Origin of the sequence: Bradyrhizobium jicamae (genome assembly GCF_018130215.1) — a bacterium.
Classification (GTDB): Bacteria; Pseudomonadota; Alphaproteobacteria; order Rhizobiales; family Xanthobacteraceae; genus Bradyrhizobium; species Bradyrhizobium jicamae_A.
Window position 1 is genome coordinate 1 of the sequence record NZ_JAFCKQ010000057.1, and the last position, 53,232, is coordinate 53,232.

Annotated in this window: 52 protein-coding genes, 2 pseudogenes and 1 riboswitch; of the genes and pseudogenes, 25 read left to right on the forward strand and 29 right to left on the reverse strand. The window is 65.1% G+C overall.

The window, feature by feature from the left end; all coding sequences use genetic code 11:
- Positions 1-233 (reverse strand): annotated as a pseudogene (locus JQ586_RS35275) (carbohydrate ABC transporter substrate-binding protein); the annotation flags it as partial.
- 592 nt (positions 234-825) lie between these two features.
- Positions 826-1,659 carry a DUF2066 domain-containing protein gene (locus JQ586_RS35280; RefSeq protein ID WP_212399250.1) on the reverse strand — a complete coding sequence of 278 codons (834 nt, stop codon included), beginning with the start codon at positions 1,657-1,659 and terminating at the stop codon, positions 826-828.
- Positions 1,660-1,858: 199 nt separating this feature from the next.
- Here JQ586_RS35280 and JQ586_RS35285 point away from each other — a divergent pair, with 199 nt between their 5' ends.
- Entirely contained in the window at positions 1,859-2,872 is a 1,014-nt protein-coding gene (locus JQ586_RS35285) for an NAD(P)-dependent alcohol dehydrogenase (protein WP_212399251.1), read from the forward strand.
- On the opposite strand, the gene JQ586_RS35290 is transcribed toward JQ586_RS35285, so the two are convergent.
- Entirely contained in the window at positions 2,869-3,642 is a 774-nt protein-coding gene (locus JQ586_RS35290) for an enoyl-CoA hydratase-related protein (protein WP_212399252.1), read from the reverse strand. The two genes, JQ586_RS35285 and JQ586_RS35290, sit on opposite strands and share 4 nt — an antisense overlap.
- A 100-nt stretch (positions 3,643-3,742) precedes the next feature.
- Between JQ586_RS35290 and JQ586_RS35295 the strand changes: the two genes are divergently transcribed.
- The gene (locus JQ586_RS35295) at positions 3,743-5,332 is read left to right on the forward strand and encodes a gamma-glutamyltransferase (protein WP_212399253.1); all 1,590 of its coding nucleotides are present in this window, start codon (positions 3,743-3,745) and stop codon (positions 5,330-5,332) included.
- A 41-nt stretch (positions 5,333-5,373) separates the two neighbouring features.
- Entirely contained in the window at positions 5,374-6,228 is an 855-nt protein-coding gene (locus tag JQ586_RS35300; RefSeq protein WP_212399254.1) for an enoyl-CoA hydratase-related protein, read from the forward strand.
- A gap of 756 nt (positions 6,229-6,984) precedes the next feature.
- Here JQ586_RS35300 and JQ586_RS35305 read toward each other — a convergent pair.
- The 3 genes from JQ586_RS35305 to JQ586_RS35315 all read right to left on the reverse strand — a co-directional run bounded on the left by JQ586_RS35305 (position 6,985) and on the right by JQ586_RS35315 (position 8,924).
- The gene (locus JQ586_RS35305; protein WP_212399255.1) at positions 6,985-7,920 is read right to left on the reverse strand and encodes a glutathione S-transferase family protein; all 936 of its coding nucleotides are present in this window, start codon (positions 7,918-7,920) and stop codon (positions 6,985-6,987) included.
- Between the two features lie 33 nt (positions 7,921-7,953).
- Positions 7,954-8,427: a cupin domain-containing protein gene (locus tag JQ586_RS35310; protein ID WP_212399256.1), complete on the reverse strand. Its 474-nt coding sequence runs from the start codon at positions 8,425-8,427 to the stop codon at positions 7,954-7,956.
- Between the two features lie 101 nt (positions 8,428-8,528).
- On the reverse strand, positions 8,529-8,924 hold the full coding sequence (locus JQ586_RS35315; RefSeq protein ID WP_212399257.1) for a putative quinol monooxygenase: 396 nt from the start codon (positions 8,922-8,924) through the stop codon (positions 8,529-8,531).
- Between the two features lie 252 nt (positions 8,925-9,176).
- Between JQ586_RS35315 and JQ586_RS35320 the strand changes: the two genes are divergently transcribed.
- A complete protein-coding gene (locus JQ586_RS35320; protein WP_212399258.1) occupies positions 9,177-9,701 on the forward strand; it encodes a MarR family winged helix-turn-helix transcriptional regulator in 525 nt (174 codons plus the stop codon).
- A gap of 32 nt (positions 9,702-9,733) precedes the next feature.
- Here the strand turns inward: JQ586_RS35320 and JQ586_RS35325 are convergent, their stop codons facing one another.
- The 4 genes from JQ586_RS35325 to JQ586_RS35340 are packed head-to-tail and all read right to left on the reverse strand — an operon-like array spanning position 9,734 to position 13,230.
- Positions 9,734-11,026, reverse strand: coding sequence for an FAD-binding oxidoreductase (locus tag JQ586_RS35325; RefSeq protein ID WP_212399259.1), 1,293 nt, complete (start codon positions 11,024-11,026; stop codon positions 9,734-9,736).
- A 13-nt stretch (positions 11,027-11,039) separates the two neighbouring features.
- On the reverse strand, positions 11,040-11,771 hold the full coding sequence (locus tag JQ586_RS35330; protein WP_212399260.1) for an amino acid ABC transporter ATP-binding protein: 732 nt from the start codon (positions 11,769-11,771) through the stop codon (positions 11,040-11,042).
- Complete coding sequence (locus tag JQ586_RS35335) at positions 11,768-12,421, reverse strand: amino acid ABC transporter permease (RefSeq protein WP_212399261.1); 654 nt, start codon at positions 12,419-12,421, stop codon at positions 11,768-11,770. The genes JQ586_RS35330 and JQ586_RS35335 overlap by 4 nt, the downstream gene beginning before the upstream one ends.
- 41 nt (positions 12,422-12,462) lie before the next feature.
- Positions 12,463-13,230 (reverse strand): ABC transporter substrate-binding protein, encoded by a 768-nt coding sequence (locus JQ586_RS35340; protein ID WP_212399262.1) that lies wholly within the window; start codon positions 13,228-13,230, stop codon positions 12,463-12,465.
- Between the two features lie 180 nt (positions 13,231-13,410).
- Between JQ586_RS35340 and JQ586_RS35345 the strand changes: the two genes are divergently transcribed.
- Positions 13,411-14,049 carry a cupin domain-containing protein gene (locus JQ586_RS35345; RefSeq protein WP_249148566.1) on the forward strand — a complete coding sequence of 213 codons (639 nt, stop codon included), beginning with the start codon at positions 13,411-13,413 and terminating at the stop codon, positions 14,047-14,049.
- A 78-nt stretch (positions 14,050-14,127) separates the two neighbouring features.
- Here JQ586_RS35345 and JQ586_RS35350 read toward each other — a convergent pair whose 3' ends face one another.
- From JQ586_RS35350 to JQ586_RS35360, 3 genes are read right to left on the reverse strand one after another with little or no spacing between them, the layout of a single operon-like run.
- Positions 14,128-16,395 (reverse strand): xanthine dehydrogenase family protein molybdopterin-binding subunit, encoded by a 2,268-nt coding sequence (locus JQ586_RS35350; protein ID WP_212399264.1) that lies wholly within the window; start codon positions 16,393-16,395, stop codon positions 14,128-14,130.
- A gap of 3 nt (positions 16,396-16,398) precedes the next feature.
- Positions 16,399-17,445 (reverse strand): xanthine dehydrogenase family protein subunit M, encoded by a 1,047-nt coding sequence (locus JQ586_RS35355; protein ID WP_212399265.1) that lies wholly within the window; start codon positions 17,443-17,445, stop codon positions 16,399-16,401.
- On the reverse strand, positions 17,442-17,939 hold the full coding sequence (locus JQ586_RS35360) for a (2Fe-2S)-binding protein (RefSeq protein ID WP_212399266.1): 498 nt from the start codon (positions 17,937-17,939) through the stop codon (positions 17,442-17,444). The genes JQ586_RS35355 and JQ586_RS35360 overlap by 4 nt, the downstream gene beginning before the upstream one ends.
- Positions 17,940-18,091: 152 nt before the next feature.
- Between JQ586_RS35360 and JQ586_RS35365 the strand changes: the two genes are divergently transcribed.
- A complete protein-coding gene (locus JQ586_RS35365) occupies positions 18,092-18,742 on the forward strand; it encodes a TetR/AcrR family transcriptional regulator (RefSeq protein WP_249148567.1) in 651 nt (216 codons plus the stop codon).
- A gap of 62 nt (positions 18,743-18,804) precedes the next feature.
- Here the strand turns inward: JQ586_RS35365 and JQ586_RS35370 are convergent, their stop codons facing one another.
- Positions 18,805-19,125, reverse strand: coding sequence for a hypothetical protein (locus JQ586_RS35370; protein WP_212399267.1), 321 nt, complete (start codon positions 19,123-19,125; stop codon positions 18,805-18,807).
- Between the two features lie 295 nt (positions 19,126-19,420).
- Here JQ586_RS35370 and JQ586_RS35375 point away from each other — a divergent pair, with 295 nt between their 5' ends.
- A complete protein-coding gene (locus JQ586_RS35375; RefSeq protein WP_212399268.1) occupies positions 19,421-22,555 on the forward strand; it encodes a multidrug efflux RND transporter permease subunit in 3,135 nt (1,044 codons plus the stop codon).
- 57 nt (positions 22,556-22,612) lie between these two features.
- Here the strand turns inward: JQ586_RS35375 and JQ586_RS35380 are convergent, their stop codons facing one another.
- The 3 genes from JQ586_RS35380 to JQ586_RS35390 all read right to left on the reverse strand — a co-directional run bounded on the left by JQ586_RS35380 (position 22,613) and on the right by JQ586_RS35390 (position 25,780).
- Entirely contained in the window at positions 22,613-23,059 is a 447-nt protein-coding gene (locus JQ586_RS35380) for a GNAT family N-acetyltransferase (protein ID WP_212399269.1), read from the reverse strand.
- A 20-nt stretch (positions 23,060-23,079) separates the two neighbouring features.
- On the reverse strand, positions 23,080-24,345 hold the full coding sequence (locus JQ586_RS35385; RefSeq protein WP_212399270.1) for a D-amino acid dehydrogenase: 1,266 nt from the start codon (positions 24,343-24,345) through the stop codon (positions 23,080-23,082).
- 106 nt (positions 24,346-24,451) lie between these two features.
- Positions 24,452-25,780: an aspartate aminotransferase family protein gene (locus JQ586_RS35390; RefSeq protein WP_312017063.1), complete on the reverse strand. Its 1,329-nt coding sequence runs from the start codon at positions 25,778-25,780 to the stop codon at positions 24,452-24,454.
- A gap of 281 nt (positions 25,781-26,061) precedes the next feature.
- Here JQ586_RS35390 and JQ586_RS35395 point away from each other — a divergent pair, with 281 nt between their 5' ends.
- Positions 26,062-26,610, forward strand: coding sequence for a cupin domain-containing protein (locus tag JQ586_RS35395; RefSeq protein WP_212399271.1), 549 nt, complete (start codon positions 26,062-26,064; stop codon positions 26,608-26,610).
- Between the two features lie 226 nt (positions 26,611-26,836).
- Here the strand turns inward: JQ586_RS35395 and JQ586_RS35400 are convergent, their stop codons facing one another.
- Positions 26,837-27,589: a Crp/Fnr family transcriptional regulator gene (locus JQ586_RS35400; protein ID WP_212399272.1), complete on the reverse strand. Its 753-nt coding sequence runs from the start codon at positions 27,587-27,589 to the stop codon at positions 26,837-26,839.
- A 141-nt stretch (positions 27,590-27,730) separates the two neighbouring features.
- On the opposite strand from JQ586_RS35400, the gene JQ586_RS35405 reads away from it, so the two are divergent.
- The 5 genes from JQ586_RS35405 (at position 27,731) to JQ586_RS35425 (ending at position 33,375) form a co-directional block, all read left to right on the forward strand.
- On the forward strand, positions 27,731-28,165 hold the full coding sequence (locus JQ586_RS35405) for a hypothetical protein (protein ID WP_212399273.1): 435 nt from the start codon (positions 27,731-27,733) through the stop codon (positions 28,163-28,165).
- Between the two features lie 140 nt (positions 28,166-28,305).
- Positions 28,306-29,832 carry a lysozyme inhibitor LprI family protein gene (locus JQ586_RS35410; RefSeq protein ID WP_212399274.1) on the forward strand — a complete coding sequence of 509 codons (1,527 nt, stop codon included), beginning with the start codon at positions 28,306-28,308 and terminating at the stop codon, positions 29,830-29,832.
- 80 nt (positions 29,833-29,912) lie between these two features.
- Entirely contained in the window at positions 29,913-30,758 is an 846-nt protein-coding gene (locus tag JQ586_RS35415; RefSeq protein ID WP_212399275.1) for a caspase family protein, read from the forward strand.
- Between the two features lie 88 nt (positions 30,759-30,846).
- Positions 30,847-31,251, forward strand: a complete 405-nt coding sequence (locus JQ586_RS35420) for a DUF4864 domain-containing protein (RefSeq protein ID WP_212399276.1) — start codon at positions 30,847-30,849, stop codon at positions 31,249-31,251.
- A gap of 528 nt (positions 31,252-31,779) precedes the next feature.
- On the forward strand, positions 31,780-33,375 hold the full coding sequence (locus JQ586_RS35425; protein WP_212399277.1) for a S8 family serine peptidase: 1,596 nt from the start codon (positions 31,780-31,782) through the stop codon (positions 33,373-33,375).
- A gap of 10 nt (positions 33,376-33,385) precedes the next feature.
- Here the strand turns inward: JQ586_RS35425 and JQ586_RS35430 are convergent, their stop codons facing one another.
- Both JQ586_RS35430 and JQ586_RS35435 read right to left on the reverse strand, forming a co-directional pair.
- Positions 33,386-34,621, reverse strand: coding sequence for an MFS transporter (locus JQ586_RS35430; protein WP_212399299.1), 1,236 nt, complete (start codon positions 34,619-34,621; stop codon positions 33,386-33,388).
- Positions 34,622-34,734: 113 nt separating this feature from the next.
- Entirely contained in the window at positions 34,735-35,175 is a 441-nt protein-coding gene (locus JQ586_RS35435) for a hypothetical protein (RefSeq protein ID WP_212399278.1), read from the reverse strand.
- 263 nt (positions 35,176-35,438) lie between these two features.
- Between JQ586_RS35435 and JQ586_RS35440 the strand changes: the two genes are divergently transcribed.
- The gene (locus JQ586_RS35440) at positions 35,439-35,648 is read left to right on the forward strand and encodes a hypothetical protein (protein ID WP_212399279.1); all 210 of its coding nucleotides are present in this window, start codon (positions 35,439-35,441) and stop codon (positions 35,646-35,648) included.
- A 70-nt stretch (positions 35,649-35,718) separates the two neighbouring features.
- Here the strand turns inward: JQ586_RS35440 and JQ586_RS35445 are convergent, their stop codons facing one another.
- Positions 35,719-36,927, reverse strand: coding sequence for a cation:proton antiporter (locus JQ586_RS35445; RefSeq protein WP_212399280.1), 1,209 nt, complete (start codon positions 36,925-36,927; stop codon positions 35,719-35,721).
- Positions 36,928-37,058: 131 nt separating this feature from the next.
- Positions 37,059-37,119: riboswitch (Fluoride riboswitch) on the reverse strand.
- A 158-nt stretch (positions 37,120-37,277) separates the two neighbouring features.
- Between JQ586_RS35445 and JQ586_RS35450 the strand changes: the two genes are divergently transcribed.
- The 3 genes from JQ586_RS35450 (at position 37,278) to JQ586_RS35460 (ending at position 40,554) form a co-directional block, all read left to right on the forward strand.
- On the forward strand, positions 37,278-37,574 hold the full coding sequence (locus tag JQ586_RS35450; RefSeq protein WP_212399281.1) for a hypothetical protein: 297 nt from the start codon (positions 37,278-37,280) through the stop codon (positions 37,572-37,574).
- A gap of 330 nt (positions 37,575-37,904) precedes the next feature.
- Complete coding sequence (gene flhA, locus JQ586_RS35455) at positions 37,905-40,034, forward strand: flagellar biosynthesis protein FlhA (RefSeq protein ID WP_212399282.1); 2,130 nt, start codon at positions 37,905-37,907, stop codon at positions 40,032-40,034.
- Positions 40,035-40,353: 319 nt separating this feature from the next.
- The gene (locus JQ586_RS35460; protein WP_212399283.1) at positions 40,354-40,554 is read left to right on the forward strand and encodes a hypothetical protein; all 201 of its coding nucleotides are present in this window, start codon (positions 40,354-40,356) and stop codon (positions 40,552-40,554) included.
- A 147-nt stretch (positions 40,555-40,701) separates the two neighbouring features.
- Here the strand turns inward: JQ586_RS35460 and JQ586_RS35465 are convergent, their stop codons facing one another.
- The 4 genes from JQ586_RS35465 to fliI all read right to left on the reverse strand — a co-directional run bounded on the left by JQ586_RS35465 (position 40,702) and on the right by fliI (position 44,246).
- Positions 40,702-41,640 (reverse strand): anti-sigma factor domain-containing protein, encoded by a 939-nt coding sequence (locus tag JQ586_RS35465; RefSeq protein ID WP_212399284.1) that lies wholly within the window; start codon positions 41,638-41,640, stop codon positions 40,702-40,704.
- A 3-nt stretch (positions 41,641-41,643) separates the two neighbouring features.
- Positions 41,644-42,189, reverse strand: coding sequence for a sigma-70 family RNA polymerase sigma factor (locus JQ586_RS35470; RefSeq protein ID WP_212399285.1), 546 nt, complete (start codon positions 42,187-42,189; stop codon positions 41,644-41,646).
- A gap of 202 nt (positions 42,190-42,391) precedes the next feature.
- Positions 42,392-42,811: a flagellar export protein FliJ gene (gene fliJ, locus JQ586_RS35475; protein ID WP_212399286.1), complete on the reverse strand. Its 420-nt coding sequence runs from the start codon at positions 42,809-42,811 to the stop codon at positions 42,392-42,394.
- Between the two features lie 109 nt (positions 42,812-42,920).
- Positions 42,921-44,246: a flagellar protein export ATPase FliI gene (fliI, locus tag JQ586_RS35480; RefSeq protein ID WP_212399287.1), complete on the reverse strand. Its 1,326-nt coding sequence runs from the start codon at positions 44,244-44,246 to the stop codon at positions 42,921-42,923.
- A 369-nt stretch (positions 44,247-44,615) separates the two neighbouring features.
- Between fliI and ctrA the strand changes: the two genes are divergently transcribed.
- The 8 genes from ctrA (at position 44,616) to JQ586_RS35520 (ending at position 50,493) form a co-directional block, all read left to right on the forward strand.
- Positions 44,616-45,317, forward strand: a complete 702-nt coding sequence (gene ctrA / locus JQ586_RS35485; RefSeq protein WP_016848562.1) for a response regulator transcription factor CtrA — start codon at positions 44,616-44,618, stop codon at positions 45,315-45,317.
- A gap of 181 nt (positions 45,318-45,498) precedes the next feature.
- Positions 45,499-46,392: a hypothetical protein gene (locus JQ586_RS35490; protein WP_212399288.1), complete on the forward strand. Its 894-nt coding sequence runs from the start codon at positions 45,499-45,501 to the stop codon at positions 46,390-46,392.
- Positions 46,389-47,330 carry a hypothetical protein gene (locus JQ586_RS35495; RefSeq protein WP_212399289.1) on the forward strand — a complete coding sequence of 314 codons (942 nt, stop codon included), beginning with the start codon at positions 46,389-46,391 and terminating at the stop codon, positions 47,328-47,330. Before JQ586_RS35490 ends, JQ586_RS35495 begins: the two co-directional genes overlap by 4 nt.
- Positions 47,331-47,427: 97 nt before the next feature.
- On the forward strand, positions 47,428-47,949 hold the full coding sequence (locus tag JQ586_RS35500; protein ID WP_212399290.1) for a hypothetical protein: 522 nt from the start codon (positions 47,428-47,430) through the stop codon (positions 47,947-47,949).
- Positions 47,950-48,141: 192 nt separating this feature from the next.
- Positions 48,142-48,546, forward strand: coding sequence for a DUF350 domain-containing protein (locus JQ586_RS35505; protein ID WP_212399291.1), 405 nt, complete (start codon positions 48,142-48,144; stop codon positions 48,544-48,546).
- A gap of 2 nt (positions 48,547-48,548) precedes the next feature.
- On the forward strand, positions 48,549-48,959 hold the full coding sequence (locus tag JQ586_RS35510) for a hypothetical protein (protein WP_212399292.1): 411 nt from the start codon (positions 48,549-48,551) through the stop codon (positions 48,957-48,959).
- Between the two features lie 101 nt (positions 48,960-49,060).
- Positions 49,061-49,282 (forward strand): hypothetical protein, encoded by a 222-nt coding sequence (locus JQ586_RS35515; RefSeq protein ID WP_212399293.1) that lies wholly within the window; start codon positions 49,061-49,063, stop codon positions 49,280-49,282.
- A gap of 53 nt (positions 49,283-49,335) precedes the next feature.
- Entirely contained in the window at positions 49,336-50,493 is a 1,158-nt protein-coding gene (locus JQ586_RS35520; protein ID WP_212399294.1) for a glutathionylspermidine synthase family protein, read from the forward strand.
- A 19-nt stretch (positions 50,494-50,512) separates the two neighbouring features.
- Here JQ586_RS35520 and JQ586_RS35525 read toward each other — a convergent pair whose 3' ends face one another.
- The 4 genes and pseudogenes from JQ586_RS35525 to JQ586_RS40855 all read right to left on the reverse strand — a co-directional run.
- A complete protein-coding gene (locus JQ586_RS35525) occupies positions 50,513-51,385 on the reverse strand; it encodes a protein-glutamate O-methyltransferase CheR (protein ID WP_212399295.1) in 873 nt (290 codons plus the stop codon).
- The gene (locus JQ586_RS35530; RefSeq protein ID WP_212399296.1) at positions 51,382-52,554 is read right to left on the reverse strand and encodes a chemotaxis response regulator protein-glutamate methylesterase; all 1,173 of its coding nucleotides are present in this window, start codon (positions 52,552-52,554) and stop codon (positions 51,382-51,384) included. Before JQ586_RS35530 ends, JQ586_RS35525 begins: the two co-directional genes overlap by 4 nt.
- A gap of 121 nt (positions 52,555-52,675) precedes the next feature.
- Entirely contained in the window at positions 52,676-53,041 is a 366-nt protein-coding gene (locus JQ586_RS35535; protein WP_212399297.1) for a PleD family two-component system response regulator, read from the reverse strand.
- A gap of 95 nt (positions 53,042-53,136) precedes the next feature.
- Positions 53,137-53,232 (reverse strand): annotated as a pseudogene (locus tag JQ586_RS40855) (chemotaxis protein CheW); the annotation flags it as partial.

Genomic DNA, 53,232 nt, shown 5'->3' on the forward strand with positions numbered 1-53,232 from the left:
AAGCGATCCGCATAGCTCGTCCACGGCACGAACTCGTACTTCATCTCGATGCCGGACTGCTTGGTGAAGTCCTTGCCAAGCTCGACCAGAGCATTGGCAGGATCCCACGCCGCCCAGCACAATGTGAGCTGCTTGCCTTGCGCGGCGGCCTCTCCGCCGCCGAACATTCCCAGCGCAGCGACCCCAACGACCGCGGACGCCACTGCACTGCCGAGCCTCTTCAATTTCTGCATATCCGTCTCCTCTCTATCGTTGATGCACCTAACCCGCCCGACGCGCCCTTTCGGAACGACGCCAAGATCCTGAAATCGAGTCGATGAGCGATGCTGGAGAATGAGACGGACAGGTGCCGGAAACTGCGTCCGGACGGCTGGGCTCCCTCCACACATCGCTCGATGCGATATGTTTATCTTTTTTGCGATACTAAACGTATTACTAAATTCCCGGAACCGTCAAGCGGGTTTCTTGCGGGCCTTGCGAAAAGATCACCGGCGTTCGCGCGCGCGACGCACCGGTTTGCAGCGCGGCAATTGGCTCGATGAGTTCTGCGGCCTTAACGGCATCGGCGGTGCAATCACGCCATCACGACATCCTTGCTGCCCTATCATTGCAGGAGTGGTTGTGCACAGCCACATGACGATGCCGTTGGCCGGACCGTCGCCGGCAGCAATCGATCGGACGAATGGTCGACGATCGCGGCTGGATATGGCATCAGGCGCCGCCAAACGCCGACAGTGGAGCACGACGCGCGCAGCATCTCGTCGCTGGCGGCGTTGTTTAATAATCTAAATTTACTGAACGTTCAGCTCTGATACCCCCTCAAGCTCATCTGGTCCGGCCCGGATCGCCATTGCCCGACAGCACCTGCGCGGCACCTCCAACACTGCGGACGAAGGCTTCATCAAACGTCACTCCGCGGAACCGCCATGTGTGATCCTTGCCCTGCCAGACCAACTGCCACTGCGTGGCCCAGCCGAGCTCGTTGTCGTCCCAGACCAGTCGTCCGACCAGCACGGCCTCGCTGCCGGATGCGATCGATGCCAGCGTCGCCAACGGCACGCTCAGCAGCTTCGCTGCCGTGACGTTCGCGGCCGCCAGCGCCGCGCTCGCGGGCAGCACGACATGCATGCCGCGCTTGTCCGCCGCAGCGGCGAGTGCATCGCGCTGCAAGTCCGACTGCGCACCATCCGTCGTGACGATGAAATCCTTCGGACCCTGCTGCATCTCGACGAAGACGCCGAGCACGGGTCGGTGCGACAGCCACGGCTTCAAACCCAGCTCTCCGAGAAGACCGTCGACCTTCTTCCCGTCAAACTCCACCCTCAGATCGTAAGGCCGGTCACGGGTGCCCTGCTCGTCGCGATGCGGCTTGCCGGCGAACTGGTCGTGATAGCTGAAATCGCTGACGAACTCCCGGGCCCTCGCCTTGTAAGGCACGAGCCTGATATCTCCGGCCAGTTCCGGCTGACCGGAGACCTTGATGAGGACGTCCTCGAGACACGTACCGAAGCCAAGCAGGCGATTGGGCTCGAGCTGGCCGGTGACGACGGTCTGTGCGCGGTAGAGGTTGTCATCGGCCACCGCCGCGCTGCTGCAGCAGACCAGCACTCCGGCGAGGATTGCGATGAGACTCCGCCCCGTTCCAAGCAAGGCCGACATGGTCACCTCCCGCTTCGCGATCTCGCATTGCTGTCGACGCAGGTGGACCGCAATTTGCGGCGGTACCAACCGGTTCGGACATGGACGCCATGCTGCACCCGCACTATGGCCACCCGCGGCCAGCCTGACATATGCTTGGACGTGCGCGGGTCACGCCTGGGGCGCGGCCCCGGCAGGCATGATGAGCAGGAGACGTCCCTTGAAGTGCTACGAGTTGCAGGGTCCAGGCGGCATTGACGCGCTGGCGTTGGTCGAGAAGCCGGTTCCGCAGGCCGGACCCGGCGAAGTCCTGGTGCGGCTGAAAGCAGCGACGCTGAACTACCGTGACCTGCTCACCGTCAAGGGCGGCTACGGCTCGCGGCAGAAGTTCCCGCTGGTGCCGGTGTCGGACGGCGCGGGCGTGGTCGAGGCGGTCGGCGCCGGCGCGAGAGGCTTCGCACCCGGCGACCGCGTCATCGGCAGCTTCTTCGAGAACTGGTTCGGTGGCGAGCCGAGCGAGGCGCGGATGCGCGCGGCGCTCGGCGGCAGCATCGATGGAGTGCTGACCGAATACCGCATATTCCCCGCGCATGCGCTGGTGCGCACGCCTGATCATCTCACCGACGTCGAGGCCGCCGCGCTGCCCTGCGCGGGCGTCACCGCATGGAGCGCGGTGGTCAAGCTCGGCGACCTCAAGCCGGGACAGACCGTGCTGACGCAGGGCACCGGCGGCGTCTCGCTGTTCGCGCTGCAATTCGCAAAGATGTGCGGCGCGCGGGTGATCGCGACCTCCTCCAGCGACGCCAAGATCGCGCGGCTGAAGCAACTCGGCGCCGATGTCACGCTCAACTACAAGACCACGCCCGACTGGGGCAAGAAGGCGCGCGAATTGACCGGGCACGGCGTCGATCTCGTCGTCGAGGTCGGCGGTGTCGGCACGCTGAACGAATCGATCCGCGCCACCAGGATCGGCGGCACGATCGCCTTCATCGGCGTGCTCGCGGGCCCCGCGCCGTCGGAGACGCGGCTGCCGCTGATGGTGATGCAGCAGCAGCGGCTGCAAGGCGTCACCGTCGGCTCGATCGAGGACCTTCAGGCGCTCGCCGACGGCATCAGCATGCATGGCGTCAAGCCCGTCGTCGACAAGGTCTTCGCTTTCGATCAGGCGAAGGATGCGTTCTCCTACATGGCGAGCGGTGCGCATTTCGGGAAGGTCGCGATCTCGATCGGCTAGCGCCCGGTGAACTGCGCCTTGCGTTTCTCGACGAAGGCCTTGCGACCCTCCAGCGCATCGGCGCTCTGGCGGATCTCCGACTGCACCTCGATCTCGCGGCGGAATTGTGCGGCATAGCTCGCATCCTCGCTCTCCTCGAGCAGCGCGCGCGTTGCGACCAGCGCCCGGGTCGGGCCATCGGCAAGGCGGCGGGCGAGCGCCTTCGCCTCGTCGAGCAATCCTGCGTCGTCGACGACCTCGCGCACCAGTCCCCATTCCTTCGCCCGTTCGGCGGAGAGCGGCTCGTTGGTCAGCATCAGCTCGAGCGCGCGCTGGCGGCCGATCAGCCGCGGCAGCAGCCAGGTCGAGCCGAGATCAGGCACCAGCCCGATCCGGCTGAACACCTGGATGAAGCTCGCAGAGCGCGCCGCGACGATGATGTCGCCGGACATCGCGAGGCTGAAGCCGCCGCCGGCCGCGACGCCGTTCACCGCGACCACGACCGGCACGCGGCATTGCCGCAAGGCCTGCATGGCCGGCCAGTAATGCGTCATCACGCCGGTGACGATGTCATTGCCGAGCGACTGGAACGCCTTGAGGTTCTGACCCGAGCAGAAGCCGCGCCCCTCGCCGGTCAAGATCAGCGCACGGGTGCCACCATCGCCAGTGATCTCGCAGATCGCGGTCGCGAGATCGCCGAGCAGTTCCGGCGTCATCGCGTTCAGGCTGGCAGGATCGTTCAGCGTCAGGATGCCGACAGCGCCGTCGCGCTCGCGCTTTACCGCGGTCATTTTCCACTCCCTGGAATTGGTTGTTCTTGCACTGACTGTGCCATGCTTGGCATGCTACGCCAACGTCCCCCGCCAGCAACAAGAACAACGAAAGCGCGCCATGCCCGACCAGTTCTCCAACTCGCAAGTGATCCGCAAACCCGCCGTCAGCGCCAAAGGCGGCATTGTCGCCGCACAGTCGCGCAAGGCCGCCGAGGTCGGCGCGGAGGTATTGGCCAACGGCGGCGATTGCGTCGACGCGGTGATTGCAACCACCTTTGCGCTCGGCGTGCTGGAGCCCTGGATGAGCGGCGCCGGCGGCGGCGGGGCGATGGTGCTGTATCGCGCCCGCGACAACCGCGTCGAGGTGATCGACTACGGCATGCGTGCGCCGGACAGCCTGCGTGTCCAGGATTTTCCGCTGACCGACGGTGCTGCCTCCGACATTTTCCCCTGGGCACGGGTCAAGGACGACCGCAATCTGCACGGCCCCGGTTCGATCGCGGTTCCCGGCGTGGTCGCCGGCATGGAGGAAGCGCATCGCCGCCACGGCAGATTGCCGTGGAAGGACCTGCTGGCGCCGAGCGTGAAGCTCGCCGGCGAGGGCCTCCTGGTCGACTGGTGGACGACGGCGATGATCGCGAGCTCGGCGGCCGATCTGCGCCGCTATCCGGCCAGCGCCGCAGCCTATCTGCAGGACGGGCTGCCGCCCAATGCGCAATGGGGCGTCAGGTCGACCGTGCGCATGCCGCAGGATAAGCTCAAGGCCACGATGGCGCAACTCGCCGCGGCAGGACCGCGCGATTTCTATCAGGGCGACCTCGCGCGCTCGATCGCCGACGACATCCAGGCCGCCGGCGGCGCATTGTCGGTGCGCGATCTCGCCTCGTTCCGCGCGCATTCGCGCGACCCGCTGGCGATCCCCTATCGCGGCGGCACGGTCTACGCGACTCCGGAATTGACCGCGGGCCCCACCATGGCACGCACGCTCGGCCTGTTGCAGAAGGCGTTCACGCCGGCAAATGGCGGTCCGGACGCCGCGACCTACACGGCTTATGCCGAGGCTCTGCAGGCCGCCTATCGCGAACGGCTGAAGGACATGGGCGACGTCGACGGCCGTCGCTCGCTCGGCGCGGAGGCGATCGCGCCTTCCTGCACCACGCATTTCTCGGCGGTCGACCGCGACGGCAACATGGCCGCGGTGACGCAGACCCTGCTGTCGAACTTCGGGTCGAAATTCGTGACTCCGAGCACCGGGCTGACCATGAACAACGGCATCATGTGGTTCGATCCGGCGCAAGGCAATCCGAACTCGCTCGCACCCGGCAAGCGCTGCCTGACCAACTACACGCCCGTCGTGGCGCAGGCCGCCGACGGCCGCAGGCTCGCGGCCGGTGCGTCGGGCGGCCGCCGCATCCTGCCCGCGGTGTCGCAGCTCCTTTCTTTCGTGATGGACTACGGCATGGACCTCGACGCCGCGATCCACCAGCCGCGCATCGACGCCAGCGAGGGCGCGGTCGTGATCGGCGACGTGCGGCTTCCCGTGGCCGTGCGCGAAAGCCTGCGCGGACGTTTCGACTTCGAAGAGGCGCGCATCCAGAATTTGCCGATGAAGTTCGCCTGCCCAAGCCTCGTGCTGCGCGACGGCGCCACCAACAGCGGCGCCACCGAGCCGTTCCAGCCCTGGGGCGACGCTGTCCCGGAAGCATGAGACGATCACCGCAACAACCATAACATCCCGGGGAGACCGTCATGAGCTACGAGCAGATCACATGCGAGATCGACGGACCGCTGATGATCCTGACACTGAACCGTCCGGACAAGCTCAACGCCTATACCGGCACGATGGGAGCGGAGGTCGCCGACGCTTTTCATCGCGCCGATGAGGACGACGCCGTTCGCGCCATCATCGTCACGGGTGCGGGCCGCGCCTTCTGTGCCGGCGCCGACGTCTCGGGCGGCGCCAAGAGCTTCGACACCTCAGGCAGCCACGGCGCGGGCGTGTTCGCGAGTTCCGGCCAGCGCAGCGGCCGCTTCATCGAGGCGATCTTCAACTGCCGGAAACCGTCGATCGCGGCGATCAACGGTGCTGCCGTCGGGGTCGGCATCACGATGACGCTGCCGATGGATGTGCGCATAGCTGCAGACGGTGCCAGGATCGGCTTCATCTTTGCCCGCCGCGGCCTCGTGCCGGAAGCAGGCAGCGCATGGTTTCTGCCAAAGCTCGTCGGGCTGCCGCAATCGCTGCGCTGGTGCCTCTCGGGCCGCACCTTCGATGCGGACGAAGCCCACAAGGGTGGGCTCGTCAGCGAGGTCGTCACATCAGCGCAATTGATGGAGCGGGCGCGGCAGATCGCCGCGGAAATGACGTCGGAGACATCGGCGGTGTCGATCGCGCTGACCCGCCAGATGCTGTGGCGGTTCGCGGGCGCGCCCGATCCGTTCGAGTTGCTCGCGATCGACAAGCCGATGTCGATCGAGCGCGGCGGCCACGCCGATGTACGCGAGGGCGTGCAGTCGTTCATGGAGAAGCGGAAGCCCGCGTTTCCGGGCAAGGTCTCGCAGGACATGCCGAGCCAGTATCCGTGGTGGCGGACCGCGAAATAGCGCGCCGCAGCGTACTGGATTCACGCATGCGCACGCATGACAGTGGTGTGGATGTGAGACCGCATTCTCGCGACATGTCTCGTCCGAGTCTTGCTGTTCATTGTCGCCACTCTGCGAATAGAGGGCGCAGGGAAAGCCGGGTGCCGATCGCACCCATGGGTCCCGTGCAACAAAAAGCACGGGGGTAGGACCACAGGTGTAACCGGAGCAATCCGGCTTTCCCTGCGCGATGGTTTACGGCTTATACGTGCTCCCCCCGGTGAGACTGGGCTTTTTTGTCACCGTTTTCAGCAAGGACGTGAGTCTCTCACTGACAAGACACCTGCCACTAGGGCGTCAGGCCTGCACGACTTCGCCGTCCGCATCCGCCACGATCGTCAATCGTGACGTCAGCGTCCACCGCATCTCACCGTAACACTCGTGACGATCGCGATGCGCCCCTCAATCGGGTGAGACGGGCGGAATTGAACATCTGATTTGCCCGACGACGGAAACGCTATTTTGCCCGTCGGGTTATTTCGTCGCACCTCGCCATTCCGGGGCCCGGCAAATGCGATTGCCTGTCGACCGGACTTGACCACTGACAGGAGTCCTAAGCCGGCCGCAACGCGATATCGCATCTCGTGGTCTAAAGCGCGACGAGATAAGGCTGGTTCGTCATCGCGCTTTAGCTCTTTGTTTGAGCATGACCTCCGCGCAAACGCGTTCCGCGTTTGTCGCGAGGGAAGACCGCTGCACACTTTTCCGGATCATCCTCTAGGCAGCCTCCGCCACGGCGGCCACATCGAAGCCGACCCTCGGGAAGTGAAGATTCACCATGCCGACCGAGGGATCCTCGTGCCGGATGACGATCTCATCGGCCGTCCAGGCGAGAACGTTGCCATGGACGGGATTGCCGTAGTCGTCGGGCGTCACGCTGACCCGGTCGCCGCGCCGGATTCCGACCGTTTGCGCTTCCGACGACCAGCCGCCGGGTTCACCCGGTTGATTGACACGGGCGATCTCGATCGCATCGTCGGGCGTCATGTCGGTGTGCTGGCCATGCCCGAGAGCCGCAACGCGCGCATACCAGGGGTCAACCACGTCAGGGAATGCGATGAGCTCCCCGATCTCCGGGCCGCCATTCTGCCGAGCGAACCAGATTGGGTGATAGGCCGACAAGTCCGCCGCGGAAGGATTCTCTCCGAGGATGAACTTGCGGCCATCGGAAAGAACCTCGGCAAGCCAGGCGAGATGCGCATTGACCCGCTGCAGAAATATCGGCCGCCTCGGCAGCAGCGCTTGCGGATCGAGGTTGACGCGGAACAGGGGGCGCCGCTCATCGACAAGCTCCTGGGGGATTTTTCCAGCCATATTGCCGATCGTGAGACATACGGCATTCATGAAGGATCCCTTCTCGATCCACCAGCCGAAGGCCTTGGCGAGGCCTGCCTCGCCCTTGGGATAAAGTGCGCCTGAGCTTCCCAGCTTTTCGATGACGTGAAGAATGAGAAGCGTGTCGCAATAAAACTCTGCCCCGATCTGGAGAACGGGCGTGCGCCGGTAGCCACCCGTCATCGGTGTGAGCTTGGGACGCGGTGTCCAGACCGGGATCTCGACCGAACGCCAGCTCTGGCCCTTGAGGCCGAGCGCCAACCGTATCTTCTCCGAGTAAGGCGAGAGCTGGTAGTGATGCAGAATGACCTCGGACATCTGTTTCTCTCCCTGCGTTTGACCTTGAGCCGGTTACTTCTGCGGCGCGGGCAACTCGACGCCGAAAAATTCGAACGCGGAGTCGCCATTGGTCCAGCCGTGCAGCGTATTCGGCTGAAACACGATCACATCGTCCGGCTTGTAGGTGATCTCGCCGATCTGCGCGCCGCCCTTGTCGTTCAGGGACAGCTTCCCGGCTCCGCTGATGACATAGAGAATGTAGGGCAGCGGTCCCTCGTGAACGGCAATCGATCCCTTGGCGTCGACGTGCCCGCGCATCACGTGGGTCGCCGCGCCCGGCAGTTCGTAGAGCTTTCCATAGTCGAACCCCTGGTTCGGCTTGCCGTCGGGCATGGCCGGCACGGCGGCGAGCGCGGCGGCGTCCTTCTTCACGGCGACTGCCTTGCCTCCCTCGCCGTTCTCGATGACGTAGATGCCGCCGGCGTATGCCGGAGCGGTGACGGCGATCGCAATCAGCGACGCCGCAGCACAAATGAGACCACGCATCTCTTCCTCCCTGTTGATTGCTTCTGTTTTCAAGTCACGGTCGAACGCTCTCGGGCCGCTGCGAGGCAGCGACCCGCCGACAGTGCGCAGAGGCCTCCGGGTCAGCCTCCGGTCCGCGCATCCAGGAACAGCTGCGTGAACGGCTTGGCGAGGACAGGCTCGAGCTTCGGCACGATGGCCTTGATGTCGGGCGTGACCATATGGGCGTCGAGTGCAGCCTTGTCCTTCCAGCGCTCGAAGGTCAGGAAGCGGCCCGGCTCGCCGATGACTTCCATCAGCGTGTAGACCAGACACCCCGGCTCCTTGGCCGACGTTTCGGCAAAGGGAACGAGCAAGGCGCGGAGGTCATCCGCCTTCTCCTTCTTCGATACGATTTCCGCGATCACGAAGTAGCCGCTCTGTCCTGCGGCCTCCGCCACTGAAGCCGCGAAAAGCGCGGCCGCCACGCCACCAACGGCGGCAGTCCCCACGAATGCACGGCGATCCATGTCCGACATGGCATTTCCTCCCCTCATGGCTTGTTTTCATTTGCAGATCCGGCAGCTCACGACGCTGCCGGCCGAACACCTCATTTCAATGAGGTACAAATACTTTGCACACAAAATAATAAGAGTCAAACATTGGTGATATGATACAATGTAGCAACAGAAAATCGCGGCCGTGCGGCTTGGCTCGCGCGACGGCTAACGATAGGATTCGGCTCAGCGATTTGTTCCGCGAGCGGCCTGAAGAGAATGAAGACACGAACCATGAACGCGCGACGCGATGCAGCGAATCGAACCGGCCAGAGCTCCATCGCCCCGGTCGAGATGCCGGGGCTCGACAATCATCTTTGCTTTGCGCTCTACGCGGCCAGCAATCACATGACGCGCCTGTTCGTGCCGTTCCTGAAGAAGCTCGGCGTCACCTATCCGCAATATCTGGTCCTGGTCGTGCTTTGGGAACGTGGAGCGCGAGGCGTTGGAGACCTGGCCTCGGCGCTGCAGATGGATCTCGGCTCGCTGTCGCCGATGCTCAAGCGTCTCGAAGCCAAGGGATTGGTGACACGACGACGGCAGGCCGACGATGAGCGGCGCGTGCTTGTCGACCTGGCGCCAAAGGGGGTGGCGCTTCGCCAGCGTACCGAGCAAATGCTGGGCGAGTTCTACTGCTTCCTGAATATGCCGCTGGACGAGCTGTTCGACCTGAAGGACCGGCTGCATCATTTCGTCAACTCGGCGGGGCCGAAGGAGACAGCGACGCCGCACGTCAAGCTGACAGAGCCCGCTTTTTAAAGCGCCGAAATCGCGCGCCGCCCTCCGCCAGTCTAAAGGCCGAGCCGGTCCCGCACCCGTCCCGTCAGCACGGCGGCGGTGACGCCGACCCGCCAGAACGCGTGCATCGGCATCGGCTTGATGCCTGTCACCGGCATGTCGATCTCGGCCTTGTCGCCCTCGATCAGGCGGTGTGCGAGTTGCGCGCCCATTGCGGTCGAGAGCGCGACGCCGCGGCCGTTGCAGCCGAGCGAGACCAGGAGATTTTCCGCGGGCTCGTGCACATGCGGATAGTGATCGGGCGTGATGGCGAGGCGGCTGTTCCAGCCATGGGTCCAGCTGACGCCCCTGAGCTGCGGCCACAACCGTTCGGCATAACGCATGAGATAGGCGACGTCGGTCGGCTTGCTGATCCAGCGCATCGGGCCGCGGCCGCCCATCAACAGGCGATTGCGCTGGTCGATACGGTAATAGACCGTGATGTGGCCGCTCTCGTAGAGCACCGGCCGCCCCGGCATGATCGAGCGCGCCACCTTGTCGGAGAGCGGCGCGGTGCAGGCGATCGAGGAGAACACCGGCACGATGCTGCGGCGGAGCGGCGGCCAGAGATCATCGGTGAAACCATTGGTCGCGAGCAGGACCTTGTCGGCATGCACCACTGCGCGCGGCGTCTCGATCCGCCAGCGGCCGCCGTCTCGCCGCAGCGACACGGCCGGTGTCTCGCCGTGCACGACGACTCCGGCGCCGATCGCAGCGCGCGCCAGCCCGCGTGCATAGCTGAGCGGATGCAGATCGCCGCCGCGTGCATCGAGCATGGCGCAGAGATAGCGGTCGCTGCCGGTCATCTCGCGCGTTGCTGCGGCGTCGAGCAGCTTCACCGGCATGCCGCGCGCGATGCATTGCCTGGCAGTCGCCGCGATCGCCTCCGCGCTGGCCGCGTTGTAGGCGGCGCGCAGCGTGCCGTTCTGCCGCGCCTCGCACGGAATCTGGTAACGGCGGATCAGCTCATGGGTGAAGTTGGTCGTACCATAGGAGAATTCGATCATGCGGCGGCCGAGATCGGGGCCGAAGTCGGCCTCGATCTGATCCGGATCATGCTTCAGCCCCGGATTGGTCTGCCCGCCATTGTTCCCGGATGCACCCCAGCCCGGCTCCTGCGCCTCCAGCACGGTGGCGCGGACGCCCTGCTCGGCAAGATGCAGTGCGGTGGAGAGCCCGGTGAAACCGCCGCCGATGATCGCGACCGGCACGCTCTTGTCCGCAGTGAGCGGTGGCGTCGGCGTCGCTTCTACTGCGGTGTCGGCATAGAGGCTGGGTGGCAACGGCAAGCGGGCGGGTACATTCATGGGATCAGACCGATCACAGCGGATGCAGCACGCGCCGCAGGAAGTCCTGGGTGCGCGCATGCTGGGGCTGGTTGAGGACGGATTTGGCGGCGCCCTGCTCGACGATGACGCCGCCATCGATGAACAACACGCGATCGGCTACGTCGCGGGCAAATCCCATCTCGTGGGTGACGACGACCATGGTCATGCCGTCGTCGGCGAGCTTGCGCATCACCGCAAGCACCTCGCCGACCAGTTCAGGATCGAGCGCCGAGGTCGGCTCGTCGAACAGGATCGCCTTCGGCTGCATCGCCAGCGCGCGGGCGATCGCGACGCGCTGCTGCTGGCCGCCGGAGAGTTTTGGCGGATGCACGTCGGCCTTCTCGGCGAGCCCGACCTGCGCCAGCAGTGCGCGGCCGCGCGCGATCGCCTGCTCGCGCGGCTCCTTCTTCACATAGAGCGGGCCTTCGATGACGTTCTCGAGCGCGGTACGATGCGGAAACAGGTTGAAGCGCTGGAACACCATCGAGACCTGGGTGCGGATCGCAACGATCGAGCGGTCGTCGCGATTGACGCGCGCACCCTCGACGCTGATGTCGCCGCGGTCGTAGCTTTCGAGCCCGTTGATGCAGCGCAGGATGGTCGACTTGCCGGAGCCCGACGGACCGATGATGCAGACCACCTCGCTCTTGGCGATCGAAGCCGTGATGCCCTTCAGCACCTCGACCTTGCCGAAGCTCTTGTGGACGTCATTCAGCTCGATCATTTGTGGTTGGCCTTCTTCTCGAAATGCCGAACCAGCAGGATGAGCGGAATGCTCATGGTGAGATACATCAGCGCCACAAGCGTGAACACGCTGGTGTTCTTGAAGGTCGATGACGCAATCAGCTTGCCTTGCAGCGCCAGCTCGGCGACCGTGATGGTCGAGGCCTGCGAGGAATCCTTCAGCATCATGATCATGATGTTGCCGTAGGGCGGCAACACGATCCTGACCGCCTGCGGCAGCACCACGCGGCGCATGGTGAGCCACCAGCCCATGCCGATGGTCTGCGCCGCCTCGATCTGCCCCTTGTCGATCGCCTCGATGCCGGCGCGGAAATTCTCGGCCTGGTAGGCCGAATAGGCGATTCCGAGGCCGATGATCGCGGCCTGCAACGCCGTGAGCGCGATGCCGAAATCTGGCATCACGAAGTAGATGTAGAACAGCAGCACGATGATCGGGATGCCGCGGATCACATTGATCACGGAGGCACTGAGCCCTACGAAGAAGCCGATGCCGGAGACCCGCATCAGGGCCCACACCAGCCCGAGCACGGTCGACAGCAGCAGCGAGCCGATGGTGACGACGATGGTCAGCCAGACACCCTGCAACAGGATCGGCACGAACTCGACGGCGTCATGGAAGAACTTTTGCATCGGCTCACGTCATGCGCGGTACAGGAGCGCTCAACCTCGCATCACGACGCGCCGCTCTTCTGGCCCCATTTCTCGAGGATCTTCGCAACCGTGCCGTTGGCCTTCAGCTTGGCGAGCGAGGCGTTGATCTTGCCGAGCAGCTCGGTGTCGGACTTGCGGACACCGATCGCGACCGTGCCGACGGTGACAGGCTTGTAGCTGTCGACCAGGCGAACGTCGGCGAAATTGCCCTGCTGCAGATTGTAGGCGAGGATCGGATAGTCGGCGAAGCCGGCCTTGAGGCGGCCGGCGTTCACGTCCCGCAGGATGTCCGGAATCGTGTCGTAGACCTTGACCTCGCTGAACAACCCGGTCTTCTTCAGCGCATCGACGAAGGCGGTGCCGACCTGCGCTCCGACGACAGTGCCCTTCAATTCCTCCTGCGAGACGTAAGCCTTGGTGTCGGTCTTCGGCACCACGAGGCCCTCGCCATAGGTGTAGACGGCATCGGAGAAGTCGATCACCTCCTTGCGTGCCGCGGTCGCGAACATCGCAGCCGCGATGATGTCGATCTTGTTCGCGGTCAACGAGGGGATCAGCGCCGAGAACTGCATCGGCTCGATCTGCACGGTGAAGCCGGCGTCCTTGCCGATCTCGGTGGCGAGATCGACCATGATGCCCTGGATCGAATTGGTCTTGGTGTCGAGGAAGGTGAAGGGGATGCCGGTTGGCGTCGAGCCGACCTTGAGGACCTGCTGCGCCTGCAACGGCGCGCTAGAGGTCATGGCGAGGACCGCCATGGCGGCCAAGACGAGACGCTGAAAGGACATCGCAACACCTCCTGAGCTGGCCCGGGCGCCGCCTCGCCCGATGCTTCGAGCTTGTGGTTGCGGGCGACGCCGTTCCGGCCTATTTTCACCAATATGAAATTGTGGTCACGAAACGACGAGCAATGCAAGCAATTTTCATGCACATGAAGAAAGCGGCCTGACGTGAGCGGTGGCAAGCGAATGCGCAAAGCGGCGGCAGGGCGGCCCGCGACGGCTCGCCGCGCCACCAAGAAGCCGGCCGAGCCGCCGGTGGACCTCGCGGTCGGCCGCCGCATCCGCGATCTGCGTCGCGGCAAGGAGATGTCGCTGGAGACGGTGGCCGCGCGCGCGGATCTCTCGATCGGCTTCATCAGCCAGATCGAGCGCGGCCTGTCCTCGCCGTCATTGCGCGTGCTGGCGACGCTGGCCGACGTGCTCGGCGTCGGCATCGCCGCATTGTTCGGCGCGACACCGAACGACGGCGGCACGGCAGATGGCGTGGTCACGCGCGAGGCACAGCGCGCCGAGCTGAAGCTGTGGCGCAGTGGGGTTTCCAAGCAATTGCTGAGCCCGGCAGGATCGGAGAGCCGGCTCAACCTGTTCCTGGTGCATCTCGAGCCCGGCGGCAGCACCGGCGACGAACTCTACACCCATGACGGCGAAGAGGCCGGCCTCGTGCTCGAGGGCGAGATGATTCTGACCGTCGACGCCGAGACCTGGACGCTGAAACAGGGCGACAGCTTCCGCTTCGCCAGCCGCCGTCCGCACCGCTTCTCCAATGCGTCCGGCGATACGAAGGCGGTCGTGCTGTGGGTGAATTGCGTGACGGCGGCGGGGTAGCGCCGCAGTTTCTCCCCCGTCGTCCCGGCGAAGGCCGGGACGACGGTGGTTGTTACTGCGCTATTGCGCCGGGCCGCCTCAGCTCAACCCCGTCACCAGCTCCTCGATCCGGATCGGGAAGCGGCGGACGCGGATGCCGGTGGCGTGCCAAACGGCGTTGGCGACGGCGCCGGCGCTGCCGGTGATGCCGATCTCGCCGACGCCCTTGATGCCGAGCGCATTCACATGCGGATCGTGCTCGTCGACCGTAATCACGTCCATCGGCGGCACGTCGGCATTAACCGGCACATGGTACTCGGCGAGGTTCGCGTTCAGGATGCGGCCCGAACGATGATCCATCACCGCCTCCTCGTGCAGCGCGAACGACAGGCCCCAGATCATGCCGCCAAAGAGCTGGCTCTGGACCAGGCGCGGGTTGATGATGCGGCCGGCCGCGAACGCACCGACCAGCCGCGTCGCGCGGATCTGGCCGAGTTCCGGATCGACCTTCACCTCCGCGAACACCGCGCCATGCGCATGCATCGCATAGTGCGACTGCGCCGCGGGATCGGCCGCGCCGGTGCCGCTGGCGTCGATCTCGGCGAGGCCCGCGCGCGCGAGGATCTCGGCGTAGCTCTCGCTGCGCGTCTCGTCGTCACGGCGATGCAGCCGTCCCTGCCGCGCAACCACGCCGGCATTGCCGGCGCCGAACAGCGGCGAGCGCTCGTCCGGGGTCGCAAGCTCGGCGAGCCTGGCGATGACAGCGGCACCGGCATTGTGGATCGCGGCGCCGACGGTTGCGGTGTGCGCCGAGCCGCCGGCGATGCCGGCGTCGGGCAGATCAGAGGTGCCTGACCGGAACGTGATCTCGCCAAGATCGAGACCGAGGGCGTCGGCGGAGATCTGCGTTAGCGCAGTCCAGGCGCCCTGTCCCATGTCATGCGCGCCGCTCTCCATCACGCCGCTTCCGTCGGCGCGGATCACGGCGCGGGCATTGCCCTGGAACATCAGCGCGGGGAACGTCGCCGTGCCCATGCCCCAGCCGACCAGGAAGCCGTTCTCGTCGCGCATCTGCCGCGGCGCAAGCGGACGGCGCGCCCAGCCGAAGCGCTCGGCACCCCTGGCGTAGCATTGTCGCAGCGCCTTCGACGAGAACGGCTTTCCCGTGGTCGGCTCGACCTCGGCGTAGTTTCTCAGACGGAAGTCCAGCGGATCGATGCCGCAGGCAAACGCCATCTCGTCGATCGCGCTCTCCAGGGCGATCGAGCCGGTGGCTTCGCCCGGCGCGCGCATGAACAGCGGCGTGCCGGTATCGACGCGCACCGCCTCATGCGCGGTGCGGATCGCCGGGCTCGCATAGAGCGTATGCGAGGCGTCGGCGGCGGGCTCGTAGAAATCGTCGAAGCTCGAGGTCGTGATCCGCGCGTGATGATCGATCACGGTGAGCACGCCGGCATCGTCGGCGCCGAGGCGCAGCCGCTGCCGCGTCGATGCACGATGGCCGACCGGCCCGTACATCTGGCTGCGGCGCAGCACCAGATTGACCGGACGCCCGACCAGCCTGGCCGCCATGATGCCGAGCATCTGCGGTCCCGACACCAGGCCCTTGGAGCCGAAGCCGCCGCCGAGGAACGGGCTGTTGATGTGGATATTGCCGGGCGGAATGCCCAGCAGCCCGCCGATCCTCCCCTGCGCGATCGCCATGCCCTGGCTCGGCGTATCGAGGAACAGCTTGTCACCGTCCCATACGGCGACGATCGCGTGCGGCTCCATCGCGTTGTGATATTGCGCCGGCGTCTCATAGGTCGCGTCCGTCAGCTTCGAGGCCGCGGCGAAGCCGGCATCGATCTCGCCGTGAACGACCTCGGCCGGATTGCCGATCCCGACCACGGGCGGCGCGTAAGGCTCGCCGGCATCGAGGCCGACGCGCGCGATCTCGACCTGGTAACGCGGCGACAGCAGCGCCGCACCTTCGGTCGCGGCCTCCAGCGTCTCGGCGATCACCACCGCGATCGCCTGGTTCGCGTAACGCACCTCGTCGCTCTGCAGCAACTCCATCCGGAAAGCGAACGGATTGCCCTTGGCGTCGGGATCTTCGGCGAGTTCAGGCTTGTGCGCCGGCGTCATCACGTCGACGACCCCGGGGTGGCGCTTGGCGGCGGCGACGTCGAGCGACTTGACGCGGCCGCGCGCGATGCAGCTCGTCGCGATGACCGCGTAGAGCATGCCGGGCGGATGGTTGTCGGCGGCGTAGCGCGCCTTGCCGGTGACCTTGAGAACGCCGTCGGTGCGGGTCAGCGGCTGGCCGATGCTCGAGCCGTGCCTGAGGTGGGCGGGGTCGCGGGTCAGGTTTATCTCTGGTGTCATGCGTCACGCTCCAGCAACGGATGAAAAGGGAGAACCGGGCAGCGCGGGGATGCGCGCCGGCGTGCCTGCGGCGGCAAGCGTGAGCGCGCGCACGACGATGCGCTGTGCGAGCTCGATCTTGAAGGCGTTGTCGCCGGACGGTCTTGCCTCCGCGAGCGTGGCACGCGCCGCCTCGCGATACACCGCCGCATCGGGCGCAGTGCCCGCGAGCAGCTGCTCGGCCGCATGCGCGCGCCACGGCTTTGCCGCGACGCCGCCGAGCGCAAGCCGCGCTTCGCGGATCTTGCCATCCTCGATGCGCAAGGCTGCCGCCGCCGACACCACCGCGAAGGCATAGGACGTGCGCTCGCGCACCTTGACGTAACGCGCATGCGCGGCGAAGCCCTGCGCCTCGGCCGGCAGGCGCAGCGCGACGATCAGGTCGCCCGGCTCCAGCGCTGTCTCGCGGTCCGGCGTATCACCCGGCAGACGATGCAGCGCCTCGAGCGGCAGCTCGCGCCGCCCGCTTCTGCCCTCGATCTCGACCACGGCATCGAGCGCGACCAGCGGCACGCAGAAATCGGAGGGATGGGTCGCGATGCAGCCCTCGCTCCAGCCGAGCACGGCGTGCAGGCGGTTCTCGCCCTCAAGCGCGTCGCAGCCAGCACCCGGCCAGCGCCTGTTGCAGGCGCTGGCCGCGTCATAGAAATAGCCGCAGCGCGTTCGCTGCATCAGGTTGCCGCCGACGGTTGCGGCATTGCGGAGCTGCGCGGACGCGCCCGACAGCAGCGCCTCGGCGATTGCCGGATAGTCGCGGGCGAAGGCGGCGTCATGCGCCAGATCGGCATTGCGCACCAGCGCGCCGATCCGCAAGCCGCCGTCGTCGAGACGCTCGATGCGGTCGAGCCCGGGCAGCCGCGTGACGTCCACCAGCCGGCTCGGCCGGCTGACCCCTCCCTTCATCAGGTCGAGCAGATTGGTGCCCGAGGCGAGGTAGACCGCGCCCTTCTCACTTGCCGCCGCGATCGCATCCGCGACATTGGCCGGCCTGACATAATCGAAGTTCATCATGCGGAGCGCCTCTGCTTTGCTGCGGTCATGTTGGCGTGCGCCTCGAGCACGGCTTCGGTGATCCCGGAATAGGCGCCGCAGCGGCAGAGATTGCCGCTCATGCATTCGCGCACACGCTCCGGATCGTCGCCGGCCTGGCCTTCCTCGATCAGGCCGATGGCGCTCATGATCTGGCCCGGTGTGCAGAAGCCACACTGGAAGCCGTCATGCGCGATGAAGGCGGCCTGCACCGGGTGCAGCTGGTCGCCACGCGCGACGCCTTCGATGGTGGTGATCTCGGCACCGTCATGGCTTAAGGCGAGCGCGAGACAGGAATTGATCCGGCGGCCGTCGACCAGGATGGTGCAGGCGCCGCACTGGCCGCGGTCGCATCCCTTCTTGGTTCCGGTGAGGTCGAGCCGTTCGCGGAGGAGATCGAGCAGGGTGACGCGGGGGTCGGCGAGCGCGACCTCCCGCAGCACACCGTTGATGGTCAGGCTAATGGAGTGATTCATGCAGGGCTCCGATCCGTGTATGGTCGGTGGAATCGAGGCAACGCGATCCCGTGGCCGCCGATCCCAGATCGGCGCGCCTTGTCAGGCCGGATGCTGGTCGCCATATACGGAGGCATCCTCCGGTTAACAAGGGAGGGTGAAAAGAAAAACCAATGGCCGGTGCATCAACAGAAATTGTTCGCAAGCCGCGCGCCGATGCGGTGCGCAACCGCGAGCGGGTGCTGGAAAGCGCGAAGGCGGTGTTCTCGGCCGGCGGCAGCGACGCGAGCCTGGAAGCCGTGGCGCGGCACGCTGGCGTCGGCATCGGCACGCTCTACCGGCACTTCCCGACCCGCGAGGCCCTGTACGAGGCCGTCTATCGCCGCGAGGTCGAGCAGCTCGGTGATCTCGCCGAGCAACTTCAGGGCGCGCCCTGCCCGGTCGAGGCGTTGCGCCGCTGGCTGCGCGCCAATGTCCAGTTCGTCGCGACCAAGAAGGGCATGGTGGCGGCGCTCGCGCTGGTCGCCCACGGCCCGAGCGAATTGCACGCCTATTCGTTCGATCGGCTGACCAAGGCGATCGACGCCCTGCTCAAGCCCGCGGTCGCGGCGGGCGCGATCCGCGGCGACATCAGCGCCGAGGACGTCCTGCGCGCGCTGATCGGCATGTGCTACATGCACGATCAGCCCGGCTGGCAGGCCACCGCGCTGCGGCTTCTGGATGTGTTCGTGGACGGGCTGAGGGTGCAGCCTCCGGCGGCCACAGGGATTCCGCCAGCTCAGCGCAAGCCGGGCCGGAAAAGAACCGCGACGCGGTCGAGATAGGTCGAACCGGCGTCACCATGCGTCGATTGGCAGGCATCTCTCCGATCATTGTGTGCTATCGATCAATGCGGACTGGTCGACCGCGTGCTGTTGTTCCCCGGCAGGTTCGATGCCCCTGACGATCCAGTCTCCATCGAGGGATCGTTGTTCGGGCTCGTCGAATAGCCGGTCGTCGCGGTTGAACCTCTGTTCAACGTCAAATTGCCCCTGATGGTGCTGCCGGGCGGATGGGTTATTCCCCTCGTCCCCATGCCGGTCGTGCCGAGGTTGCGTGCGCCTGGTCCGGTCCCCGTGCCACCGGCCGCGCCGGCGCCCTGCGCAGACGCCGGCGAGGCCGATAATGCCATGGCCGCCGCCAATCCGATCGCTGTCAGCTGCTTCATGTGACGTCCTCTCCTGGTTCGACCATGAGGAACGGGCTCCGCGGGGCCGCGTTCCTAGCTGGCGTTCGAGCAGGTTCCAACGATAGAACGAAGGTCGAATGCGACTTCCGATGTTTCCATTCGCGCAATGTCCCCTCGAGTGAGTATCCTGTCCGAAAAAAGGTAGACGCGAAGGCCAACTCCGCGATCCACCCACCGGTCATGGCGAGGAAAACGCGCGTGCGCGCTCGAGTTTTCGGGTACGACTCCCGATCTCCGGGAAAAGATGCGCGTGCCGTTCATCTGGATCTCAGAAATGAACGAGAGCATCTCATCTCCGTTTATCCGCTACCCGATCGGAACGTCGCTCTTGATGGCCGGCATTCTGTTCGTCGGAATGGTCGCCTATCCGCTGCTGCCGGTTGCGCCGCTGCCGCAGGTCGACTTCCCGACCATTCAGGTCTCGGCAAGCCTGCCGGGCGCCAGCCCGGAAACGATGGCCTCCTCGGTCGCGCAGCCGCTGGAGCGACAGCTCGCCCAGATCCCCGGTATCGCTCAAATGACCTCGACGAGTTCGCTCGGCTCGACCGCGATCACCATCCAGTTCGAGCTGAACCGCAGCATCGACGGCGCGGCCAACGACATCCAGGGTGCGATCAATGCCGCCGGCGGCCAGCTGCCGAAGAACTTGCCGACGCCGCCGACCTATCGCAAGGTCAACCCGGCCGACTCGCCCATCATGCTGTTGTCGGCGACCTCGGACACCGTGCCGCTGATCAGCGTGAGCGATGCGGTCGACGCACAACTCGGACAGCAGATCAGCCAGATCTCGGGCGTCGCCCAGGTGTTCATCGGCGGCCAGCAGAAGCCCGCGATTCGCGTCCAGATCGACCCGGCGAAGCTGGTTGCCAAGGGGCTGTCGCTGGAAGATATCCGCAACCAGATCGCGATCACGACGACCGACAGTCCGAAGGGAAGCATCGACGGCGACAAGCGCGCCTACACGATCTATGCCAACGATCAGTTGCTCGATGCCGCGAAATGGAACGACGTCATCATTGCCTACCGCAACGGCGGCCCCTTGCGGATCCGCGACATCGGCCGGGCCGTCGCCGGGCCGGAGGACATGAAGCAGGCCGCCTGGGCGGACGGCAAGCGTGGCGTGTTCCTCGTCATCTTCAAGCAGCCTGGCGCCAATGTCATCGGAACCGTCGACCGCATCAAGGCACAACTTCCCAGGCTGATCGCCACCATTCCTCCCGCCATCAAGATCAAGATCATCAGCGACCGGACACTGACCATCCGCGCCGCCGTCGAGGACGTCCAGATCACGCTGCTGATCACCATCGTTCTGGTCGTGATGGTGATCTTCCTGTTCCTGCGCAGCTTCTGGGCGACGGTGATTCCTGCCGTGACCGTGCCGCTCGCGCTGCTGGGCGCCTGCGCGCTGATGTGGGCGCTCGGCTACACGCTCGACAACCTGTCCCTGATGGCATTGACGATCGCCGTCGGCTTCGTGGTCGACGACGCCATCGTCATGCTGGAGAACATCACGCGTTACGTCGAGCAGGGCGAGCGGCCGCTCGCTGCCGCCTTCAAAGGCGCCGGTGAAATCGGATTTACGATCGTTTCGATCAGTATCTCGCTGGTCGCGGTGCTGATCCCGCTGCTGCTGATGGGCGGCGTCATCGGCCGGCTGTTCCGCGAGTTTGCGGTCACGCTCGCCATGGCCATCTTCGTCTCCCTGGTGGTGTCGCTGTCGCTGACGCCGATGATGGCATCGCGCTTCCTGCGCGCACATGGCGAAGCCAGGCACGGCCGCCTCTACCAATGGAGCGAGCGGGCGTTCGACAGGATGTTGCATGGCTATCAGCGCGGGCTCGATCTGGCGCTGCGCTGGAGCCTGACCACGTTGTGCATCTTCTTCGCGACCGTCGCACTGTCGGTCTATCTGTTCGTGATCATCCCCAAGGGCTTCTTTCCGCAGCAGGACAACGGCTTCCTGACGGGTGTGTCGGAGGCGGCCCAGGACATCTCGTTTGCCGACATGAAGCGGCATCAGGAGCAGCTCAGCGAGATCGTCCAGGCCGATCCCGCCGTCGACAGCATCGCGATGTTCATCGGCGGCGGCGGCACTGCGCTGAACTCCGGCCGCATGTACATCACGCTGAAGCCGCGCGAGGAGCGCGATGCGGATGCGCAGCAGATCATCGCGCGGCTGCGGCCGAAGCTCGAGCAGGTCGAGGGGGCCCGTCTTTACATGCAGGCGTCCCAGGACGTGCGGCTGGGCGGCCGCGCCACCCGGACGCAGTTCGAATACACGCTGCAGGACGCGAACCTCGACGAACTGAATGAATGGGCGCCGAAAATCCTGGCCAGGATGCGGACCCTGCCCCAATTGCGCGACGTCGCCACCGACCAGCAGACCGAGGGAACGACGCTGACCTTGACCATCGATCGCGACGCCGCGTCGCGCTTCGGGATCCAGCCGCAATTGATCGACGATACGCTGTATGACGCGTTCGGCCAGCGCCAGGTGACCCAGTATTTCACCCAGCTCAACAGCTACCACGTGATCCTGGAAGTCCTCCCGGAGCTACAGGGCAAGCTCGACACGCTCGACAAGCTCTACATCAAGTCCCCGACGACGGGCGACGAGGTGCCGCTGTCGGAATTCTGCAAGTGGACCACGGTTCCGGTACGGCCGCTTTCGATCGCCCACCAGGGGCAGTTTCCCGCGACAACGATCAGCTTCAACCTTGCCGAGGGCACCGCGCTCGGCCAGGCCACCGATGCCATCCAGGACGCCGTCAACAATCTCGGCGCGCCGCCCACGCTCAGCTCGAGCTTCCAGGGCACCGCGCAGGCGTTCCAGCAATCGCTGGGCACGGTGCCGCTCCTGATCCTCGCGGCGCTGGTGGTGGTCTATCTGATCCTCGGCGTGCTCTATGAAAGCTACATCCATCCGCTCACCATCCTCTCCACGCTGCCATCGGCCGGGGTCGGCGCGCTGGCAATCCTGATGGCGTTCGGGTTCGATTTCAGCCTGATCGCCCTGATCGGCATCATCCTGCTGATCGGCATCGTGAAGAAGAACGGCATCATGATGGTCGATTTCGCGATCGCGGCCGAGCGCGAGGAGCATCTGTCGCCGCGTGAATCGATCCGGAAGGCCGCCCTGCTGCGCTTCCGCCCGATCATGATGACGACGATGGCGGCGCTGCTCGGCGGCGTACCGCTGATGCTGGGCACCGGCACGGGATCGGAAATCCGCCAGCCACTCGGCTATTCGATGGTCGGCGGCCTGATCGTGAGCCAGGCGCTGACGCTGTTCACGACGCCGGTGGTGTACCTCTATCTCGATCGTCTCTCGAACGCGCTTTCGGACTGGACGGCCAGGCGCGACGACACCGATACGAAGCCTCCGGAGGTCAGGAACGCCGCCGAGTGACGTCGGCAGGGAAGCGAACCTGCGACCAGACCCGCCGGCACCGCCGTCGCGAGGTCGTCACGCCGACCGATAGATGTCGGGCCGAACAATCTCCATGAAGCGCTGCGGGCTTCCGATCGCGTCGAACCCGAACTGGCGATACAAGCCGTGAGCGTCCGAGGTCAGCAGCAGCAGACGCCTCAGTCCCTGCAGGTCTTCGTGATCGACGACGCATCGCATCAACGCCTTGGACAGACCCTTGCCGCGATGTGCCTCGAGGATGAACACGTCGGCGAGCAATGCAAATGTCGACTTGTCGGTGACAACCCGCGCAAAGCCAACCTGCGCGGCGCGATGGTACACGCCGAAGCAAAGCGAGTTCCGGATCGCTCGCTCCACGACCGATCGCGGAATTCCCGGCGACCAATAGCTCTCTTCGGCCAGAAACCTGTGAATGACCGCCACATCGAGGCGTTGCCTGTCGGTCGATATCTCGTATTCGGCCGGTATCTGCGGCGTCGACATTGGCTTGCTCCGATGAGGCCTCACCCGAAGCGGTGATCGTAGCGGCCGATCGACAATTCCTTGGTATCAACCTCGGGCTGCTTCCCCGATATCAGGTCCGCCAGCACCCGGCCCGAGCCGCACGACATGGTCCAGCCGAGCGTGCCGTGGCCGGTGTTGAGGTGCAGGTTCGAATACCGCGTCGCGCCGATCACCGGCGGGCCGTCGGGCGTCATCGGGCGCAGGCCGCACCAGAACGTGGCTCTCGAAAGGTCGCCGCCGCGCGGGAACAGGTCGGTCAGCGAGTGATCCAGCGTCGCGCGCCGCGCGGCGTAGAGCTTGGTCGAATAGCCGGAGATTTCGGCGGTGCCGCCGACGCGGATGCGATCGCCGAGCCGCGTGATCGCGACCTTGTAGCTTTCGTCCATCACGGTCGATTCCGGCGCGCCGGCCGCATCCTTGATCGGCACCGTGATCGAATAGCCCTTCACCGGATAGACCGGAAGCGAAATGCCGAGCGGCCGCACCAGGTGCGGCGAGTAGCTGCCGAGCGCCAGGACATAGGCATCGGCCTGCATCATCCCGGCGCTGGTGGCGACGCCGGTGATGCGGCTGGCATCCGCGTTCAGGCCATCGATGCCGGTGTTGAACAGGAAGCGCACGCCGATCTTTTCGGCTTCGAGCGCCAGCGCCTGCGTAAATATGTGGCAATCGCCGGTCTCGTCCTGCGGCAGCCGCAGCCCGCCGGCGAACTTCTCCTTGACCTGCGCAAGCGCGGGCTCGGCGGCGATGCAGCCATCGCGGTCGAGCACCTCGAACGGCACGCCATATTGCTTGAGCACGGCGATGTCGTCGCCGGTGCCGTCAAGCTGAGACTGGTAGCGGAACAGCTGCAAAGTGCCGCGCTCGCGCTCGTCGTATCGGATGCCGATCTCGCTACGCAATGCCTGGAGGCAATCGCGGCTGTATTCCGCGATCGGGATCATCCGGCTCTTGTTGACTGCGTAGCGCGCCGTCGTGCAGTTGCGCAGCATCTTGAGCAGCCACAGCCACATCACCGGATCGACCTTCGGGCGTATCACCAGCGGGCCGTGCTTCATCAACAGCCATTTGACTGCCTTGACCGGCACGCCCGGGCCGGCCCAGGGCGACGAGTAGCCGGGCGACACCTCGCCGGCATTGGCAAAGGAGGTTTCGAGCGCGGGCTTGGGTTGACGGTCGATCACCGTCACCTCGTGGCCGGCGCGCGCGAGGTAATAGGCGGAGGTGACGCCGATCACGCCACTGCCGAGAACAAGGACTTTCACGCTTCCTCACAACCTGCAGCGGCAACGCTGTCGCCGCTGCGAAACCAGTCTGCTTCGCAACGGCGACAGCACTTTGTAGGGCTAGCGAATACTAAGCTAGCAATTATCAGGCCACGCGCTTGATGGCGTCGCCCAGGATCGAGACCATGTCGTCGATATGCTTCTTCTCGACGATCAAAGGCGGCGACATCGCGAGCGAATCGCCACTCATGCGGAAGTACAGCCCGTTGTTGAAGCAATCGACCATGAGGTCGTAGCCGCGCGCACCGACGCCGTCCTTGCGGGGTGCGACTTCGACCGCGCCCATCAGGCCGACATTGCGAATGTCGACCACGTTGGGCAGGCCCTTCAGCGAATGCAGGGCGTCGCGGAAGTAATCGGCGAACTGCGCACCGCGGGTGAGCAGGCCCTCGTCCTTGTAGATGTCGAGCGTGGCGAGGCCGGCGGCGCAGGCCACCGGATGCGCCGAATAGGTGTAGCCGTGGAACAGCTCCATGGCGTTGTCGGGGCCAACCATCAGGCCGTCGTGGACCTGGCGGCTGGCGAACACCGCGCCGCAGGGCACGGTGCCGTTGGTGATGCCCTTGGCGGTCGTCATCATGTCGGGCGTGACGCCGAAGAAGTTGGCCGCGAACGGCGCGCCGAGGCGGCCGAAGCCGGTGATGACCTCGTCGAAGATGAGGAGGATGCCGTGCTTGGTGCAGAGCTCGCGCAGCCGCTGCAGGTAGTTCTTCGGCGGCGGCAGCACCGCCGTCGAACCGGGCACCGGCTCGACGATCACGGCGGCGATGGTGTCGGCGCCGTGCAGCGCCACCATCCGCTCGACATCGTCGGCGAGTTCGGCGCCATGGTCCGGCTGGTCCTTGGCGAAGGCGTTGCGCGCCATGTCGTGGGTGTGGCGGATGTGATCGACACCCGGCAGATGGGTCGCGAACTGGCGACGGTTGGCGACCATGCCGCCGACCGACATGCCGCCGAAGCCGACGCCGTGATAGCCGCGCTCGCGCCCGATCAGGCGGGTGCGGGTCGGCTGGCCGGCGGCGCGATGATAGGCGAGCGCGATCTTCAGCGCGGTGTCGACCGATTCAGAACCAGAATTGGTGAAGAAGATGCGGTCCAGCCCCTTGGGCGCGATCTCGGCGAGCCGCTCGGCGAAATCGAACGCCAGCGGATGGCCCATGTTGAAGGAGGGCGCGAAATCCAGCGTCGAGAGCTGCCGCTCCACCGCGGAGGCGATCTCCGGGCGACCATGGCCGGCATTGACGCACCAAAGGCCCGCGGAGCCGTCGATCACCTGGCGGCCGTCGACAGAGGTGTAGTACATGCCCTTGGCGGAAGAGAACAGCCGCGGCGTCTTCTTGAACTGCCGGTTCGCCGTGAAGGGCATCCAGAACGAATCGGTCTTGATGGTGTTCGGAATCTGATGAACGGTCACGGCGGCGCTCCATTGCTGCTGTCGCCTAGAGCCCTCTCGGTCCTGATGGCATCAGAACCAGGCGCTAGTCATGTTTGATGCGTCTCTGGTGCGTTTTCCTGCGGCGAACCGGGCTGCACGTCGCTCGAAGACGCTATGAAAACGCTATTGTCGCCGGATAGTCGGACCACGCTTCGCGTCACTCAACAAGTCCTTTTCTGCCGCAACGCAAGCCATTGATCTCATTGGTGCGGTCTGCCAAGATTTGTTCGATCCGCAACACCTGCAACAGGGATTGGACCATGAGCGTCGATATCGGAGGTCGGCTGCGATTCATCCGCGCGCGGCACAAGCTGTCGCAGCGCGAGCTCGCCAAGCGGTCCGGCGTGACCAATTCGACGATCTCGCTGATCGAATCCAACCAGATGAACCCGTCGGTCGGCGCGCTGAAGCGCATCCTGGACGGCATCCCGATGGGGCTTGCGGAGTTCTTCGCGATCGAGCCGGAGCGGCCGCGCAAAGCGTTCTACCGTGCCGATGAGCTGACCGAGATCGGCAAGAAGCCGATCTCCTACCGTCAGATCGGCGACAGCCTGTTCGGGCGCGCCTTGCAGATCCTGAAGGAACGTTACGAGCCCGGCAGCGACACCGGCCGGGTGCCTCTGGTGCACGAAGGCGAGGAAGGCGGCATCGTGGTGAGCGGCCGGCTCGAGGTCACTGTCGACGACGAGCGGCGCGTGCTCAACGCCGGCGACGCCTATTATTTCGAAAGCCGCCGGCCGCACCGCTTCCGCTGCATCGGTGCCAAGCCCTGCGAGGTGATAAGCGCCTGCACGCCGCCGACGTTTTGAGCCCGGCGTATCGCCAAGCTGCGTCGGCCACTGATCGCATCACAGATGGCGGGTCTGCCTGTCGCCCCAGGCGATGACGGCGGCGATGGTGGCGAACATCGCGGTGACGGCGATCACGACGAGGATGGTGTCGAGGGACATACGTCTTCTCCGTTGGCTGATGGAGAAGACCTAGCGCGCCGGCGCGCGGCTCGCCTTGTGCTGGATCAAAACGTGGCGCCGTGTGTCAGGCGACGCCGATCCGCTTCAGCCGCTCCTGGTCGAGCAAACGCACGCCGTCGGGAACGATCAGGAGGACCTTCTCGCGCGCGAGCCTGGTGACCGTACGGCTCACCGTCTCGATGGTCAGCCCGAGATAGTCGGCGATGTCCTGGCGGCTCATCGGCAACGGTACCGTGACGGACATCGACTTGATGCGCGCGTAGCGCGCCTGCATGTTGAGCAGGAACGCTGCGATCTTCTCCTCCGCGGTCCGCCGCCCGAGCAGCAGCATCTGGTCCTGCGCGAGGCTCAGCTCGTGGCCGGCGAACTCATGCAGGCGACGGAGCAGATGCGGCTTGCGATCGACGTAGGACAGGAACGCGGTCCGCAGGAAGCGGCAGACCGACACTGGTGTGACGGCCTCCGCACTCACGCCATAGCGATCCTGCAAGGCAAGGCCGAGAAAGTCGCCGGGCAAGGCAAAGCCCGTGATCTGCCGGCGTCCATCAGGCAGGGATTTGTACAGCCGCACGATGCCCTCGGTGACATTGAAGACGCTGCCTGCCAGGGCGCCCTGTTCGAAAAGGGTGCTGTGCGCCGGAATCTGCCGTGCATGACTGATCCGGTCGAGTTCGTCGAGCTCGCACGACTCCAGTGCTGCGCAGACGCTGAACAGCCTGACCTTGCAGTCCTCGCAGCCGTTTTCGGTGTGACCGTGCCTGCAATCACGCTGCACCGCACCGGGACAGTCGTCCTGCAGGGGTTCGGCAATGCGCATGGCTCGGGTCCGCCGTGGTTTCGCTGTCGATCGTATAATTCATCCCGATTTGATCTGGATCAACAATCGGCAGCATTGATCCAGATCATTGCCGCCCCCGCCGATCCCCAGCAATTTCGCCGGTCATCGGGGAATTCGGCGATGAACGAGCATTTCCAGGCACTTCCGATTGATCATCGGCACGCGATCGCCGCCTATCCGCTGGTATTCATGCACGACGCCAGTATTTCCACGGAGCAGTGGCTGCAGTTCGTGCATGAGCGCTGCCGGGACGGCTCGCCGCAGGCGGGGTTGATCGCGATCCGGGATTGCCGCGGCGTCATCCATGCCGTCTTCAGCTACCGGATCGATTGCGACCTGCGAGTTCGCAGGCGGCTCAATATCGGCGACCTGATCGTGGCCCATCTGCCGGGATCGCAGATCGACAACGCGGTCGCCACCGTCGTCGCCGACGTATCTGCGCAGTTCGGCTGCCAGACCGTCACGATCGAGCGGCCCTTCATGACGTTGCATCGGCCGCGGACCGGATGCCCGACAGCCGATGCGCTCAAACACGGCAGACGCCGCGTCAACTGACGCTTGGCAAGCGCCACACCTCGTCGGCGTGCGGCGCACTCCGCCTGACGGACACGAAAGGGATTGAACCCGGGCGGCGCGGCTCGCGACCTAAGCCGCGAGGGCGGCATGCCGCGGCCCAATGGTTCAAGTTCACGCCCATGCCTGCATTGTCACGTCTTGCGGCCTTCGCCGCTATCGGCTCCGTCCTCGCACCGGTCTCTTCGCAAGCAATGGACAATGACCTGCTCGCCTGGAGCAGCGCGCCGACCGCGATCAAGCTGTGCGGTGATGGCGACAACCTGATCAAGACCGCCGATTGCAAGAAGGCCGGCTACGACAAGATGGTGGCGCAGGTCGACAAGGCGTTCGGCGAGGCACTCGCCGGGGCGCCGGCCAATGTCAAACCGCTCCTGAAGCGCGATCAAGCCTGGTTCAATGAGATGATTCTTCAGGCGGCCAGTTCGCTCCCGGACCGCAGCGGTGACGAAGCGCGGCAGGGATTTGCCGAGACGCTGCGCGTGCGCGCCGCGGTGGTGGGTGAGATCGCGGCCAACTTCGGCCGTTCCGGACTGACCGGGGCATGGACCAACGCATTCGGGCGCATTGCCGTCACGCCGGCCGACGGCGGTGGCTATCGCGTCGCGGCCGACCTGGATTCCGATTATGGCAGCGACCTGCACCGAAGCTGCAAGTTCACCGCGGTAGTCAAGCCGGCTGCGGCGAACTGGATCGCCGGACCGGTGCTCGCCGACCCCGACAAATCAGCCGGTATGACGGCTAAGACCCAACCGCCAAAACCGCCGTCGCTCAAGATCCGCCGCCAGGGCGAAACGTTGCGTATCGTCGGCATCGAGGGCAGCGACGACTGGGACGGCCTGACCGATTGCGATTCGATGTGGCAGATCACCGGCAGTTATTTCGCCACCGGCGGGGACACGCCGTCCGCCAAGGCGAACTCGTCTTTCGTCACTCCGACCTTCGACTGCACGCGGCCGGAGACGGCGACCGACGAGGAAATCTGCGCCGATCCGGATCTCGCAGATAATGATCGGCGGCTCAATCGCGCCTGGACGGCCTTGCAGGCGCGGCTAGACGAGGCGACGCGGCACGCGCTGATCGACGACCAGCGCAATTGGGTGAAGAGCCAGGCCAGGCAATTTCCGGAATTCCTGCACCCGGCCTGGGAAAAGCTGAGCTCTGATGTCCACGCCACCGCGAACGCTCGCGATCGTGTCGACAGCCTGCAACGCGAGCGCATCGCGCTGCTCGAGGGCTTCGACGACAAGCGCAGTGGGATCGCCGGCGACTGGCTCGCCTACAACGCCGCCATCAGGATCACCGTTGATGGCAGCGGCACCGTGAAGGCCACGGGATGGAAGTGGGACCAGGGCGACTGGAAGGCCGGCTGCGATTACGACATGACCGGCAGGATTGCCGGTGGGGTGTTCCGCTCCGGCGAGCAGCGCAGGAACCCGGACACGCTCGAACGCGACCATGCGATGCTGATCGTCAACCGGCTCGACGACGTCTTCGCGACCAGGCGCTACAGCAGGAAGGACGGCACCGAGAACGACACTGCCGACGAGGCAAAATGCAAGCGCCGGCTCGATGTCTCCTCCACCGCCCGGCTGTTTCCGGTCCGCTCCTCGCCCGATGTCGACATCCTCAAGGTCTCGATCCGGTAACGGATTCGATCGAACCTGACGCCGTTCCGACAGACCAATCCAGGACTGCCTGAGGTCCCCGCCCCGCGGAGCGCATTCCCATGCCCGGCCGAAACGGCCTGCTGTCGCGCCTGATCGTCGCGGCATTTGTCCTGTGCCTCGGCACCGCCGCTCACGCCGAAAAGCGCGTCGCGCTGGTCATCGGCAATTCCGCGTATCAGGATGCGCCGAAACTGCCGAACCCGGCCGCTGACGCGAGACTGATGTCGGACACGCTGTCGACACTCGGCTTCTTCGTGGTCGGCGGCGGCGCGCTGGTCGATCTGACCAGGAGCCGCTTCGACGACGCCCTGCGGGCCTTTGGCCGCGAACTGGCCGGTGCCGACGTCGCGCTGTTCTATTATGCCGGGCACGGCGTCGAAACCCACGGCCTGAACTATCTCGTTCCGGTCGACGCACGTCCGGCCGATGAAGGCGACGTCTTCGAGCAGTTGATCGGCATGGCTGACGTGCTCGGGCAAATGGAGAAATCCGGCGCCAAGGTCAATCTGGTGTTGCTCGATGCGTGCCGCAACAATCCATTTCGCGGCCGCGGCGTCCGTTCGACGAGCGGAGGCCTGGCGCAGATGCAGGCGCCGCCCGGCACGCTGATCTCGTTCGCGACCCAGCCGCGCAGCGTCGCACTCGACGGCCACCACGGTCACAGCCCCTACACTCGCGCGCTTGCGGCCATCATCCGGCACCAGGGCTATGGCCTGTTCAGGACCTTCAACGAGGTCGGGCTCGCGGTGGAGAGGGAGACACACGGGCGGCAGTTGCCATGGCTCGCCTCATCTCCGATGGCAACGCGGTTCTACTTTGCCGGCCAGGGCGTGCCGACAATGCAGGCGGAACCTGCGCGCGATGTGGTGACGACACCTGCCTTGCCACGCAGCGTTCCGCGTTGACGCCTGCGATGGCGTCTCGGCTTGCGCTCGAAACCGGACAGGAGTGTGATCCGTATCGTCACGGCAGATATCCGAGACGGAGCCCCCAATGCGTGCAATCGCGCTCATCGCCACACTTCTGATCGCCCTCGCCTCGCCTGCCATGGCCGACGACGTCACCGCCGCGCAGGACGTGATCCGCGCGCAGGAGCAGGCTTTCGGACGCGACGATGCCGCGGCGGCCTATTCCTTTGCGGCGCCGGCGATCCGGCAGATCTTTCCGCAGGCTGACATCTTCATGACGATGGTGCAGAACAACTACGCACCGGTCTATCGCCACAGGAGCTTCGAATTCGGCGAGACGCGCAGCGAGGGCGGATGGATCGCCCAGCGCGTCCACATCATCGATGCCAATGGCGAGGCGTGGGAGGCGCTCTACACGCTGGAGCGGCAAGCCGACGGCAGCCTGAAGATCACCGGCTGCTCGCTGCTCAAGGCCGGCCAGTCGGTATGACCTGCTTCACATTCGGCGACGGCAGATTGCCGCAGCGGCGCAAACAATTCGTGATTCGCGTCCAGGTTGTCTAATGATTATCGTTAGACCGTTCCGGCAGTGAGCCGCAACGCGGCTGCAATGGATTCCGCCTCGAGGAGGTTGCAACGCCCGACAGCCCGATCACCCTGCAGATCCTGCTTCGCCGCGACTGGCAGACGCCGGACGGCGTCGCCAGGGCGCAGGAACTGCTCCGCGCCAACGGCCTGACGCCGACGGCTTCGGGCGCGGCGACGATCTCGGCCACGATCGCGGCGGACGCGTTCGAGGCGATGTTCGGGATGAAGGCGACACCGGTCGCGCCGCAGCCGCCAGGTCAAACCGACTTCGGCCGCGCCGGTGGATATGCATCGCCCGCACTGAAGGTCCCGGAGCCGCTTGAGGCATGTGTCGAGAGCATCTCGGCTGCGCCGCCCCATTCCTTCTATTGAGAGGAAATTTCGCACTGCTTTTTAAGGATCATTTATCGGTCGTGGAAAGGGATTTGACATGTATGCCTTCAAGCGTGCCCCCACGTCGCCGCGCGGCGATCGATCCGCGCCTCCCTCGGACGAACTGCGCCTTGCCGTGACCTTCAAGCGTCCCGGCGGCCATGACGGACCGACCAAATTCGCGCCGCCGCTGTCGCTGTCGACCGTCGGTGAATTCAAGCCCGATCCGATTGCCGTCGACGAGGCCCTGTATCATCTCGGCCGCCTCGGCTTCCGCCTGACCCGGCGCGGAAGTTACACCGCGTCGATGCGCTGCGACCGCGCGCTGTTCGAGCAGACCTTCAGCACCCAATTGTCGGCGGTGCGGCTCGACCCGACCATCGATTATGCTTTCCCCTCGCTCTATTTCCCCGCGCAGGGCGCGCCATGGTCGATGCCGCCGGAGCTTGGCCGCCTGATCGACGACGCCTATATCCAGTGGCCGCATATCTATATGGGTCGCAGGGCCAAAGCGCGCGGCGCGCGCCCGGCAAAGATGGCGGCAACGCCGCGCAGCACCGCGCGGCGCGCCGCGACGTTGGCCGGCACTGCTGCGTCGCGCCGACCGTCGCTGAAGCCGCCGGAAGTCAATTATTTTCATCTCTCGATACCCGACGGCGTCACACGGTTGTTGAACGTCGACAAGGTGCACAAGGCCGGCACCACCGGAAAGGGCGTCCGCGTCGTCATGGTGGATACCGGCTTCATGCACAGCCATCCTTATTTCGTCAGCAAGGGCTACACCACATCGGTCGATCTGGCGCCGCACGCCGCCAACGACGCCACCGACGTCAACGGCCACGGCACCGGCGAGTCCGCCAACCTGCTTGCGGTCGCACCAGGCATCACATTCGTCGGCATCAAGGTCGACAATGACGGCAATCCGAACGGGGGCGCATCCATGCTGGAGGGATTCCAGCAGGCGCTGCTGCACGATCCGCAGATCATCTCGCTCAGCATGGGATTTGATCTGCGCAATCCCGACGGCACGCAGATGAGCGAACTGCCGAACAACATGGCGGCGCTGGAGGCCGAGATCCAGGCCGCGATCGCGCGCGGCATCATCGTGGTGTTCTCGGCCGGCAACGGCCACTTCTCGTTCCCCGGCATGATGCCCAACGTGATCTCGGCCGGCGGCGTGTTCGTCGACGAGACCGGCGTCATGCAGGCGTCGGACTATGCGAGCGCGTTCCAGAGCAAGATCTATCCCGGACGTGCGGTGCCGGATTTCAGCGGGCTGGTCGGCATGCTGCCGATCGCCAGTTATATCGAGTTGCCGGTGCCGCCAGGTTCGGCGATCGACCGCGAGCAGGCTGCGCCCGACGAGGGGCCCGGTGACGGCACCGCGCCGGACGACGGATGGGCCGTGTTCAGCGGCACGTCCGCGGCGGCACCACAGCTCGCCGGGATATGCGCGCTGCTGCTGGAGAAGAACCCCGGGCTGTCGCCATCCGACGCCAAGGCAATCCTGCGCCGCACGGCGCGCAGCGTGATCAGGGGCGCGGCCAATCCGACCAGCAGCGACGACAATGTCGGCGAGCCCGCTTCGACCACCGACACCGGCGCGGCCGGCGCCGGGCTGATCGACGCGTTTGCGGCGTTCCAGCAGCTCTGAGACTGCCGCGCTACGCCAGCGCCAGCCGCTGCCGTGCGCGCATCAGGAGCAGCAATATGATGGTGACGTTGAGCAGGTTCCAGGCGAGCCCGTTGGCGAACGCGGCGGCATAGGAGCCGGTGGCGTCGAAGATCACGCCGGAGATCCAGCCGCCGAACGACATGCCGAACACCGAGGCGAAGATCACGATGCCGATGCGGGTCGCGGCTTCCTTGGCCGGCATCGCCTCGCGCACGATGATCGCATAGCTCGGGACGATACCGCCCTGAAACAGGCCGAACATCGCCGAGATCAGATAGAGCGAGGTCAGGCTGTCGAAGAACAGATAGAACAGCAGAGCGGTGCCCTGCGCGACCGAGCCGATCAGCAGCGTGCGGATACCGCCGATCTTGTCGGCGAGGAAACCCGAGCCGATCCTGCTGATGATGCCGAAACCGAGCATCAGCGACAGCATCTCGGCGCCGCGCGCCACGCCGTAGCCGAGATCGCCGCAATAGGCGACGATGTGAACCTGCGGCATCGACATCGCCACACAGCACGAGATCGAGGCCAGCGACAGGATCGCGGTCAGGGCATTGGTGGAGAGCTTGAGGTCCATTCTCGGCGGGGCTGCGTTGAGATGGCTGCGCGTGACGGCCGCGCCCATCAGCAGGCGCAACACCGCGAGCGCGAGCGCCATGGCGATCGCGGTGAAGATGCCGATCGCGATATGGGTCGCCCGCCAGCCGAAGCCCTCGATGGCAAAATTGACGGCCGGCGGCCACAGCGTGCCGCCGACATAGTTGCCGCTCGCGGCGATCGCCACCGCAAGCCCGCGATAGCGCTCGAACCAGTGCGAAGCCTCTGCCATCAGCGGACCAAAGGTAGCAGCCGACGACAGGCCGATCGCGAAATGCAGCAGGATGAAGGCCCAGATCGACGGCGCATAGCCGACGCCGATATAGCCGAGGCCGAGGATACCGATCCCGGCGCCGATCGCGGTGACGATGCCATAGCGGTCGCTGATCTTGCCGGTCACCACCTGGCCGAGGCCGAAGCCGAGCATCACCATGGTGAAGGCGAGCGACGCCGTTCCGCGCGTTGCGGCGAAATCGGACTGCACCACCGGCAGCGCCACCACGACGGACCACATGCCGACGCTGCCGAGCGAGCCGATGACTACGGCGACGGCAAGCCGCAGCCATGCCCGGCGCGAGTCGGGAATAAACCGGTCGGATTCGAAGGAGAATTGAGAAGGAATTTCCACCACGCGCGCAACTTCGTCGGCAATTGCCTGAAGGTCAAGCCACAATGCCGAGAGATTAGGCATGCAAGAGCGACGGGGCGCGCACCCCCGAGAGACATCAGCTGCGCGCCGGATCAATTGCCGAAATTCGGGTCCTGTGCCTGGAACGGGCCGCACTTGGCATGCTGGGCGAACCGGTGATCGAATTCGACCGTGCCCCCGCCGACCGGAATGCGTGTCGGCGGCAGGCCGCGCGTGTACTGGTTGACGGTGATGAACTTCTTGTCCGCGCTCATCGTCACGCGCACCGGCTCGAGCCCCTTGCCCTTGTTGATGCTGCTCAGATCCAGCGTGTAGTAGCCACCGACCGTTTGGCCGGCACTCATGCCGTGATCCGAGAACACGACCGGTTGCGGCAGATAGACCTCGATCGGGAGGCCCTCGGCGCTGCAAGTCATCATGCGGATCAGCCAGCCGCTGTCGTCCGGGAGCGATGCGGCCGAAGCCGGCACCGACAAGATCGCAGCCACCGCGGCAAGGCCGACGGCCGCTGCACGCATTCTCCGGTTCGGCATTGGATACTCCTGACACCATAGCAATGCTGGTTTGGTCGACAGCGGCGTCCGGAAGTTCAATCCCCGCATCGCGGCCCGCGGCCGGTCCGGGAATATCGTGCATCGGACCGCAATCATCGTGATGAGAAAGTTTGAAACAATGCGAGCCCGTTCACATTGCCGGCCCGCAAATGCGGACTATCATTTCGTCGGGATGGCGGCGTGTGGGCCGCGGTCACACGCCCGTCGACAAATTGAGCCCGCGAGATCGTCGGAGGGTCATCATGCATTCGTCGTCAGCGGAATGGCTACCCGTTTCCATCGCACCGTCAGACCGTGACCTCGAGGTCTGCGTCCTCGACTTTGATGGAATTGTCCATGCGCTTGTCTTCCCCTGTCACCGGCAGGGCGCCGAATGGGTCGACGATTCGAACCGGACGCACGCCGACATCCAGCCGACTCATTGGCGCAAATGGGACGGGTTCAACAGCTAGGCGTGCCGCGCACCCGCTTGCTCCTGGGTCGCCTTGCCGGCAGGGGCAGGGTGCGACCTTACCGACGCCCTTACTCGGCCTCCCCTAACGTGGCTTCGATGCCCGGCGTCGCGGCCAGCCTTGATTGGAGATCGGGAAGCAGATGGTGCGGGAGGTAATACGCGTTGGCGATGATCGTCGGAATCACCGCGCTTCCGATCACGGCCGCCACCAGCGCCGAATACTGCTCCTGGGTGATGATGCCATGCGACAGGCCATAGAGTGACGAAATGGTCCCGAACGTCAGCCCGGTCGACATCAGAAGCGTTGTGTACATGGCTTCCTTGCGCGGGGAGCCGAACAGCCTCGTGACCGGAAGCACGCCGGCGACCTTGGCAGCCATCTTGAGCAGCAGGAAGAAGGCAAATGATGCAGGCGCCGCGACCAGCGCCGGAAGCGAGACGAACGATCCCGCACGTATGAAGTAGAACGGCGTCAGCAGCCCGAAGGTCAGCGTGCGCAACCGCCTCACCAGCGCATGATCCTTGCCCACGGTGCCCGCCAGCACCATTCCGATCAAATAGGCGGGGAGCACCGCCTCGCTGTCGGCCCAGGTCGCAAGCGCCCCCATTCCAAGCAGGCAGAGCAGCAGAAACTTGGTCTCCAGCTCGGAAGGACGATTTCCATAACGGCGGAAGAACCGGGGCGTCAGCCAGGGCAGAATGATGAAGACCACCGCGCCTACCCCGAGAAAAACCAGGGTCTTGAAAGTGAAGGGGGCGAAGATCAAGCCGAGCGCGACCACCGTGCCGAGATCGGTGACAAAGCAGGCCGCAAGCACGGTCTTGCCGTAGTCCGTGACGTTGAAGCCAAATTCGATCATGACCGCATAAACGACGGCTACCGAGGTTGTCGACATCGCGACTCCGGCGAGCCAGCTCGGCATCACATCCCATCCGAGCAGGTAGTGCGCGCCGGCCGCGCAAACCAGGAAAGGAAGCAGGAAACTCGCGAGGCCAATCGTGGCCGCCTCCTTCCATTTCAGCTTGAACACCGCCGGATCGAGTTCGGCGCCGGCGAGAAACGTCAGGACGATCGCGCCAATGCCGGAGAGAAACCTGATCCACGACTCGTCGGTGCCGAGCATCGACGGACCGATCAGCGCGCCGATCAAGAGCTGCGCGATGGTGCCCACCACGATCTCCGAAAGCGCGGTCGAGATCCGCAGCCAGATCGACAACAGGCTGGCGGCGAGCGCCAGGCCGAGCCACAGCGCGGCGAGTCCCCAGACACCGGTCATGGCAGCCTCCAACCGACAATGGCTGAATACCTGACCATTCGGCCGACGGCCGAAGCACACTGGGCGGCATGAAGCGGGGCACAACAAGGGACAGCCGGCTGGAACATCATCAATCCTCCTGCTCGCGTTGCAGCGTGGCAGGAGTCATCAGCCGGTCCGGCGGTTTTGGGGGACTCCATCCCCGTTCCGCGATAGTAGGCGCGACCGGGGTGAATGCAAGAGGAGCCTGCACCTCCACGGCGCCTGCAGCGTCGCGGAACGCAACTGCCGATGCACCTTCAAATCTCGCAATTGCTTTTGAAACGGACTATGCTCGCGCCGTGGGTTTCGAGGAGAGCCGGAGGCTCGTCATGGAATCACACGTGATCCCCTTCGAAAATCGCTGGACCAACGGCAAGCATGCCTGGGAATGGCATTGTGAGCTCGAGCGGCTGGGCGTGTCGACGGTCAGAACGATGTATTGCGAGCACGAAACCCATCACGGCAAGGAACCTGCCGTGATCTTCGACATTCCGGCGGGCTTTGTTCGCGACTGGCTGGCCTTCCACGACCGACGCGCCGCACGTCAGCAGTTTCTGTGGCGTGCGAGCGTCATCGGGCTCGGCATCGTCGCCGCCTCGGGCACGGTGCTCGGCGCCCTGAAGTAGGACCGCCACGGCGGCCCGGAGCTTCGTTCCGATGGAATCGGAACGGAGCTGTCTTGACGCGTTTTCTTCACGCGGAAAGCGCTCTCACGCAGGCTGGTCCGAGCCCGTGACAGACGCGGAATGACCCGGTCCAGGCCCCCTTATTAACGCTTTGCTAACCATACACCGGGCAAAAATTGCCGAGTGAAGTCGAGTGTCGTCGATCGCGTATAACGGGCGGAGACCCCCGTGGACGCCAGTGCGGTGCCTCACTTTCGGAACGGCGGCCCTGCGGCCGTTGCGCAGACGTTTGGCGGCCGCGGCCGCCATTCGCGAGGGGACGCGGCTACCATGGTCGACATCACGGCGGGTCAGGGCACGGCGGGCAAAGGCGGACTGCCGAGCCTGAGCGAAATTGGCGACATCCTGAAGCGCGGCGATCTTATGCTCGCGGTCGGCGTCATGACCATCCTGGTGGTCCTGATCCTGCCGCTGCCCTCGATCGTGCTCGACCTGTTCCTGGCGGTCTCGATCACGATCTCGATCCTGATCCTGATGACCTCGCTGTTCATCCAGGCGCCGCTGGAGTTCTCGTCGTTCCCGACCATCCTGCTGATCTCGACCATGATGCGGCTGTCGCTGAACATGGCCTCGACCCGGCTGATCCTGAGCCACGGCCATGAGGGCACGGCGGCTGCCGGCCACGTCATCGAGGCGTTCGGCAACTTCGTGATGGGCGGCAATTTCGTGATCGGCATCATCGTGTTCGCGATCCTCGTGATCGTGAACTTCGTCGTCATCACCAAGGGTTCGGGCCGCATCGCCGAAGTCGCGGCACGCTTCCAGTTGGACTCGATGCCGGGCAAGCAGATGGCGATCGACGCCGACCTGAACGCCGGCCTGATCGACGAGAAGGCCGCAAAGGAGCGCCGCAAGGCGCTGGAGGACGAAAGCGGCTTCTTCGGTGCGATGGACGGTGCCTCGAAATTCGTCCGCGGCGATGCCATCGCAGGCCTTCTGATCGTCGCCATCAACATCGTCGGCGGCATCATCATCGGCGTCGCGCAGCAGGGGCTCGGGTTCGCCGAGGCCGCGCACTCCTACACCGTACTGACCGTCGGCGACGGCCTCGTCACCCAGGTGCCCGCCCTGATCGTCTCGACCGCGGCCGGCCTGCTGGTCTCCAAGGCAGGCATCACCGGCGCCGCCGACAAGGCCTTGATGCGGCAGTTCTCCGGCTACCCGCAGGCCCTCGGGATGTCGGCCGGCGTCATGCTGGTGCTTTCGCTGCTGCCGGGCATTCCGATGCTGCCGTTCATGCTGCTCGGCGCCGGCGCAGGTGCACTGGCCTGGGCCGCCCGCAAGCACAAGCGAGCGGCGAAGGCTGCCGAAGCCGCCGCGGCTGCGGCTCCGTCGGCCGCCGCAGCCGCAGCCGCAGCCGCGGAGGAGCCGATCTCCAGCGCGCTGAAGATCGACGACCTCAAGATCGAGCTCGGCTACGCGCTGCTGCCGCTGGTCAACGGCCCCGACGGCACCGATCGGCTCACCGAGCAGATCAAGGCGCTGCGCCGCTCGCTCGCGGTCGAGATGGGATTCGTGATGCCGGCGGTGCGCATCCTCGACAATGTGCAGCTCGAGGCCAACAGCTACGTCATCAAGATCAAGGAGGTCGACGCCGGCACCGGCAAGATCTGGCCGAGCCAGTTCATGGTCATGGACCCGGCCGGCAACCAGGTCCAGGTGCCCGGCATCCACACCATCGAGCCGACCTTCGGCCTGCCGGCGACATGGGTCGATGCCGGCCTGAAGGAAGAGGCGGCGCTGAAGGGCTACACCGTGGTCGACGCCGCTACCGTGCTGTCGACGCATCTGACCGAGCTGCTCAAGACCAACATGTCGGACCTGCTGTCCTACGGCGAGGTGCAGAAGTTGCTCAAGGACCTGCCGAAGGAGCAGGCCGAGCTGATCAAGGACATCGTGCCGAGCCAGGTCACGGTATCGGGCATCCAGCGTGTATTGCAGCTGTTGCTCGCCGAGCGCATCTCGATCCGCGACCTCTCGACCATCCTCGAAGGTATCGCCGACGCGCTGGCGTTCTCGCGCAACCCGGCGACGATGGTCGAGCACGTCCGCGCCAGGCTGGCGCGGCAGGTCTGCGCCCAGAACACGTCGCCGAACGGCTACCTGCCGCTGATCGCACTGTCGGCGCGCTGGGAGCAGGCCTTCGCCGAGTCGATCATCGGCCAGGGCGACGACCGCAGCCTCGCGATGCAGCCCTCCAAGCTGTCGGAGTTCATGACCGCCGTGCGCAACGCGTTCGAGCAGGCGGCGCGCGAAGGCGAGGCCCCGGTGCTGGTGACGTCGGCGGCTATCCGCCCCTTCGTCCGCTCGCTGGTCGAGCGATTCCGCTCGCAGACCACGGTGCTGTCGCAGGCCGAAATCCATCCCCGCGCCCGGCTGAAGACCGTCGGAAGCGTCTGACGAGGCACGCAAATCAGCTCCGTCGCAACCTTGCTTTTGCGTCACAGGCAACTGATTTGTGCGGGACAGGCCGAAGCGGACCTATTTGCAGCGCAGCAACGGCCCGGCAAACAAGGTTCTGATATTACAAGGTATTAATCTCGCTCCTGCGTTCCAAACGGCTTTTTGATCGCGGCGGATCACGTCTGATCACTGCCTTGTGATCGTCTCTTGGGAACGGAATCAACGAATCCCACGTTAGCGGGGCACGAGACATTGAACCCGGCGGCGGACCGGTTCGACGAATTGATTGAGAGCAGGAAGGCGGCAGGAGACTTCCATGAACCACTCGATCTACAGCGCAGACCGCACGACCCATTTGAAGATCGTGGTCGTTGCGTTGGTCGCGGGGATTCTGGTGGCTGGTTTCGGTATCACGGCCCACAACTCGTCGGACGAGGGTTACGCCCAGACGGCGCGGGTGATGAAGGCCGGAAAGGCGGTAACGATCACGAGTTCGGGCACGTCGCTCGTTCGGTAAAGGAGAATTTCACGGAATTCACGTGGCTCTTTACAGCCCCCCAAAGTCGCTACGTGGATATTAAGACCCCCAACTACCCCCAAGTTGACTGTTGAAAACGCCCGCTCCCCACGGGCGTTTTCTTTTTGTGCCCGAGGACGAACAGGGCTATTGCGGCGCCGAGCCGGGCACGGTCTCGATCAGCTTGCCGGTCAGGATCGGCGCCGAGGTCGGCTGCCCATTGGGTGAGCCACCGGCCTGCTCGACGGTCACGGCGTAGGTCGCGCCATTGATTACGTCGGGCGCATAGGACGACAGCACCGGGCGTGCCGTGAAGTCGCTCGTTCCGATCACGCCGAGCGAGCGCGGCTGCGGCAACTTGTCGGAGATCAGCCAGAGCTCGAAGCTCTTGCCGGGCTCGGCCGTGGCACCGACCCGGCGGACGGTGAAGTTCTTGGTGGCGCCGTCAATCGTCAGGATGAAGGCGGGGCCGCCGCCCTGCCCTTGCAGCAGCGCGACATATTGTGCCGACGGCGTCAGCGCCGGTGCCGGCACCTTCACTTCCACGGTCTGGATGCGCGGCTTCGGCCGGATCGCCTCCGGCAGCGCATCGGGCCGGAAGATCTGCAACCCGAACATCACGAGCAGCGCCGCGGCGATCGCGCTGGTGACGGAGGCGATGCTGCGCCAGCGCCTCACGCGGCTCGCAAGATCGATGACGTTGCTTTCACCGGCGACCGGGACGGCCGGCGCCTGCCTGATCTCGGCGAAGATCGGCCTGACCTCTGCCGGCTCGGCCTCCGGCGCAGGTGAGGTCGGCACAAGCGACGGCGGCACAGGCGACGGCGCCGCGGCCTCTTCGGGCCGTGCCGGCGCATCGTCGGACAGCGCGAGCGCGGTCTTGATGTTCTCCCAAACGATCGGGCGCGGCTCGACCGAGCCGACCATCTGGTTCAGCGAACCGAGCCTGAACTCCCAGGCCTGCACGATCGCGGCGAACTCCGGATCGACGGCCATCATGGCCTCGACCTGCATGCGCTCATCGGCTTCGAGTGTCCCGAGCGCATATTCCGCAGCGAGCACGATATGGTCTTCGCTATAGGCCATCACTCAGAGTCCAAGACACTCCCGGATATCCAACATGCTGCGGCGCAGCCAGGTCTTCACCGTATTCACCGGTGTCTCGAACTTCGCGGCGAGCTGCTCGCGGCTCCAGCCGTTGTAATAGGCCAGCAGCACGAGCTTCTGCCGATCCGGCTCCAGGCGGCCGATGCACTCCAGCAGACGCCGCAACTCTTCCGTCATTTCGCGGCGAGCCAGCGGATCGGGCGAGTCGGCCACGGCTTCCATGGCGGCCGGCTCGTCCTCCAGCGAGACCTCGCTGCGCTTGCGCACGACATCGATGGCGCGGTTGCGCGCAATCGACGCCATCCACGTGATCGGAGACGACACGGCCGGATTGAACTGACCGGCGCTATTCCAGATCTTGACGTAAGCCTCTTGAATGACCTCTTCCGCGAGGTCCTGACGCCGCAAGATACGGAGCACGACACCAAAGAGTTTCGCGCGGGTGGCGACATAGAGGCGCTCGAAGGCGGCCTGATCCCGCTTCGCGACGGCAGCGATCAGCTCGACCAGCTCAGCCGGCGTCAGCATTCAGCGCCCCCAAAGCCCGCTTCCCCCTTCACGTCGCCGCCAGTCGTTCGTGGTCACTTGTCTCGTTGTCACGCGTCTCCGGGACGGTGGTAGCATAGTTTCCGGCCACACGGTCCACCAGTGGGACAGTTGAGGACATTGTCAAACAAAAACCCGGGACGAGGGCCCGGGTTTCTTCGTCTTTCGACGTGGATGGAATGCGTCAGGCGATGACGCCGAGACGGGCGCGCATCAGGCCGATCGAGTCCATGTCGGCCTGCTCGCGCGCGCTCTCCTCGGCGCGCTCGCGCGCCTGGTCGCGCTCGTCGAGCAGCTCGACCTTTTTCAATTCCTCGAAGGCCTCGCCCAGCAGCGCCTTGGCATCCTCGAGCTGGGTGCGCAGTTCATCGGCCGAGCGGGTCAGGTTCTCGCGGCGCTGGATCGCAGCCTTGGCATAGGTCGGATAGGCGAAGTGGGAGGGATCGTTGATCCCGGCGCGCTCCTGCTCGACCTGGATCTCACGCTCGAGCTCCACCGACATGCGGTGGAAGTCGGCGATCATGCCTTCGATCTGGGTAACCCGGCGGCGCTTCTCGTCGACCTGAAATTTCTTCAGGCGGATCAGCGTTTCTCGTGACTTCATCGACTCATACTCCCCAGAAGTCCCAATTCTGAACGCGGGACAGAGCCGGCTTCCCGCTGGGCCCCGCCGGCATCGCTAATGTTGTGCCGCCGATGATGGCCTGACAAAGTTAGCGTTCCGTTTCCAAACCCGGCAGGATTTGAGCGAGTTGCCGATAGCCGTCGCCGAGGCTGGTGGCCTCGTCCTTGGCCTGGCGCAGGAACGCCTCCAGCGGCTCGTGGAGCCGGATTGCCTCGTCGACCTCGGCGCTGGAACCCGGCCGGTAGGCGCCGAGACGGATCAGTTCCTCCATGTCGGCATAGGTCGCCATCACCTGGCGCGCCTTGGTGATGTGGGGCAGGAACTGCTGGTCGGCCGACCGCGGCATGGTGCGCGAGACCGATTTGAGGATGTTGATCGCCGGGTAGCGGCCGCGCTCGGCGATCGCGCGCTGCATCACGATATGACCGTCGAGGATGCCGCGTACCGCGTCCGCGATCGGCTCGTTGTGATCGTCGCCGTCGACCAGCACCGTGAAGATCGCGGTGATGGTGCCGGCGCCGATGCCCGGCCCCGCCCGCTCCAGGAGCTTCGGCAATTCGGTGAACACGGTCGGAGTATAGCCCTTGGCGGTCGGCGGCTCGCCCGCGGACAGCCCGATCTCGCGCTGCGCCATCGCAAAGCGCGTCACCGAGTCCATCAGGCACAGCACGTCCTTGTCCTCATCGCGGAAATACTCGGCCACCGCGAGCGTGAGATAGGCCGCCTGCCGCCGCATCAAGGCCGGCTCGTCCGAGGTTGCGACCACCACGACCGAACGGGCGAGGCCCTCCTCGCCGAGGTCCTCCTGCAGGAATTCCTGTACCTCGCGGCCGCGTTCGCCGATCAGCCCGATCACCGAGATGTCGGCATCGACATTGCGCGCCAGCATCGACAGCAGCACCGACTTGCCGACGCCGGAGCCGGCGAAGATGCCGAGCCGCTGGCCGCGGCAGCAGGTCAGGAATGTATTGAGCCCACGCACGCCGAGATCGAGCGGGGCACCGACGCGCCTGCGCGAATGCGCCGGTGGCGGCGAATTGCGAAAGGGCATCGGCGAGGCGCCCTGCGTGAGCGGACCCTTGCCGTCGATCGGCTCGCCCATCGCGTTGATGACGCGACCGAGCCAGGCCGGCGACGGCCGCACCTGACTCGCCGCATTGGCGATCACGGCGCGGCAGCCGCGCCGGACTCCCTCGAGCCCGCCGAACGGCATCACCACCGCGTTGCTGCCCGAGAAGCCGATCACCTCGGCCGGGATGAAGCGGCCGCTGCCGACGTCGATCACGATGCGGGCACCGACCGACATCGCGTGGATGGGACCTGCAATCTCTACCATCAGCCCCCGGACGCCAACCACACGGCCATAAATATTGACGCCGTCGATGTCGCCGATTTGCTCCGCCAGCGCCTTCATTGCGAAAACCTTAAGTTTCCGCGTTTTTGGCTTTGCCGCTTAACTTCGTGTTTACCCGCATCGTTAATCATTGCGTCACTGTCTTTGGTGACTGAGGTCGCGCTTGCCCATCAGAAGAAGGGTGAGTCGCGAGAGTCGGTTAGACCCGTCTCTTAATGTGGAATCTGAACGAGAACGGATAGGAAAAGCTTCTTCTACGCAATATCTTAGGGCGATTCGACAAAAATTGCACGGTTAGAGCTTGCGAAGAGGAATCAGTTTTTGTTAACCATAGCTCGTCAGGATCCGAATCAGTTGTTCAAAGGCGTTCTGTAAGTGCCGCGAGTGCGGCCGACCTGACGCCCGGAGCGGCGACGATGGGGAACTGGCATGCGCGTTTTGCTGATTGAAGATGACAGCGCCGTCGCGCAGTCGATCGAGCTGATGCTCAAGTCCGAGAGTTTCAACGTCTATACGACGGACCTCGGAGAAGAAGGCGTCGATCTCGGCAAGCTTTACGACTACGACATCATCCTGCTGGACCTCAACCTGCCCGACATGTCCGGCTACGACGTGCTGAAGCAGCTTCGGGTCTCCAAGATCAAAACTCCCATTCTGATCCTCTCCGGCCTCGCCGGCATCGAGGACAAGGTCAAGGGTCTCGGCGTCGGTGCCGACGACTACATGACCAAACCCTTCCACAAGGACGAGTTGGTCGCCCGTATCCATGCGATCGTGCGCCGCTCCAAGGGGCACGCCCAGTCGGTGATCCAGACCGGAGACCTCGTGGTCAATCTCGACACCAAGACGGTCGAGGTGGGCGGCCAGCGCGTGCACTTGACCGGCAAGGAATACCAGATGCTGGAGCTGCTCTCGCTCCGCAAGGGCACCACGCTCACCAAGGAAATGTTCCTCAACCACCTCTACGGCGGCATGGACGAGCCGGAGTTGAAGATCATCGACGTCTTCATCTGCAAGCTGCGCAAGAAGCTCGCCAACGCCTCCGAAGGCCGCAACTTCATCGAGACCGTGTGGGGCCGCGGCTACGTGTTGCGCGAGCCGCACGAGGCCGACGAGCGCATCCCGGCCTGATCACGAGCTTCCTGTAGACCTCTCGCTTCGCGCCTCCTGACCTCAACCCCGCCGCAAATGGCGGGGTTTTTGTTTGGGGCATTGTGAACCATGTCACCCTTGGGTGCTCGATATTGATCGCACAATCCAGGCGGGAAATAATCCCCGCCCGGACCTCGTTCCCCGAACGATCGGTACGCCCATGTTCATCCTGCTTGGTGCCTCCGACGATCCGTGTCTTCTGGCTGTCAGCCGCGCGCTGGCCGCACGGTCGCATGAAACCCGGACCATCAGCCACCCCTTCATGGATCCGGCGTGCTCGGCCTGGCGCTTCGACAGCCAGCGATCGGATGCTGTCCTGGCGATCGAGGGCAAGTCGGTTGCGATTGACGGCGTGCTGGCGGCGCGCCGTGTCGCCCCGCTGGCCGGGCCACATGCGGAATGGTCGCAGGAAGACCTGCTCTACAATCGGGCCGAGGTCGAGGCGGCCCTGCTCGGCTGGTTATGGGGCCTGCCATGCCCCGTGATCGATCGGCCGCCCGCATGGTCGTGGTATGGCATGCGGCGGCCGATACTCGTCTGGAGCGCATTGTTGCGGCAACATGGCCTGCCCGCGCTCGACAGCGTCATCACCGGAGACGTCGGTGAGATCATGCGGTTTCTGGCGCCTCAGGGCGGGGCCGCCATCGAGCATGCGAATGGTTGCGGGGCGCGCCAGCTCGTACCAGAGACAAGAGCGGCTGAAATCGCGGAACACGCGCCACTGGCGCCCATACGGCTGACGGAACTCCACGACGGCGCGTGGCGCGCCTGTGTCGCCGGACCGCATCTGGTCTGGGACGATGGCACGCCGGATGCCGCAACGCAGATCTCCGCGCGGCTGCGCGCGTTCGCGGCCGCGGCCGGCCTTCGGTTTGTGGAATTCGTCGTCACGTCGGACGAGAAGCCGCGCGTGGTCGATATCGAACATCGTCCACGCTTCGAGTTGTTCGGTCCGCTCGCGCAGCGGGCCATCGCGGGAGGCGTGGCCGATGCGCTGACACGGAACGGCAACGTCCGCCGCGACGGCGAGACGCTCGCGCGGGGATCGCCATGATCCTGGTCTGCGGCAGTATCAGCGAACCCGTCACCGAGCTCGTGTGCGCGCGCCTCGAGGCCGAAGGACTCGGCTACCGGGTGCTGAGCCCGAATGCCTCGACGGGCTCCACCGCGCAATCGACACTGCATGCACAATGGAGCAACGGCGATTTCCACCACGGATATTTTTCCGGTCCGGATTGGCGTCTCGACGTCACTGACCTGACCGGCGTCTATTTCAGGCCGCTGCAGGCACCGGCGGCGAGCCTCCCCGGACTTCCGGCCGCCGCGGCGCAGGCGCTTCAGGCCCGACGGATGGCCGCGCTCGGTGCGATCGTCGACACGCTGCCCTGTCCGGTCGTCAACCCCGTGATCGCCGGAATGTCGAACAGCAGCAAGCCGCACCAGGCGATGCTGATCCGCGCCTGCGGTTTCCCGGTCCCTGCAACGCTGATCACCAACGATCCCGCGGCCGCACTCGCCTTCGCGGCCGAGCATGACGACGACGTCATCTACAAATCCATCAGCGGCGTTCGCTCCATCGTGCGCCGTTTCGGCTCGCGGCAAGCCGAACGGTTGCCGCTGCTGCGTCACGGTCCGGCGCAATTCCAGCAGCGAATCCGGGGCGCCGATATCCGGGTTCACGTCGTTGCCGACCGGACCTTCGCCACGCGCATCGAGACGCCATCGATCGACTACCGCTACGCCGCCGGCGATGGCCAGCCGATCGTGATGCGGCCGACCGAACTGCCCTGCGAGGTCGAACGCAGATGCATCGCGTTGACGAAGCAGTTGGGCTTGCTGTTTGCCGGGATCGATCTGAAGGAAACACGGGACGGCGAGTATTTCTGCTTCGAGGCCAATCCTTCGCCGGGATTCCTGTTCTTCGAGCGCGCCACAGGTCAGCCGATCAGCACCGCGCTCGCGCACCTGCTTGCGGGCAAATCGCGCCTTTGATTAAACTCGTTTAGGTTGTATTTTTGCAGAATGCTGCTACATAGTGAACGTGCGCCGGGGTGGCATTTTCATCATTCGACATTTTGGAGAATTGATTATGGCCAAAGACCCCAAATCCTCGGAACCATTCGTTTCCCAGCAAGACCGCCCCGCCGTCGGCGCCGACACGCCGGTCAGCGAGTTGCGGGTGCGCGACCTGCACACGATCCTCGCGAGCGCGGCGCATAACGCGTTGACCAAGATCCAGAAGGACAAGGATCTGGAGAAGATCCACAAGGACCTCGACAAGACCCACAAGGACTTCGACAAGACCCACAAGGATTTCGAAACGGCGATGAAGCACTTTCCCGAAAAGGTCCAGGTGGAGAAGTTTCACCCTGAGAAGGTGCAGCCCGACAAGATCCATCTCGAAAAGCTGCACAAGGACTTCAAGGAAATCGACAAGCAAGTCTTGGAGTTCCCGAAGAGTGAGCTCGACGCCTTCAAGAACACGCCGGAACTGCCGCCCGATCCAACCAAGATCGGGGGCGATCCGGCCGCACAGATCAGCCAGTTGCAGGCCACTGTCGACCAGCTCTCGAGCGAGGTCGCCGAGATGAAAGCCAGGATGGCAAAATGAGCGCCCGCTGCTGCGACGCCACGCAGCGATGAAACGAGCGGCGCTCGCCGTGCGGGCGCTGCTTGTTGCCACGCCGCTCCAGGCGACATGCTTTCGCCCGTTGAACTGAACCTGATATGGCCGTGCACCGACCAACGGATCGTGCCATCCTCGCGGCACATGATTCGTGACGGCTCCTGGGGCGCGCGTCGAATGATCCTGCAATCCCTCGCCGGCCTGCCGGCCTTCCTGGTCTACTTCTGCACGGCGCTGATCGCCGTGGTCGCCTACCTCTTCGTCTACACCCGCATCACGCCGCACGATGAATTCCAGCTGATCCGCGACAACGATCCGGCGGCTGCGATCGCGCTCGGCCTCAGCCTGCTCGGCTTTGCGCTGCCGGTCGTCAGCGCCATCGCGCACTCCGCCAACGTGTTGGACTGCCTGATCTGGAGCATCATCGCGCTGATCGTGCAGATCATCGTCTATTTCATCGTGAAGATCCCGGTGCCGAACCTGTCGGGGCGGATCGCCGCCGGCGAGATGGCGGCGGCGATCTGGCTCGGGCTGTCCTCGCTGGCCGCAGGCGCGCTGAACGCAGCCTGCATGATCTACTGACCATGGCAGCCAAGCCGAATCCGGAGTTCGGCAAGCGAAGGCCGGCACCGCCGCGGCAGCCGGGTCCGCCCGTCAAGCGCTCCAACCACGTCGCCCTGCTGGTGATGGGCACGCTCGCGGTCGGCGGCGGCTCCTACGCGCTGATGCCGCGCAGCAACTGCCAGCCGCAACAACCGCCGCCGGGCATGGCTGCGCCCGCGGTCCCGCAACCCGGCGCCGATTGCACGCGCAGTTCGTCATCGGGCTCCGGCGGCCATGGTGGCGGCGGAAGCTGGTCGTCGCGCAGCAGCTTCCTCAGCAGCGAGTCCTCGTCGGGCGGATCGTCATCGTCGTCGTCGACATCAAGCTCGAGCTCCGTGAGCCGCGGCGGCTTCGGCTCGTTCGCCCATGCCTTCGGCTTTGGCGGCGGTTGAGATCATTGCCGCACGTTCATGTTCGGTAACGCGCTTTCGCTTGCCGGTGGCGCCGGGGTGATGGACACTCGTGCCGATCACCGAGGGGAAGGGTCTCGGCCATGAAACGTTCGCGCCGCGTCGTGCTGACAATGATGGGAAGTGCCGCGGTCGGCGCCGCCTCGATGGGCTTTGTGCCGCGCCGCGGTTGCGGGCCCGGCGACACCGTGATCCCCGGCCCTGACGGCAGGCCTTCCTGCCGGCCGGCGTTTGGCGGCTTCGGCGGCACGCCGCACCATTTCCACGGTCACGGTCATGGCGGCCACGCGCATGGCGGCGGCTGACGCGCTCGCGTCACGCGAACCGGACATCATTTCCCTCGACAACGCAGTGGTCCATGCAGCGCATTGAATGCCCCGAACGTGATGACTGGCGCGCCACGGCGGAGAACGCCGGCTTCGATTTCCACACCATCGACGGCGAACGCTACTGGGATGAGCGCGCCTATTACGCATTCACGCTCGACGAGATCGAACGTCAGATCGAGACGCCGACCGGCGAGCTCGACGCGATGTGCCTCGAGCTGGTGGGCCGCACGATCGGCAACGAGCGCGACCTGCGCCGGCTGAAGATTCCGGAAGCGTTCTGGGATTTGATCTCGGAGAGCTGGCATCGCGACGAGCCGAGCCTGTATGGCCGGCTCGACCTCAAGTTCGACGGCAACGGCCCGGCCAAGCTGCTCGAATACAACGCCGACACTCCGACCTCCATCTTCGAGGCAGCGGTGTTTCAATGGACCTGGCTCGAGCAGGCGATCGAGCGCAACATCATCCCCAGGCGTGCCGACCAGTTCAACTCGATCCATGAGCGGCTGATCGAGGCGTGGCGCAAGGTCGGTGGCACGCATCCGCTGCATCTCACCGGCATGACCGGAAGCACCGAGGATGCCGGCACGCTCGCCTACCTTGCCGACACCGCGGCGCAAGCGGGGTTGCAGACCACGCTGCTCGACATCGAGGAGATCGGGCTGCGCGACGACGGCCGGTTCGTCGATCTCGACAACCGAGAGATCGAGCTCGCCTTCAAGCTCTATCCCTGGGAATGGATGTTCCACGACGCATTCGGCAAGAATCTCGCGGCCGCGCCGACGCGCTGGATCGAGCCGCCTTGGAAGGCGATCCTGTCGAACAAGGGTATCCTGCCGCTGCTCTGGGAGATGTTCCCCAATCATCCCAATCTGCTGCCGGCCTATTTCGAGGACGATCCGCAGGCGGCTCGGCTCGGCACGTCTTTCGTGCGAAAGCCGATCTATTCACGCGAAGGCGCCAATGTCGCGCTGGTCAGCGCCGGCACGACATTGGTCGAACAGGAAGGTCCCTACGGCGCCGAGGGCTTCGTCCGGCAGGCGCTGGCGCCGCTGCCGGATTTTTCAGGACAGTACCCGGTGCTCGGAAGCTGGCTGGTCGATCACACGCCGTGCGGCCTGTCGATCCGCGAGGACGAGAACCCGATCACGGGCAACACCTCCCGCTTCCTGCCGCATGCGATTTTGTAGAAGCACCGCCCCGAACGCATCAGCGCGCCGCCGAGGCCACCGCCTTGAGGACGTGCGGCGCACCGCCGGCACGGGCCACCGACGCGGTGCTCGGCTGATACAGGCCGCGCCTGTCCGGATACGGCCTGAAGGCGCTCGTGATGCCGACCACCGATTCGGCGGCGCCCAGCGCCAGCACGCCGTCGGGCTCGAGCATCCGCGCAATCTTCGCGAAGATGCCGGCCTTGGTGTCCTGGTCGAAATAGATCAGCACGTTGCGGCAGAAGATCACGTCGAAGGTGCCGAGATGCGAAAGGTCTTGCAGCAGGTTGAGCTGGCGATGCTGCACCATGCCGCGGATATCGGCATTGAGCTGCCAGAGCTCACCTTTCTGCGTGAAATACTTCACCAGCATCGTGATCGGCAGGCCGCGCTGCACCTCGAACTGGCTGAACAGGCCGGCCTTGGATTTCTCCAGCACCGCCTGCGACAGGTCGGTCGCGACGATCTCGGTGCGCCAGCCCGAAAACAGCGCGGTCATTTCCTTCAGCAGCATCGCGATCGAATACGGCTCCTGTCCGGTCGACGAGGCCGCGCACCAGATGCGCAGCGAACGGCGTGCGGCACGCGCCTGCGCCAGCGCCGGCAGCACCGCTTCCTTCAGATGGTCGAACGGGATCTTGTCGCGGAAGAAGAAGGTCTCGTTGGTGGTCATCGCCTCGACGACGTCAGAGGTGAGCGGCTCGGCGCCGCCCTTCAACTTCTGCACAAGTTCGGGAATGCCTGACAGGTTCGACCGGCGCGCCAGCGGCACCAGGCGGCTTTCCACCAGATATTGCTTGTCGGCGGAGAGATCGAGGCCGGAACGCTCTTTCAGGAGCTTACGCAGATACTCATAGTCCAGGGGCGTCACGTACGGTCTCCCGAAAACACACGAACAAGTTTCGGCGCGATCTGATTGAGCGGCAGCACGGCAGCGCAGATTCCGGCGTTGGCGGCGGCGCCGGGCATGCCCCACACCACGCTGGTCGCCTCATCCTGGGCGATCACGCTGCCGCCGGCCGCGACGACATCCTTGCCGCCGCGCATGCCGTCGGAGCCCATGCCGGTCAGGATCACCGACATGACGCTGCCCTGCCAGACGTCGATCGCCGAAGTGAACATCGGATCGACTGCGGGCTTGCAGAAATTGATCGGCGGCCCGTCGTCGAGCGCGATCGCGGCATCGATGCCGTGGCGAACGATGCGCATATGGCGACCGCCCGGCGCGAGATAGATCCGACCTGGCTTGACGGTCTCGCCGTCGACGGCCTCATGCGCCGGCCGCTTGCTGGTTCGGGCAAGATGCTCGGCGAGAATGGTGGTGAATGTCGGCGGCATATGCTGGGTGATCAGCACCGGGAAGCGATCGATCACCGGTCCGATCTCGGCGACCAGCGCCATCAAAGCCTGCGGGCCACCTGTCGACGAGCCGATCAGGAGCACCTTCGGCGGCAGCAGGCCGAACGGACGGCGGGCAATCTGGGCCGCCGCAGCCGGCGCGGGCGCCACACCCGGGGCCGGCGTGCGCGGCCGCTCATGGCTCGGTGCAAGCGGCGGGCTTGCCGTCGGATGACCAGCGCCGCGTCGTGCCTTGGCGCCGAGATGGCGGATCTTCTGGATCAGGTCGTGGCGGAAGGTCTCGGCGGCGGTGGGCTCGCGTGTGCTTTCCGGCTTCGGAATGTAGTCGGACGCGCCGAGCGAAAGCGCTTTCAGGCTGATCTCGGCGTTACGCCGGGTCAGCGTGGACGCCATGATGATGACCAGGTCGCGCTTCTTCGCCAGGAGCTGCGGCAGTGCCGAGATGCCGTCGAGATCAGGCATTTCGATATCGAGCACCGCGACATCGGGGTTGAAGCGCTCGAGCTGGTTGACGGCGTCCAGGCCGGTGCGCAGCGAAGCGGCGACCTCCATGTCGGGTTCGGCGGCGATCCAGCGCGAGATCAATCCCCGGATGACGACGGAATCGTCCACCACCATCACCCGCACCTTGTCGGTTCGGGTTGCGCTCGCAGCCGCAGCACTTGTCAACGCAACACTCATGACTTCACCAGCGACGCAACGGCACGGGTTACAAAAGTTGAACCGGGAGCTCTCGCCGCCGGATCGAACGCAAACGTCAGATCAGCATGGGAAAGTCGGCTCCGACTTTCCCGTTCATGCTCTAGATGAGCCCGACTTCCTGGAACTTGGCGGTGACGATGTCCTTGTCGAACGGCTTCATGATGTACTCGTTGGCGCCGGCATGCAGCGCACGGGCGATGTGCGCGACGTCGTTCTCGGTGGTGCAGAACACCACCTTGGGCTGATCGCCACCGGGCATGCGACGGAGATTGCCGAGAAACTCGTAGCCGTCCATCACCGGCATGTTCCAGTCGAGCAGCACGGCATCGGGCAGCCCGCGCTTGCAAACCTCGAGCGCCTTCTCGCCGTCCTCCGCTTCGACGATCTGGAAGTCGAGACCTTCCAGGATCCGGCGGGCAACCTTGCGAATGACGCTTGAGTCATCGACAACAAGACACGTTCTCATTTGCGACCTCTACTTCCTCATCCCCAAAGGGATGTTTCGGTTCTTCGGTTCTGGCGGCCCTTGTCTCAGGCCGTCTTCTTCGGTTGCCTTGCCCGTCAGGCAGCTTTGGCGTCGGGCATCAGTTCGAGCACGCGATCGACATCGAGGACGACCATGAGCTGGCCGTCGAGGCGGTGGACGCCGCCGGCGAG

Excerpts from the sequence above, each read along its gene's own strand:
- JQ586_RS35345 (WP_249148566.1), top strand. The coding sequence starts at position 13,411 with ATGCGCAAAGCGGCGGCAGGGCGGCCCGCGACGGCTCGCCGCGCCACC.
- ctrA (WP_016848562.1), top strand. The coding sequence starts at position 44,616 with ATGCGCGTTTTGCTGATTGAAGATGACAGCGCCGTCGCGCAGTCGATC.
- JQ586_RS35295 (WP_212399253.1), top strand. The coding sequence starts at position 3,743 with ATGCCCGACCAGTTCTCCAACTCGCAAGTGATCCGCAAACCCGCCGTC.
- JQ586_RS35510 (WP_212399292.1), top strand. The coding sequence starts at position 48,549 with ATGGCAGCCAAGCCGAATCCGGAGTTCGGCAAGCGAAGGCCGGCACCG.
- JQ586_RS35410 (WP_212399274.1), top strand. The coding sequence starts at position 28,306 with ATGCCTGCATTGTCACGTCTTGCGGCCTTCGCCGCTATCGGCTCCGTC.
- JQ586_RS35470 (WP_212399285.1), bottom strand. The coding sequence starts at position 42,189 with ATGCTGACGCCGGCTGAGCTGGTCGAGCTGATCGCTGCCGTCGCGAAG.
- JQ586_RS35365 (WP_249148567.1), top strand. The coding sequence starts at position 18,092 with ATGGCCGGTGCATCAACAGAAATTGTTCGCAAGCCGCGCGCCGATGCG.
- JQ586_RS35325 (WP_212399259.1), bottom strand. The coding sequence starts at position 11,026 with ATGAATGTACCCGCCCGCTTGCCGTTGCCACCCAGCCTCTATGCCGAC.
- JQ586_RS35425 (WP_212399277.1), top strand. The coding sequence starts at position 31,780 with ATGTATGCCTTCAAGCGTGCCCCCACGTCGCCGCGCGGCGATCGATCC.
- JQ586_RS35450 (WP_212399281.1), top strand. The coding sequence starts at position 37,278 with ATGGAATCACACGTGATCCCCTTCGAAAATCGCTGGACCAACGGCAAG.
- JQ586_RS35320 (WP_212399258.1), top strand. The coding sequence starts at position 9,177 with ATGAACGCGCGACGCGATGCAGCGAATCGAACCGGCCAGAGCTCCATC.
- JQ586_RS35300 (WP_212399254.1), top strand. The coding sequence starts at position 5,374 with ATGAGCTACGAGCAGATCACATGCGAGATCGACGGACCGCTGATGATC.
- JQ586_RS35445 (WP_212399280.1), bottom strand. The coding sequence starts at position 36,927 with ATGACCGGTGTCTGGGGACTCGCCGCGCTGTGGCTCGGCCTGGCGCTC.
- JQ586_RS35535 (WP_212399297.1), bottom strand. The coding sequence starts at position 53,041 with ATGAGAACGTGTCTTGTTGTCGATGACTCAAGCGTCATTCGCAAGGTT.
- JQ586_RS35395 (WP_212399271.1), top strand. The coding sequence starts at position 26,062 with ATGAGCGTCGATATCGGAGGTCGGCTGCGATTCATCCGCGCGCGGCAC.
- JQ586_RS35530 (WP_212399296.1), bottom strand. The coding sequence starts at position 52,554 with ATGAGTGTTGCGTTGACAAGTGCTGCGGCTGCGAGCGCAACCCGAACC.
- JQ586_RS35380 (WP_212399269.1), bottom strand. The coding sequence starts at position 23,059 with ATGTCGACGCCGCAGATACCGGCCGAATACGAGATATCGACCGACAGG.
- JQ586_RS35330 (WP_212399260.1), bottom strand. The coding sequence starts at position 11,771 with ATGATCGAGCTGAATGACGTCCACAAGAGCTTCGGCAAGGTCGAGGTG.
- JQ586_RS35370 (WP_212399267.1), bottom strand. The coding sequence starts at position 19,125 with ATGAAGCAGCTGACAGCGATCGGATTGGCGGCGGCCATGGCATTATCG.
- JQ586_RS35315 (WP_212399257.1), bottom strand. The coding sequence starts at position 8,924 with ATGTCGGACATGGATCGCCGTGCATTCGTGGGGACTGCCGCCGTTGGT.
- JQ586_RS35290 (WP_212399252.1), bottom strand. The coding sequence starts at position 3,642 with ATGACCGCGGTAAAGCGCGAGCGCGACGGCGCTGTCGGCATCCTGACG.
- JQ586_RS35400 (WP_212399272.1), bottom strand. The coding sequence starts at position 27,589 with ATGCGCATTGCCGAACCCCTGCAGGACGACTGTCCCGGTGCGGTGCAG.
- JQ586_RS35305 (WP_212399255.1), bottom strand. The coding sequence starts at position 7,920 with ATGTCCGAGGTCATTCTGCATCACTACCAGCTCTCGCCTTACTCGGAG.
- fliI (WP_212399287.1), bottom strand. The coding sequence starts at position 44,246 with ATGAAGGCGCTGGCGGAGCAAATCGGCGACATCGACGGCGTCAATATT.
- JQ586_RS35435 (WP_212399278.1), bottom strand. The coding sequence starts at position 35,175 with ATGCCGAACCGGAGAATGCGTGCAGCGGCCGTCGGCCTTGCCGCGGTG.
- JQ586_RS35350 (WP_212399264.1), bottom strand. The coding sequence starts at position 16,395 with ATGACACCAGAGATAAACCTGACCCGCGACCCCGCCCACCTCAGGCAC.
- JQ586_RS35460 (WP_212399283.1), top strand. The coding sequence starts at position 40,354 with ATGAACCACTCGATCTACAGCGCAGACCGCACGACCCATTTGAAGATC.
- JQ586_RS35355 (WP_212399265.1), bottom strand. The coding sequence starts at position 17,445 with ATGATGAACTTCGATTATGTCAGGCCGGCCAATGTCGCGGATGCGATC.
- JQ586_RS35375 (WP_212399268.1), top strand. The coding sequence starts at position 19,421 with ATGAACGAGAGCATCTCATCTCCGTTTATCCGCTACCCGATCGGAACG.
- JQ586_RS35505 (WP_212399291.1), top strand. The coding sequence starts at position 48,142 with ATGATCCTGCAATCCCTCGCCGGCCTGCCGGCCTTCCTGGTCTACTTC.
- JQ586_RS35360 (WP_212399266.1), bottom strand. The coding sequence starts at position 17,939 with ATGAATCACTCCATTAGCCTGACCATCAACGGTGTGCTGCGGGAGGTC.
- JQ586_RS35415 (WP_212399275.1), top strand. The coding sequence starts at position 29,913 with ATGCCCGGCCGAAACGGCCTGCTGTCGCGCCTGATCGTCGCGGCATTT.
- JQ586_RS35495 (WP_212399289.1), top strand. The coding sequence starts at position 46,389 with ATGATCCTGGTCTGCGGCAGTATCAGCGAACCCGTCACCGAGCTCGTG.
- JQ586_RS35515 (WP_212399293.1), top strand. The coding sequence starts at position 49,061 with ATGAAACGTTCGCGCCGCGTCGTGCTGACAATGATGGGAAGTGCCGCG.
- flhA (WP_212399282.1), top strand. The coding sequence starts at position 37,905 with ATGGTCGACATCACGGCGGGTCAGGGCACGGCGGGCAAAGGCGGACTG.
- JQ586_RS35280 (WP_212399250.1), bottom strand. The coding sequence starts at position 1,659 with ATGTCGGCCTTGCTTGGAACGGGGCGGAGTCTCATCGCAATCCTCGCC.
- fliJ (WP_212399286.1), bottom strand. The coding sequence starts at position 42,811 with ATGAAGTCACGAGAAACGCTGATCCGCCTGAAGAAATTTCAGGTCGAC.
- JQ586_RS35465 (WP_212399284.1), bottom strand. The coding sequence starts at position 41,640 with ATGGCCTATAGCGAAGACCATATCGTGCTCGCTGCGGAATATGCGCTC.
- JQ586_RS35310 (WP_212399256.1), bottom strand. The coding sequence starts at position 8,427 with ATGCGTGGTCTCATTTGTGCTGCGGCGTCGCTGATTGCGATCGCCGTC.
- JQ586_RS35405 (WP_212399273.1), top strand. The coding sequence starts at position 27,731 with ATGAACGAGCATTTCCAGGCACTTCCGATTGATCATCGGCACGCGATC.
- JQ586_RS35440 (WP_212399279.1), top strand. The coding sequence starts at position 35,439 with ATGCATTCGTCGTCAGCGGAATGGCTACCCGTTTCCATCGCACCGTCA.
- JQ586_RS35420 (WP_212399276.1), top strand. The coding sequence starts at position 30,847 with ATGCGTGCAATCGCGCTCATCGCCACACTTCTGATCGCCCTCGCCTCG.
- JQ586_RS35490 (WP_212399288.1), top strand. The coding sequence starts at position 45,499 with ATGTTCATCCTGCTTGGTGCCTCCGACGATCCGTGTCTTCTGGCTGTC.
- JQ586_RS35500 (WP_212399290.1), top strand. The coding sequence starts at position 47,428 with ATGGCCAAAGACCCCAAATCCTCGGAACCATTCGTTTCCCAGCAAGAC.
- JQ586_RS35520 (WP_212399294.1), top strand. The coding sequence starts at position 49,336 with ATGCAGCGCATTGAATGCCCCGAACGTGATGACTGGCGCGCCACGGCG.
- JQ586_RS35340 (WP_212399262.1), bottom strand. The coding sequence starts at position 13,230 with ATGTCCTTTCAGCGTCTCGTCTTGGCCGCCATGGCGGTCCTCGCCATG.
- JQ586_RS35335 (WP_212399261.1), bottom strand. The coding sequence starts at position 12,421 with ATGCAAAAGTTCTTCCATGACGCCGTCGAGTTCGTGCCGATCCTGTTG.